General features: G+C 40.5%; 69 protein-coding genes, 1 rRNA gene and 2 other annotated features (1 of these 72 running past the window's edge). All 70 genes read left to right on the forward strand.

What is annotated here, in order from left to right; translation table 11 throughout:
* Positions 1-74, forward strand: a 5S ribosomal RNA gene (gene rrf, locus AC3A54_RS22400); the annotation flags it as partial.
* Between the two features lie 242 nt (positions 75-316).
* Positions 317-778: a CtsR family transcriptional regulator gene (locus AC3A54_RS22405; RefSeq protein WP_308081596.1), complete on the forward strand. Its 462-nt coding sequence runs from the start codon at positions 317-319 to the stop codon at positions 776-778.
* Positions 779-803: 25 nt separating this feature from the next.
* The gene (gene mcsA / locus AC3A54_RS22410) at positions 804-1,349 is read left to right on the forward strand and encodes a protein-arginine kinase activator protein McsA (protein ID WP_487656302.1); all 546 of its coding nucleotides are present in this window, start codon (positions 804-806) and stop codon (positions 1,347-1,349) included.
* Position 1,350: 1 nt separating this feature from the next.
* Positions 1,351-2,421: a protein-arginine kinase McsB gene (gene mcsB, locus AC3A54_RS22415; protein WP_335544687.1), complete on the forward strand. Its 1,071-nt coding sequence runs from the start codon at positions 1,351-1,353 to the stop codon at positions 2,419-2,421.
* A gap of 17 nt (positions 2,422-2,438) precedes the next feature.
* A complete protein-coding gene (gene clpC, locus AC3A54_RS22420) occupies positions 2,439-4,880 on the forward strand; it encodes an ATP-dependent protease ATP-binding subunit ClpC (RefSeq protein ID WP_335544686.1) in 2,442 nt (813 codons plus the stop codon).
* Between the two features lie 120 nt (positions 4,881-5,000).
* Positions 5,001-6,383, forward strand: a complete 1,383-nt coding sequence (radA, locus tag AC3A54_RS22425; RefSeq protein WP_335530507.1) for a DNA repair protein RadA — start codon at positions 5,001-5,003, stop codon at positions 6,381-6,383.
* A gap of 3 nt (positions 6,384-6,386) precedes the next feature.
* A complete protein-coding gene (gene disA / locus AC3A54_RS22430; protein ID WP_487656303.1) occupies positions 6,387-7,460 on the forward strand; it encodes a DNA integrity scanning diadenylate cyclase DisA in 1,074 nt (357 codons plus the stop codon).
* 194 nt (positions 7,461-7,654) lie between these two features.
* Positions 7,655-8,743: a PIN/TRAM domain-containing protein gene (locus AC3A54_RS22435; protein WP_308081590.1), complete on the forward strand. Its 1,089-nt coding sequence runs from the start codon at positions 7,655-7,657 to the stop codon at positions 8,741-8,743.
* Positions 8,744-8,965: 222 nt separating this feature from the next.
* Positions 8,966-9,658, forward strand: a complete 693-nt coding sequence (gene ispD, locus AC3A54_RS22440) for a 2-C-methyl-D-erythritol 4-phosphate cytidylyltransferase (RefSeq protein WP_335544684.1) — start codon at positions 8,966-8,968, stop codon at positions 9,656-9,658.
* Complete coding sequence (ispF, locus tag AC3A54_RS22445) at positions 9,659-10,141, forward strand: 2-C-methyl-D-erythritol 2,4-cyclodiphosphate synthase (RefSeq protein ID WP_335544683.1); 483 nt, start codon at positions 9,659-9,661, stop codon at positions 10,139-10,141.
* A 76-nt stretch (positions 10,142-10,217) separates the two neighbouring features.
* Positions 10,218-11,675 (forward strand): glutamate--tRNA ligase, encoded by a 1,458-nt coding sequence (gene gltX / locus AC3A54_RS22450; protein ID WP_487656304.1) that lies wholly within the window; start codon positions 10,218-10,220, stop codon positions 11,673-11,675.
* 47 nt (positions 11,676-11,722) lie between these two features.
* Positions 11,723-11,990: a binding site (T-box leader), on the forward strand.
* 254 nt (positions 11,991-12,244) lie between these two features.
* On the forward strand, positions 12,245-12,919 hold the full coding sequence (cysE, locus tag AC3A54_RS22455) for a serine O-acetyltransferase (RefSeq protein WP_335544681.1): 675 nt from the start codon (positions 12,245-12,247) through the stop codon (positions 12,917-12,919).
* Entirely contained in the window at positions 12,900-14,297 is a 1,398-nt protein-coding gene (cysS, locus tag AC3A54_RS22460) for a cysteine--tRNA ligase (RefSeq protein ID WP_487656305.1), read from the forward strand. The genes cysE and cysS overlap by 20 nt, the downstream gene beginning before the upstream one ends.
* Positions 14,298-14,300: 3 nt before the next feature.
* Positions 14,301-14,726 carry a Mini-ribonuclease 3 gene (locus AC3A54_RS22465; RefSeq protein WP_335544679.1) on the forward strand — a complete coding sequence of 142 codons (426 nt, stop codon included), beginning with the start codon at positions 14,301-14,303 and terminating at the stop codon, positions 14,724-14,726.
* Positions 14,723-15,466: a 23S rRNA (guanosine(2251)-2'-O)-methyltransferase RlmB gene (gene rlmB, locus AC3A54_RS22470; protein ID WP_487656306.1), complete on the forward strand. Its 744-nt coding sequence runs from the start codon at positions 14,723-14,725 to the stop codon at positions 15,464-15,466. Before AC3A54_RS22465 ends, rlmB begins: the two co-directional genes overlap by 4 nt.
* Before the next feature lie 3 nt (positions 15,467-15,469).
* The gene (locus AC3A54_RS22475; protein WP_335544678.1) at positions 15,470-15,979 is read left to right on the forward strand and encodes an NYN domain-containing protein; all 510 of its coding nucleotides are present in this window, start codon (positions 15,470-15,472) and stop codon (positions 15,977-15,979) included.
* Positions 15,980-16,048: 69 nt separating this feature from the next.
* On the forward strand, positions 16,049-16,699 hold the full coding sequence (gene sigH, locus AC3A54_RS22480; protein ID WP_335544677.1) for an RNA polymerase sporulation sigma factor SigH: 651 nt from the start codon (positions 16,049-16,051) through the stop codon (positions 16,697-16,699).
* 117 nt (positions 16,700-16,816) lie between these two features.
* Positions 16,817-16,963: a 50S ribosomal protein L33 gene (rpmG, locus tag AC3A54_RS22485; protein ID WP_308081580.1), complete on the forward strand. Its 147-nt coding sequence runs from the start codon at positions 16,817-16,819 to the stop codon at positions 16,961-16,963.
* Between the two features lie 47 nt (positions 16,964-17,010).
* Positions 17,011-17,193: a preprotein translocase subunit SecE gene (secE, locus tag AC3A54_RS22490; protein ID WP_308081579.1), complete on the forward strand. Its 183-nt coding sequence runs from the start codon at positions 17,011-17,013 to the stop codon at positions 17,191-17,193.
* Between the two features lie 138 nt (positions 17,194-17,331).
* Positions 17,332-17,865, forward strand: a complete 534-nt coding sequence (nusG, locus tag AC3A54_RS22495; RefSeq protein ID WP_308081578.1) for a transcription termination/antitermination protein NusG — start codon at positions 17,332-17,334, stop codon at positions 17,863-17,865.
* A 220-nt stretch (positions 17,866-18,085) separates the two neighbouring features.
* Positions 18,086-18,511 carry a 50S ribosomal protein L11 gene (rplK, locus tag AC3A54_RS22500; RefSeq protein WP_071458930.1) on the forward strand — a complete coding sequence of 142 codons (426 nt, stop codon included), beginning with the start codon at positions 18,086-18,088 and terminating at the stop codon, positions 18,509-18,511.
* A gap of 103 nt (positions 18,512-18,614) precedes the next feature.
* The gene (rplA, locus tag AC3A54_RS22505) at positions 18,615-19,313 is read left to right on the forward strand and encodes a 50S ribosomal protein L1 (RefSeq protein ID WP_308081577.1); all 699 of its coding nucleotides are present in this window, start codon (positions 18,615-18,617) and stop codon (positions 19,311-19,313) included.
* Between the two features lie 54 nt (positions 19,314-19,367).
* Positions 19,368-19,514, forward strand: a sequence feature (ribosomal protein L10 leader region).
* 33 nt (positions 19,515-19,547) lie between these two features.
* Complete coding sequence (rplJ, locus tag AC3A54_RS22510) at positions 19,548-20,048, forward strand: 50S ribosomal protein L10 (RefSeq protein ID WP_308081576.1); 501 nt, start codon at positions 19,548-19,550, stop codon at positions 20,046-20,048.
* Between the two features lie 55 nt (positions 20,049-20,103).
* A complete protein-coding gene (gene rplL / locus AC3A54_RS22515) occupies positions 20,104-20,466 on the forward strand; it encodes a 50S ribosomal protein L7/L12 (RefSeq protein WP_066321249.1) in 363 nt (120 codons plus the stop codon).
* 126 nt (positions 20,467-20,592) lie between these two features.
* The gene (locus AC3A54_RS22520) at positions 20,593-21,192 is read left to right on the forward strand and encodes a class I SAM-dependent methyltransferase (RefSeq protein ID WP_487656307.1); all 600 of its coding nucleotides are present in this window, start codon (positions 20,593-20,595) and stop codon (positions 21,190-21,192) included.
* 256 nt (positions 21,193-21,448) lie between these two features.
* A complete protein-coding gene (gene rpoB, locus AC3A54_RS22525) occupies positions 21,449-25,009 on the forward strand; it encodes a DNA-directed RNA polymerase subunit beta (RefSeq protein ID WP_335544675.1) in 3,561 nt (1,186 codons plus the stop codon).
* Between the two features lie 223 nt (positions 25,010-25,232).
* On the forward strand, positions 25,233-28,832 hold the full coding sequence (rpoC, locus tag AC3A54_RS22530) for a DNA-directed RNA polymerase subunit beta' (protein WP_308081573.1): 3,600 nt from the start codon (positions 25,233-25,235) through the stop codon (positions 28,830-28,832).
* A gap of 163 nt (positions 28,833-28,995) precedes the next feature.
* A complete protein-coding gene (locus tag AC3A54_RS22535; RefSeq protein ID WP_308081572.1) occupies positions 28,996-29,244 on the forward strand; it encodes a 50S ribosomal protein L7ae-like protein in 249 nt (82 codons plus the stop codon).
* Positions 29,245-29,347: 103 nt separating this feature from the next.
* Entirely contained in the window at positions 29,348-29,770 is a 423-nt protein-coding gene (rpsL, locus tag AC3A54_RS22540) for a 30S ribosomal protein S12 (protein ID WP_026565517.1), read from the forward strand.
* Between the two features lie 41 nt (positions 29,771-29,811).
* Positions 29,812-30,282 carry a 30S ribosomal protein S7 gene (gene rpsG / locus AC3A54_RS22545; protein ID WP_308081571.1) on the forward strand — a complete coding sequence of 157 codons (471 nt, stop codon included), beginning with the start codon at positions 29,812-29,814 and terminating at the stop codon, positions 30,280-30,282.
* Positions 30,283-30,335: 53 nt separating this feature from the next.
* On the forward strand, positions 30,336-32,417 hold the full coding sequence (gene fusA, locus AC3A54_RS22550; protein WP_308081570.1) for an elongation factor G: 2,082 nt from the start codon (positions 30,336-30,338) through the stop codon (positions 32,415-32,417).
* Between the two features lie 128 nt (positions 32,418-32,545).
* The gene (gene tuf / locus AC3A54_RS22555) at positions 32,546-33,733 is read left to right on the forward strand and encodes an elongation factor Tu (protein WP_308081569.1); all 1,188 of its coding nucleotides are present in this window, start codon (positions 32,546-32,548) and stop codon (positions 33,731-33,733) included.
* 598 nt (positions 33,734-34,331) lie between these two features.
* Complete coding sequence (rpsJ, locus tag AC3A54_RS22560; RefSeq protein WP_066094693.1) at positions 34,332-34,640, forward strand: 30S ribosomal protein S10; 309 nt, start codon at positions 34,332-34,334, stop codon at positions 34,638-34,640.
* Positions 34,641-34,678: 38 nt separating this feature from the next.
* Positions 34,679-35,305 (forward strand): 50S ribosomal protein L3, encoded by a 627-nt coding sequence (gene rplC, locus AC3A54_RS22565; RefSeq protein WP_308081568.1) that lies wholly within the window; start codon positions 34,679-34,681, stop codon positions 35,303-35,305.
* 29 nt (positions 35,306-35,334) lie between these two features.
* Positions 35,335-35,958 (forward strand): 50S ribosomal protein L4, encoded by a 624-nt coding sequence (gene rplD / locus AC3A54_RS22570; protein WP_308081567.1) that lies wholly within the window; start codon positions 35,335-35,337, stop codon positions 35,956-35,958.
* Complete coding sequence (gene rplW, locus AC3A54_RS22575; RefSeq protein WP_308081566.1) at positions 35,958-36,242, forward strand: 50S ribosomal protein L23; 285 nt, start codon at positions 35,958-35,960, stop codon at positions 36,240-36,242. The genes rplD and rplW overlap by 1 nt, the downstream gene beginning before the upstream one ends.
* 28 nt (positions 36,243-36,270) lie before the next feature.
* Complete coding sequence (gene rplB, locus AC3A54_RS22580; RefSeq protein WP_308081565.1) at positions 36,271-37,101, forward strand: 50S ribosomal protein L2; 831 nt, start codon at positions 36,271-36,273, stop codon at positions 37,099-37,101.
* A gap of 60 nt (positions 37,102-37,161) precedes the next feature.
* A complete protein-coding gene (rpsS, locus tag AC3A54_RS22585; RefSeq protein ID WP_026565526.1) occupies positions 37,162-37,440 on the forward strand; it encodes a 30S ribosomal protein S19 in 279 nt (92 codons plus the stop codon).
* A gap of 17 nt (positions 37,441-37,457) precedes the next feature.
* On the forward strand, positions 37,458-37,799 hold the full coding sequence (gene rplV, locus AC3A54_RS22590; protein ID WP_308081564.1) for a 50S ribosomal protein L22: 342 nt from the start codon (positions 37,458-37,460) through the stop codon (positions 37,797-37,799).
* A gap of 3 nt (positions 37,800-37,802) precedes the next feature.
* Positions 37,803-38,459: a 30S ribosomal protein S3 gene (gene rpsC, locus AC3A54_RS22595; RefSeq protein ID WP_308081563.1), complete on the forward strand. Its 657-nt coding sequence runs from the start codon at positions 37,803-37,805 to the stop codon at positions 38,457-38,459.
* 2 nt (positions 38,460-38,461) lie between these two features.
* The gene (rplP, locus tag AC3A54_RS22600; RefSeq protein ID WP_307282803.1) at positions 38,462-38,896 is read left to right on the forward strand and encodes a 50S ribosomal protein L16; all 435 of its coding nucleotides are present in this window, start codon (positions 38,462-38,464) and stop codon (positions 38,894-38,896) included.
* Positions 38,886-39,086, forward strand: a complete 201-nt coding sequence (gene rpmC, locus AC3A54_RS22605; RefSeq protein WP_040203247.1) for a 50S ribosomal protein L29 — start codon at positions 38,886-38,888, stop codon at positions 39,084-39,086. Before rplP ends, rpmC begins: the two co-directional genes overlap by 11 nt.
* A gap of 22 nt (positions 39,087-39,108) precedes the next feature.
* Entirely contained in the window at positions 39,109-39,372 is a 264-nt protein-coding gene (gene rpsQ, locus AC3A54_RS22610; protein WP_308081562.1) for a 30S ribosomal protein S17, read from the forward strand.
* Between the two features lie 39 nt (positions 39,373-39,411).
* A complete protein-coding gene (gene rplN / locus AC3A54_RS22615) occupies positions 39,412-39,780 on the forward strand; it encodes a 50S ribosomal protein L14 (RefSeq protein WP_308081561.1) in 369 nt (122 codons plus the stop codon).
* Positions 39,781-39,816: 36 nt separating this feature from the next.
* Positions 39,817-40,125 carry a 50S ribosomal protein L24 gene (rplX, locus tag AC3A54_RS22620; RefSeq protein ID WP_308081560.1) on the forward strand — a complete coding sequence of 103 codons (309 nt, stop codon included), beginning with the start codon at positions 39,817-39,819 and terminating at the stop codon, positions 40,123-40,125.
* Positions 40,126-40,153: 28 nt separating this feature from the next.
* Positions 40,154-40,693: a 50S ribosomal protein L5 gene (rplE, locus tag AC3A54_RS22625; protein WP_308081559.1), complete on the forward strand. Its 540-nt coding sequence runs from the start codon at positions 40,154-40,156 to the stop codon at positions 40,691-40,693.
* Between the two features lie 24 nt (positions 40,694-40,717).
* A complete protein-coding gene (locus tag AC3A54_RS22630) occupies positions 40,718-40,903 on the forward strand; it encodes a type Z 30S ribosomal protein S14 (protein WP_034676107.1) in 186 nt (61 codons plus the stop codon).
* A gap of 29 nt (positions 40,904-40,932) precedes the next feature.
* On the forward strand, positions 40,933-41,331 hold the full coding sequence (gene rpsH, locus AC3A54_RS22635; protein WP_283921071.1) for a 30S ribosomal protein S8: 399 nt from the start codon (positions 40,933-40,935) through the stop codon (positions 41,329-41,331).
* A 31-nt stretch (positions 41,332-41,362) separates the two neighbouring features.
* Positions 41,363-41,899 carry a 50S ribosomal protein L6 gene (rplF, locus tag AC3A54_RS22640; protein WP_308081558.1) on the forward strand — a complete coding sequence of 179 codons (537 nt, stop codon included), beginning with the start codon at positions 41,363-41,365 and terminating at the stop codon, positions 41,897-41,899.
* Positions 41,900-41,931: 32 nt separating this feature from the next.
* Positions 41,932-42,294: a 50S ribosomal protein L18 gene (rplR, locus tag AC3A54_RS22645; RefSeq protein ID WP_308081557.1), complete on the forward strand. Its 363-nt coding sequence runs from the start codon at positions 41,932-41,934 to the stop codon at positions 42,292-42,294.
* Positions 42,295-42,318: 24 nt separating this feature from the next.
* On the forward strand, positions 42,319-42,819 hold the full coding sequence (gene rpsE, locus AC3A54_RS22650) for a 30S ribosomal protein S5 (protein WP_309856938.1): 501 nt from the start codon (positions 42,319-42,321) through the stop codon (positions 42,817-42,819).
* Positions 42,820-42,832: 13 nt separating this feature from the next.
* Positions 42,833-43,015 carry a 50S ribosomal protein L30 gene (gene rpmD / locus AC3A54_RS22655; protein WP_308081556.1) on the forward strand — a complete coding sequence of 61 codons (183 nt, stop codon included), beginning with the start codon at positions 42,833-42,835 and terminating at the stop codon, positions 43,013-43,015.
* A 32-nt stretch (positions 43,016-43,047) separates the two neighbouring features.
* On the forward strand, positions 43,048-43,488 hold the full coding sequence (rplO, locus tag AC3A54_RS22660) for a 50S ribosomal protein L15 (protein WP_308081555.1): 441 nt from the start codon (positions 43,048-43,050) through the stop codon (positions 43,486-43,488).
* A complete protein-coding gene (gene secY, locus AC3A54_RS22665) occupies positions 43,488-44,783 on the forward strand; it encodes a preprotein translocase subunit SecY (protein WP_308081554.1) in 1,296 nt (431 codons plus the stop codon). Before rplO ends, secY begins: the two co-directional genes overlap by 1 nt.
* 56 nt (positions 44,784-44,839) lie before the next feature.
* Positions 44,840-45,493, forward strand: a complete 654-nt coding sequence (locus AC3A54_RS22670; RefSeq protein WP_487656308.1) for an adenylate kinase — start codon at positions 44,840-44,842, stop codon at positions 45,491-45,493.
* A complete protein-coding gene (gene map, locus AC3A54_RS22675) occupies positions 45,490-46,236 on the forward strand; it encodes a type I methionyl aminopeptidase (protein WP_335545779.1) in 747 nt (248 codons plus the stop codon). The genes AC3A54_RS22670 and map overlap by 4 nt, the downstream gene beginning before the upstream one ends.
* Before the next feature lie 183 nt (positions 46,237-46,419).
* Complete coding sequence (gene infA, locus AC3A54_RS22680) at positions 46,420-46,638, forward strand: translation initiation factor IF-1 (protein ID WP_007085268.1); 219 nt, start codon at positions 46,420-46,422, stop codon at positions 46,636-46,638.
* Positions 46,639-46,675: 37 nt separating this feature from the next.
* The gene (rpmJ, locus tag AC3A54_RS22685) at positions 46,676-46,789 is read left to right on the forward strand and encodes a 50S ribosomal protein L36 (protein ID WP_000868344.1); all 114 of its coding nucleotides are present in this window, start codon (positions 46,676-46,678) and stop codon (positions 46,787-46,789) included.
* Between the two features lie 22 nt (positions 46,790-46,811).
* Positions 46,812-47,177 carry a 30S ribosomal protein S13 gene (gene rpsM, locus AC3A54_RS22690; RefSeq protein WP_133371731.1) on the forward strand — a complete coding sequence of 122 codons (366 nt, stop codon included), beginning with the start codon at positions 46,812-46,814 and terminating at the stop codon, positions 47,175-47,177.
* A gap of 21 nt (positions 47,178-47,198) precedes the next feature.
* On the forward strand, positions 47,199-47,588 hold the full coding sequence (gene rpsK / locus AC3A54_RS22695) for a 30S ribosomal protein S11 (protein ID WP_335545777.1): 390 nt from the start codon (positions 47,199-47,201) through the stop codon (positions 47,586-47,588).
* A gap of 177 nt (positions 47,589-47,765) precedes the next feature.
* The gene (locus tag AC3A54_RS22700) at positions 47,766-48,710 is read left to right on the forward strand and encodes a DNA-directed RNA polymerase subunit alpha (protein ID WP_308081550.1); all 945 of its coding nucleotides are present in this window, start codon (positions 47,766-47,768) and stop codon (positions 48,708-48,710) included.
* A 54-nt stretch (positions 48,711-48,764) separates the two neighbouring features.
* On the forward strand, positions 48,765-49,127 hold the full coding sequence (gene rplQ / locus AC3A54_RS22705; protein ID WP_307282758.1) for a 50S ribosomal protein L17: 363 nt from the start codon (positions 48,765-48,767) through the stop codon (positions 49,125-49,127).
* Positions 49,128-49,489: 362 nt separating this feature from the next.
* Positions 49,490-50,329, forward strand: coding sequence for an energy-coupling factor ABC transporter ATP-binding protein (locus AC3A54_RS22710; protein WP_487656309.1), 840 nt, complete (start codon positions 49,490-49,492; stop codon positions 50,327-50,329).
* Positions 50,305-51,174, forward strand: coding sequence for an energy-coupling factor ABC transporter ATP-binding protein (locus AC3A54_RS22715; protein ID WP_487656310.1), 870 nt, complete (start codon positions 50,305-50,307; stop codon positions 51,172-51,174). The genes AC3A54_RS22710 and AC3A54_RS22715 overlap by 25 nt, the downstream gene beginning before the upstream one ends.
* Positions 51,171-51,968, forward strand: a complete 798-nt coding sequence (locus AC3A54_RS22720) for an energy-coupling factor transporter transmembrane component T family protein (protein WP_487656311.1) — start codon at positions 51,171-51,173, stop codon at positions 51,966-51,968. Before AC3A54_RS22715 ends, AC3A54_RS22720 begins: the two co-directional genes overlap by 4 nt.
* A gap of 12 nt (positions 51,969-51,980) precedes the next feature.
* Entirely contained in the window at positions 51,981-52,718 is a 738-nt protein-coding gene (gene truA, locus AC3A54_RS22725; protein WP_487656312.1) for a tRNA pseudouridine(38-40) synthase TruA, read from the forward strand.
* Positions 52,719-53,095: 377 nt separating this feature from the next.
* Positions 53,096-53,533, forward strand: coding sequence for a 50S ribosomal protein L13 (gene rplM, locus AC3A54_RS22730; RefSeq protein WP_308081545.1), 438 nt, complete (start codon positions 53,096-53,098; stop codon positions 53,531-53,533).
* Between the two features lie 20 nt (positions 53,534-53,553).
* Entirely contained in the window at positions 53,554-53,946 is a 393-nt protein-coding gene (rpsI, locus tag AC3A54_RS22735; protein ID WP_098533175.1) for a 30S ribosomal protein S9, read from the forward strand.
* A gap of 270 nt (positions 53,947-54,216) precedes the next feature.
* Positions 54,217-54,924, forward strand: coding sequence for a hypothetical protein (locus AC3A54_RS22740; RefSeq protein WP_487656313.1), 708 nt, complete (start codon positions 54,217-54,219; stop codon positions 54,922-54,924).
* 699 nt (positions 54,925-55,623) lie between these two features.
* Positions 55,624-56,768, forward strand: partial view of a Na+/H+ antiporter NhaC gene (gene nhaC, locus AC3A54_RS22745; protein ID WP_487656314.1) — the 5' portion only. The gene runs 274 nt beyond the window's last position; only the first 1,145 of its 1,419 coding nucleotides appear in the window; it begins with the start codon at positions 55,624-55,626; its stop codon lies off the right edge, out of view.

A 56,768-nucleotide genomic window follows, 5' to 3' on the forward strand; every position in this document is an offset into this window, starting at 1 on the left:
ACACGGAAGTTAAGCTTCTCAGCGCCGATGGTAGTTGGGACGAAAGTCCCTGTGAGAGTAGGACGTTGCCAGGCAAAAAAAAAGACAACCTTTGATGGGTTGTCTTTTTTTGTATATCATTAAAAGATAATATCCCCTCAACACCCAAACTATCTAAATTCTAAACCTCCAATCATGAAATTTTTTAAACAATTAAAGGTTTCGCAACCGCGAGATTTGGGGAAAATCATTAGTAGGGAATCGTTGCATCTACATAAAGTTTTCAGTATAATTAAAGTCAAAGATAGTCAAAGTCAGAAAGATAGGGGGTGGGAAGATGAGAAACATCTCCGATATCATTGAAAAATACTTAAAGCAAGTCCTTGAAATGAGTGAGGAAGATCTTGTTGAAATTAAACGAAGTGAAATCGCTGATAAATTTCAATGTGTTCCTTCACAAATTAATTACGTTATAAACACTCGTTTTACCATAGAAAGAGGCTATATTGTCGAAAGCAAGAGAGGTGGGGGTGGATACATCAGAATTATGAAGGTTCAATCCCATGATTTGGCCCACTTAATTGAACAACTGCTCTCACTTATTCAAAAGCACATTAGCCAAACAAGTGCAGAGGATGTCATTTTACGACTGGTTCAGGAAGAGATTATTACGAATCGGGAAGCTAAAATTATGTTAAGTGTAATCGACCGTTCAGTATTATATATTGATCTTCCATACCGAGATGAATTGCGTGCGAGAATGCTAAAAGCTATGTTAACATCATTAAAATATAAATAATTTTTGCTGCTGGAGAGGTGAAAAGATGATTTGCCAAGAATGTAATCAAAGGCCTGCAGCACTTCATTTTACAAAAATCATTAATGGTGAAAAAACAGAAGTGCATCTTTGTGAAAAATGTGCTCAGGAAAAGGGCGAAATGTTTATGATTGGTGGAGAAACAGGATTTGCTTTTAATAACTTATTAGCAGGCCTACTCAATATTGACTCATATCAAAAACCCAATCAAAGCCCTTTCCATCAAGAAGAAATCCTTCAATGCGAACACTGCTCCATGACATTTCCTCAGTTTTTAAAAGTTGGGCGCTTTGGATGTGCGTATTGCTATGAAACATTTAAAGAACAGCTAAAACCTGTATTACGAAGGTTGCATAGTGGCAACTGGACACATAATGGTAAAATTCCAAAACGAATTGGCGGCAGTATCTTTCTCCGTAAGCAAATTGATGAATTAAAACATGATTTACTGAACGCCATCTCTCACGAGGAATTTGAGAAAGCGGCGGAGATCCGCGATGAGATTCGCACATTAGAGAAACAATTAAATGGAAGCGAAGAGGGAGGGGAATAACGTGTCGCTTGAACGTTTTCTTAATCAGGCAGTTAGTTCCTGGATGAGCGAAGAGGGACCTGATTCGGATATTGTCCTTAGTTCACGGATTCGCTTAGCCCGAAACTTTGACGCATATAAATTTCCAACACTTTTTTCACATGAAGAAGCAAAAAAGATTATAGAAAATTTGGAGGGAATTTTTCAAAAGACTGATTTACAAAAGTTCGGACAGATGGAACTGTTAAAAGTTGACAGTATGCAGCCTCTACAAAAAAGAGTACTAGTAGAAAAGCATTTAATTAGTCCGAATCTGGCGGAGGATTCACCATATGGTGCCGTTCTTTTAACCGAAAATGAAGAAGTTAGTATAATGATAAATGAAGAGGATCATATCCGAATTCAATGCTTGTTTCCAGGCTTGCAATTATCAGAAGCATTGGATGCTGCAAATGAAATAGATGATTGGCTAGAAAGTAATATTCAATATGCGTTTGATGAACAGTATGGCTATTTAACAAGCTGTCCTACCAATGTTGGAACTGGCCTTCGGGCATCCGTGATGATGCATTTGCCAGGGTTAATCCTTACGCAGCAAATTAATCGAATTATCCCAGCAATCAACCAATTAGGGCTGGTTGTACGAGGAATTTATGGTGAGGGAAGTGAAGCTCTAGGTAATATTTTTCAAATCTCTAATCAAATTACTCTTGGAAAATCAGAAGTAGACATCTGCCGTGACTTAAAAGGGGTTGTAAGCCAACTCATCTCACAAGAAAGGTCTGCGAGGGAAGCATTACGGAAAACTTCGAACATACAATTAGAAGACAGAGTCTTCCGCTCGTTGGGGGTTCTAACGAATAGTCGTATTATTGAAACGAAGGAAGCAGCAAGGTGTTTATCTGATGTACGGCTTGGAATAGATATGGGCCTTATTGATAACATGCCTAAAACCATATTAAATGAATTAATGATTTTAACACAGCCAGGTTTTCTCCAGCAATATGCCGGAGGTCCTTTAAGACCTCATGAAAGAGATATTAGGAGAGCAGCTTTAATTAGAGAACGACTTAAAATGGAACAGCAAAAATAGGTGAGGAGGAAGAGAATATGATGTTCGGCCGTTTTACTGAAAGAGCACAAAAGGTTCTTGCATTAGCACAAGAGGAAGCAATTCGCCTTGGACACAACAATATTGGAACAGAGCATATTTTGCTAGGCTTAGTTCGAGAAGGTGAAGGGATTGCAGCAAAAGCACTTTATGGTCTTGGATTAGGTTCTGATAAAATTCAGAAGGAAGTAGAAACTTTAATTGGCAAAGGACAAGAAGCTTCTCAAACGATTCACTATACGCCTAGAGCGAAAAAGGTCATCGAATTATCGATGGATGAGGCAAGAAAGCTAGGACATTCTTATGTGGGTACAGAGCATATCCTTCTGGGATTGATTCGTGAAGGAGAAGGAGTAGCTGCTCGAGTACTTAATAACTTGGGTGTAAGCTTAAATAAAGCCCGTCAGCAGGTTCTTCAATTATTAGGAAGTAATGAATCTGGGGGACATCAGGGCGGAGCATCTGTTAGTGCGAATACACCAACACTTGATAGCCTTGCTCGAGATTTAACCTCCATTGCCCGTGAAGGCAGCCTGGATCCTGTTATCGGCCGCAGTAAAGAAATACAGCGTGTCATTGAAGTTCTTAGCCGCCGGACAAAGAACAATCCAGTTTTAATTGGTGAACCAGGTGTAGGTAAAACAGCGATTGCTGAAGGTCTTGCCCAGCAAATTGTAAACAATGAGGTACCTGAAATTCTTCGAGATAAGCGTGTAATGACACTAGACATGGGAACGGTTGTTGCCGGAACCAAATACCGCGGAGAATTTGAAGACCGTTTGAAAAAAGTCATGGATGAAATCCGCCAAGCAGGGAATATCATCTTGTTTATTGATGAGCTCCACACATTAATTGGGGCAGGAGGCGCAGAAGGTGCGATTGATGCATCCAATATATTAAAGCCATCGCTTGCACGCGGCGAACTTCAGTGTATCGGAGCGACCACGCTTGATGAATATCGAAAATACATTGAAAAAGATGCTGCACTAGAACGCCGTTTCCAGCCGATTCGTGTGGATGAGCCAACAGCTGAAGAATCTGTTCAAATTTTACAAGGCTTGCGTGACCGATATGAGGCTCACCACCGTGTTTCGATTACGGATGAAGCAATTGAAGCAGCAGTTAAGCTTTCTGACCGTTATATTTCCGACCGATTCCTGCCTGATAAGGCGATTGATTTAATCGACGAAGCTGGCTCAAAGGTACGACTCCGTTCCTATACGACACCTCCAAATTTAAAAGAATTAGAGGTCAAGCTCGATGAAGTACGTAAGGAAAAAGATGCGGCAGTACAAAGTCAGGAGTTTGAAAAGGCTGCGTCACTAAGAGATACAGAGCAGCGTCTTCGCGAACAGTTAGAAGAAACGAAGAAGACGTGGAAGGAAAAGCAAGGAAAAGAAAACAATGAAGTAACAGTAGAGGATATTGCAACTGTGGTATCGAGCTGGACGGGAGTACCTGTCTCTAAGCTTGCGGAAACAGAAACAGCTAAGTTACTTAATTTAGAGGAATTACTGCATTCCCGTGTCATTGGCCAAGAGGAAGCAGTCATTGCTGTTTCAAAAGCGGTACGTCGTGCTAGAGCCGGATTAAAAGATCCAAAGCGCCCTATTGGTTCCTTTGTTTTCCTTGGACCTACTGGAGTGGGTAAAACGGAATTGGCGCGTGCCCTTGCTGAGGCGATGTTTGGTGACGAGGATGCGATGATTCGGATCGATATGTCTGAATATATGGAGAAGCACTCTACCTCTAGACTTGTAGGTTCACCTCCAGGATATGTCGGCTATGAGGAAGGTGGTCAATTAACTGAAAAGGTCCGCCGGAAACCATACTCTGTTATTCTGCTTGATGAGATTGAAAAGGCACATCCAGATGTGTTTAATATTCTCCTTCAAGTCCTTGAAGATGGCCGTTTAACAGATTCAAAAGGAAGAACAGTGGATTTCAGAAATACAGTTCTCATTATGACATCCAACGTTGGTGCGGAAGCCCTGAAGCGAAACAAGTATGTGGGCTTTAATATCCAGGATGGCGAGCAGGATTACAAAGACATGAAGGGTAAAGTAATGGAAGAGCTAAAGAAAGCCTTCCGTCCTGAATTCTTGAACCGGATTGATGAAATCATTGTTTTCCATGCGTTAGAGAAGAAGCATTTGGATGAGATCGTTACATTGCTATCTGATCAATTAATTAAGCGTCTAAATGAACAAAATATTTCGCTAGAATTAACAGCTGCCGCTAGGGGGAAAATTTCCCAAGAAGGGTATGACCCAGAATATGGGGCAAGACCGTTACGCAGAGCGATTCAAAAGCATATTGAAGACCGTCTTTCTGAAGAGCTGTTAAAAGGCACTTTATTAACAGGTCAGCATGCTATCATTGATGTAGTTGATGGTGAGTTTGTCGTAAGAATGGCTGAAAAAACTAGTTTAGTAAAATAGACCATCTCCATCACTGAATCATTTAGTTTGATATGGTCAAGCAGAGGTACACGTGAATAAAGTCCAACCGTGTACCTCTTTTTTCATTTTTGGGGTTTATGGAAAGGTAGAAGAAAAACGATGGCAAAACGAAAAACAAAGTTTATGTGTCAGGAGTGCGGATATGAGTCTCCCAAGTGGATGGGAAAATGTCCAGGCTGCGGACAATGGAATTCGATGGTTGAAGAGGTTGAAGTAACGGGTACAACAAGAAGAGGAGCGTTTGCCCATTCTCCAAGCGGTTCAAATATCTTAACCAAACCAATGCCTATTACATCTATTGAGATGGAAAATGAACCGAGAATATTAACTGACTTAAATGAACTGAATCGTGTACTTGGCGGTGGAGTGGTTAAGGGTTCATTGGTTTTAATAGGGGGAGACCCGGGAATCGGGAAATCGACCCTCTTGCTGCAAGTTTCTTCGCAGTTAGCTATTAAAGGGAATCAGGTATTATACATATCTGGTGAGGAGTCAATGAGGCAGACAAAGCTCCGTGCGGAACGATTAGGTATTGCATCTGAAAACCTATTTGTATACTCAGAGACCAATCTTGATGAAATTAACCGCACCATTGAAAGTACAAATCCTAGCTTTGTTATTATTGACTCAATCCAAACCATTTTCCATCCAGATGTGACATCAGCACCAGGTAGTGTATCGCAGGTTCGTGAATGTACTTCTGAATTAATGAGAATTGGCAAAACCAAAGGGATTGCTATTTTTATCGTGGGTCATGTGACAAAGGAAGGGTCTATTGCGGGGCCTAGGTTGTTAGAGCACATGGTGGATACTGTTCTTTATTTTGAAGGGGAAAGACATCACACCTATCGGATTTTACGGGCTGTGAAGAATCGCTTTGGCTCAACCAATGAAATGGGTATCTTTGAAATGAAGGAATTTGGCCTCGATGAAGTAGAGAACCCATCGGAAATTTTCCTGGAAGAACGTTCCCGTGGAGCGGCAGGTTCAACCGTAGTGGCCTCGATGGAAGGGACACGGCCTGTGCTAGTTGAAATTCAAGCGTTAATTTCTCCAACTAGCTTTGGTAACCCGCGAAGAATGGCAACGGGTATTGACCATAACCGTGTACCACTGTTAATGGCGGTTTTAGAAAAGAGAGTGGGTATGCTTTTGCAGAATCAGGATGCCTATTTAAAAGTTGCAGGGGGCGTCAAATTAGATGAACCTGCGATCGATTTAGCTGTTGCGGTAAGTATTGCTTCCAGTTTTAGAGATAAGCCAACAAGACCGACTGACTGTATTATTGGCGAGGTCGGGCTAACGGGTGAAGTAAGAAGGGTTTCAAGAATTGAGCAGCGCGTTCAAGAAGCCGCAAAATTAGGTTTTGAACGAGTGATTTTACCTGCAAACAATTTAGGAGGCTGGAAGGCACCGGAGGGAGTCCAACTAATAGGCGTATCTTCCGTTAGTGAGGCACTCAAAGCGGCGTTGGGAGGGTAGTAGATGGAAAATAAAAAGCTTGGTGAACAATCAATAAATGAGGTATTACAGTTTATTGCACCAGGGACACCTATTCGCGAGGGGATTGAGAATGTTCTAAGAGCAAATACGGGCGGGCTGATTGTCGTGGGATACAATGACAAGGTGAAAAGTATTGTCGATGGCGGTTTTGAGATCAATTGTCCCTTTTCACCAAGCTTTTTATATGAATTAGCAAAAATGGATGGTGCTATTATTTTAAATGAATTAGGAAATAAGATTCTTTTTGCTAATGCCCAGCTTGCCCCCAATTCAGAAATAGCCTCGACCGAAACAGGCATGCGTCATCGTACGGCTGAACGAGTAGCTAGACAAACGAAATCACTTGTCATTGCCATTTCACAAAGAAGAAATGTCATTACGCTTTACCAAGGTAATTTCCGCTATTCGTTAAAAGATATCTCCGTCATCTTAACAAAAGCGAACCAAGCGATTCAGACGCTAGAAAAGTATAAGGTAGTGCTGGAGCAGAGTATAACAAACCTAAGTATTCTTGAATTTGAGGAGTCGGTTACCTATAACGATTTCTTGCTTGTTCTTCATCGGTTTGAAATGGTGTTAAAGATAAAAAATGAACTATTTTCCTTTCTGCATGAACTTGGAACAGAAGGACGGCTCATTCGATTGCAGATGAATGAAATATTAATGGAATTAGAAGAAGAAACACTCTTAATTATTAAAGATTATGCATTTGAACGGGATATTAAGGCCCGTGAGGTTTTGCAGAGAATGCAGGCAATGACTGCCAGTGGAAATATCGAGGATACGGTTTTATTAAAATTAATGGGCTACCTTGGTTATGTTCATTTGGAAGAAAATAAGAAACCGCGTGGCTATCGCATCCTTCATAAAATTCCGAGACTGCCGTCCATCATTATTGAAAACTTGATTAGCAGCTTTGGGGAGCTATCAAAAATTATGATGGCAACAGTAGAAGAGCTAGATGAAGTGGAAGGGATTGGGGAAGTTCGGGCTAAAAAGATCAAAGAAGGGTTTAAATTAGTAAAAGATCGCCTATATACCGATCGTCATCTATAAGGATAAATAGAGAGATAGTAGGATTTCCAATTGTTTGACAATGGATTTTTCCAGTGCTAACCTATGGGAAGTAATCATTATTCCTTTTCTCATAACGAATATATTTCAAACGATTTACATTTTGGAAAAATAATCATCAAATTAACGTTTCAATTTTAAGAAAATGTTTATAATGAATTAGAGGAGGTGAAGGAATGTTAAAACGTATTGTGCAGGCATGCTTCCTCATTATGGGAGGTACGCTAGGAATATTGTTATTACCGGAATTGTTCAGACTTCTTCATATAAATGACATTCCAGTGATTAATAACTCTTATGTTATTGCTATGTTAGGGGCTATTATTTTTTATCTTATTACCTTTTGGGCAGTAGATTACGTCTTTAATTTTATTAAATGGGCGGAAGATTCGTTAGTAAAAGTTCCTGTGACGGATGTCCTTTTTGGTAGTTTGGGCCTTATTTTTGGGTTATTTGTTGCCTTTTTAGTTGGCTTTGCGCTAAATGCTGTTCAAGTGCCAATTTTAAATGCGGTTGCTCCTATTTTGTTAACCTTATTGTTTGGCTACCTTGGATTCCAAGTAGGCTTTAAGAAACGGGATGAGCTATTAGGGCTGTTTGGAAACCGTGGTCATAAGAAAAAAGCGGGCGATGAAGAAGCAGAAAAGGCAGCTGGCAAGGCATTAAAAATATTAGATACAAGCGTCATTATTGATGGCCGGGTAGCTGATATTTGCCAGACTGGATTTTTAGAAGGGACGATTGTCATTCCTCAGTTCGTACTCGAGGAATTACAGCATATTGCTGATTCTTCTGATGTTCTTAAACGAAACCGTGGTAGACGAGGCTTGGATATTTTAAACCGAATTCAAAAAGAACTCGCCATTAAAGTTGAGATATACGAGGGAGATTTTGAAGAAATAAGTGAAGTAGACTCAAAACTAGTGAAACTAGCGAAATTAACAAATGGTATTCTTGTTACAAATGATTTTAATCTAAATAAAGTGTGTGAATTACAGAACGTGACTGTTTTAAATATCAACGATTTAGCAAACGCAGTGAAACCGGTTGTTCTTCCAGGTGAAGAGTTGACAGTTCAGGTGATCAAGGACGGTAAGGAATATCACCAGGGCGTTGCTTATTTAGACGATGGAACGATGATTGTAGTGGAAGAAGGGAGAGAATATATTGGAAAGAGAATCGAAGTTCTCGTAACAAGTGTGCTTCAAACCTCTGCCGGCCGTATGATCTTCGCCAAACCGAAATTATTAGAAAAGGCACTTTAAAAGAAGGCTGTGTAAAAGAACAATGTGATTTTCTTTACACTGTTGATTGGAGCGGAAGGCGCGAAGACTCCTGTGGGAGTATGGTTCAGGGGAGACCCCGCAGGCGCAAGCGCCGAGGAGGCTCGCCGAAACACCCACGAACCGCTCGTGCTTGGAGCGGGAATCAACAGACAAGTTTAACAAAGCCTAAAAGAAAAAGCATAAATAGAGTGGGGTTTTTTTATGACTTACCAAGTCATTATCCCGGCTGCAGGTCAGGGAAAAAGAATGGGAGCAGGGAAAAATAAGCTTTTATTAGAGCTTAATGGAGTACCGGTGCTCATCCATACTTTAAAGGTATTTGAAGAGGATGAAGCTTGCACGGGGATGATCATAGCTATTAACCCCCAGGATGAAATGGAATGTAAAGGATTACTAAATAAGTATAACGTAACGAAGGTAATCAACTTGGTGCCAGGTGGAGAGGAACGTCAGCATAGCATTTATAATGCCCTCCAAACAGTCAAAAACGATGGAATTATTCTTGTTCATGATGCTGCACGTCCCTTTATTCAAAAAGGGCAAATCCAACGTTTAACTGAAAAGGCGCATGAAACAGGTGCGGCGATTATTGGAGTACCAGCTAAAGACACCATGAAAAAGGTACAAGAGGGTGTCATAGTGGAAACCGTCGAACGTTCAAGCTTGTGGGCTGTACAAACCCCACAAGCTTTTCGTATTTCGATATTGCAAGAGGCATACGAAAAAGCAAAAATAGATGCCTTTGTTGGAACAGATGATGCGAGTTTAGTTGAACGATTACATCAACCGGTTGCTATGGTAGAAGGTGATTACGACAATATTAAACTAACTACACCAGAGGATTTATTCTTCGCTGAGGCGATACTGAAAAAGAGAGAAAAGGAGTTTTGTTAAATGTTTCGAATTGGCCAGGGATTTGATGTCCACCAATTAACAGAAGGACGACCGCTAATCATAGGGGGAATTACCATTCCATATGAAAGAGGCCTTTTAGGTCATTCAGATGCAGATGTATTATTACATACTGTTTCCGATGCATGCCTTGGTGCAATTGGAGAAGGTGATATTGGTAAGCATTTCCCTGATACGGATCCCAATTTCAAGGATGCTGACTCAGCCAAGCTGATGGCACATGTTTGGAAGCTAGTAAAAGACAAAGGGTACGAGCTTGTGAATGCAGATTGCACGATTATCGCACAAAAACCGAAAATGGCTCCTTATATTGAGCAAATGCGTGAACGAATTGCCGAATTGTTAGAAGCCTCACCAGAGCAAGTCAATGTAAAGGCAACGACCACAGAAAAACTAGGCTTTACCGGCAGAGGAGAAGGGATTGCCTCACAAGCTGTAGTTTTATTGAAGAAGGTAAATGAATAGGTCTTTATTGAAATCCTATACAGTGATAGAATAGTCAATTGAAACTATATTAATTGAGCACGGAGGCCATGTACAAATGTCAAACGAAGTTCGTGTAAGATATGCTCCAAGTCCTACTGGACATTTACATATTGGAAATGCCCGTACCGCATTATTCAATTATTTGTTTGCACGCAGCAAGCAAGGGAAATTTATTATCCGGATTGAAGATACGGATAAAAAGCGGAATATAGAGGGTGGAGAAGAAAGCCAGCTTAAATATTTAAAATGGCTTGGCATGGATTGGGATGAAAGTGTCGATGTCGGTGGAGAATACGGCCCTTATCGTCAATCCGAAAGAAATGATATTTATGAAACTTATTACAAGCAATTACTAGAGAACGGCCATGCATATAAATGTTATTGTACAGAAGATGAGCTGGAGACAGAGCGTGAGGCACAAACAGAAAGAGGAGAAACTCCTCATTATTCCGGTAAGTGCCGCCATTTAACTCCAGAGGACCGTGAACGTTTAGAGAGTGAAGGCCGCAAGCCAAGCATACGAATTGCTGTTCCTGAGGGAAAAACCTACACTTTTGACGATATGGTAAAAGGTACGGTTTCCTTTGAATCAGAGGGAATGGGTGATTGGGTAATCATTAAAAAGGATGGCACTCCAACCTATAACTTTGCGGTAACAATCGACGATTACCTCATGAAGATTTCACACGTACTACGTGGTGACGATCATATTTCTAATACGCCAAAACAGTTAATGGTATATGAGGCACTTGGCTGGGAGCCTCCGGTCTTTGGACACATGACATTAATTGTGAATGAAAGCCGTAAAAAGCTAAGCAAACGTGATGAATCCATTATTCAGTTCATTGAGCAATATGAGGAATTAGGGTATCTTCCAGAAGCACTATTTAACTTTATCACTTTACTTGGCTGGTCACCGGCTGGTGAAGAAGAGTTATATTCTAAAGAAGAGTTTATTGAAATATTTGATGCGGATCGACTTTCTAAGTCACCGGCATTATTTGATAAGCAAAAGCTTACTTGGATGAACAATCAATACATGAAAAAAGTAAAGTTAGACAGAGTAGTCGAACTATCCTTGCCGCACTTAATCAAAGCTGGTCGTATAAGTGAAGGTATGACTGATGAACAGCATGAATGGGTAAGGGGACTAATTGCACTTCTACAGGAAAAAATGAGCTTTGGTGCTGAAGTTGTTGAACTTTCAGACATGTTCTTTAAAGACGAGGCTGAATACGAAGAAGATGCGAAGGAAATTCTAACAGGAGAAACAGTTCCTGAAGTATTAAAGGCATTTTCCGCTGAGCTGGATCAATTAGAAAACTTTAAAGCCGAAGGCATAAAGTCAGCGATGAAAGCTGTACAAAAGTCTACAGGTCAAAAAGGAAAAAATCTTTTTATGCCGATCCGTGCAGCTGTAACAGGGCAGACACATGGACCAGATCTTCCTCAAGCGATTGAGCTTTTAGGAAAACAAAAGGTCCAAATGAGAATTAATCAAATTATTGGTTAACATTGAGATAAAAATGTAATATAGTAAGTATAAATAATTTAATAATTTCAAAAGCGTAGAAGAGGAAAAGTAAAAAAATGATGCTTTAAAGAGAAAACCATCACCGGCTGAAAGTGGTTTAGGCCCCTCATTTTTTGAAGTGCCCCTCTGAGCCCCGTATCGAAAGAGTCAACTCTAGTAGATATGGGCGGAACCATCCGTTAACAAGTAAGAGTGAGGCATCTTAGCTCTACCATTTTTCTCATATAGAAAAAAGGAAGAATGTATAAATCTAACTGCCTAATCAGAGTGGAACCACGCACAAGCGTCTCTGTCGTTATGACAGGGGCGCTTTTTTATTTTAAGGCTCTGTTAAACTTGCCTGTTGATTTCCGCTCCAGGCACTTCGCTTTCCGTGGGTGTTTCGGCGAGCCTCCTCGGCGCTTGCGCCTGCGGGGTCTCCCCTGAACCATACTCCCACAGGAGTCTTCGTGCCTTCCGCTCCAATCAACAGGGTGTAAAAATCAACACTGTTCTTTAACACAGTCTATTTTATTAGCGATAAGCTAAAATAAGGGGGAGGAATGGCAATGTTCAAAATGATGAAAGAAGATATTGAGGTTGTTTTTGAACAAGATCCTGCAGCAAGAAGTTATTTAGAAGTGATTTTAACCTACTCTGGCTTACATGCCATTTGGGCTCATCGGCTTGCACACGCTTTTTTTAAGCGAAAGTTATTTTTCATTGCCAGGGTTATATCCCAAGTGAGCCGGTTTTTTACCGGAATTGAAATTCACCCTGGAGCAAAAATCGGGAGAAGATTTTTTATTGACCACGGTATGGGTGTAGTAATCGGAGAAACATGTGAAATTGGTGATAACGTAACGGTGTTTCAAGGTGTTACCCTAGGTGGAACGGGTAAAGAGAAAGGGAAGCGGCATCCTACGATTAAAGATAATGCACTCATTGCAACAGGTGCAAAGGTTCTTGGTTCCATAACAATCGGAGAAAATTCAAAGATTGGTGCAGGATCTGTTGTTTTAAAAGAAGTACCACCGAATTCCACAGTCGTTGGAGTACCTGGAAGAGTGGTTATTCAGGATGGAAAGAGAATCAATAAGGGGAAAGATTTAAACCACTGTGACATGCCGGATCCAATTGCTGATCGTCTAAAGGAAATGGAAAGCGAGCTAACCCAATTGAAACAGGAATTAGAAGGATTAAGAAATGAAAGGATTGAAGTAAATGGCAATTCAAATTTATAATACCTTGTCTCGGAAAAAAGAAACATTTGTACCGCTAGAAGAAGGAAAAGTGAAAATGTATGTATGCGGTCCGACCGTTTATAATTATATCCATATAGGAAATGCACGCCCGGCAATTGTCTTTGATACGGTAAGACGCTATTTAGAATATCGCAGTTACGATGTTCAATACGTTTCTAATTTTACAGATGTAGATGATAAACTGATTCGTGCGGCTAATCAATTAGGGGAAGATGTACCGACGATTGCTGACCGGTTTATTAACGCTTATTTTGAAGATGTAACAGCCTTAGGGTGCCATAAGGCAGATGTTCATCCACGTGTGATGGAAAATATGGACATTATTATTGAATTTATCGACCAATTAATTGAAAAAGGCTATGCGTATGAATCCGAAGGGGATGTTTATTTCCGTACCAGACGCTTTAATGATTATGGCAAGCTCTCTCATCAATCCATTGATGAATTACGAGTGGGTGCTAGGATTGAAGTCGGGGATAAAAAACAAGATAATCTAGACTTTGCGTTGTGGAAAGCAGCGAAGGAAGGAGAAATCTTCTGGGAAAGCCCATGGGGACTTGGCAGACCAGGCTGGCATATTGAATGCTCAGCAATGGCCAAAAAGTATCTCGGTGAAACGATTGACATTCATGCTGGCGGACAGGACTTAACCTTCCCGCATCATGAAAATGAAATTGCTCAATCGGAAGCACTTTCTGGAAAGTTATTCTCACGGTACTGGATGCACAACGGTTATATCAATATCGATAATGAAAAAATGTCAAAGTCACTTGGTAACTTCGTACTAGTACATGACATTATTAAGAAGCATAATCCACAAGTGTTACGATTTTTTATGTTATCGGTTCACTACCGCAACCCAATCAACTACAGTGAAGAATTATTGGAGAGCACGAAAGCGGCATTTGAACGGTTAACAACTTCTTATCAAAACTTGAAGCACCGTAAAGAAGCAAGCACGGATTTAACTGATAATAATCAAGAGTGGCTCGATAAGATTGCATCAGCAAAAGAGCAATTTATTGAGGCAATGGATGATGACTTTAACACAGCAAAAGCCATTTCTGTATTGTTTGATCTCTCCAAACTTGCAAATTATTATCTTTTAGAGAAAAATACATCGGTAGCAGTGATTGATGCATTTACAGCTCAATTCCAAGAATTATTCCAAGTATTAGGGCTAACGCTAGAAAGTGAAGAATTACTGGACGCAGAAATCGATGCGCTGATTGAAAAGAGAAACCAGGCAAGGAAGGATCGTAATTTCCAATTATCTGATCAAATTAGAGACCAGCTGAAGGAAATGAATATTATTCTAGAGGACACGCCACAAGGAACCAGATGGAAAAGGGGCTAATGCATGCTTGACTATGATGAAACAGTTGACGCCAAACAATTAAATAGCCTTGCACTTGCCTACATGGGGGATGCGGTCTTTGAAACGTATGTTAGACGTCACCTTCTCTATAGTGGGAAGGTAAGACCAAATCATTTACACCGTGCTGGAACCAAATACGTATCGGCGAAGGCCCAGTGTCATATTCTCTTTCAAATGATGAATGACCAGCTCCTTACTGAGGAGGAATTGGCCGTAGTCATGCGCGGCAGAAATGCGAAATCAGGCACTGTTCCCAAAAACACAGATGTTCAAACGTATCGATACAGCACGGCCTTCGAAGCATTAATGGGATATTTATTTTTACAAGGTTATAATGAGCGGTTAGAAGAGTTAATTAAAAGAGCATTTTCCTATGTAGAAGAACAGAAAGGAGGTACTGTTGAATGAGCCAGGAATACATCGTTGGAAAAAATCCAGTCATAGAAGCCCTAAAGTCGGAAAGGGATATTAATAAAATATTAATTGCTGAAGGGTCACAGCGCGGTCAAATGCAGCAAATTACCCAATTGGCAAAAGAAGCCAATGTGCTTGTTCAGTTTGTACCAAAGAAAAAAATCGACCAAATATCGGATGAAAATCATCAAGGAGTTTTAGCCTATGTAGCAGCCTATCAATATGCTGAAATCGATGATTTGTTTGCCGCAGCAGAAAAGAAGAATGAAACTCCTTTCTTTTTATTGTTGGATGAAATTGAGGATCCTCATAACCTCGGATCAATTATGCGGACAGCAGATGCGGTAGGTGCCCACGGGATTATTATTCCAAAACGCAGGGCTGTAGGCTTAACAGCGACCGTGGCCAAGGCTTCCACAGGAGCAATTGAATATATACCAGTGGCACGTATAACGAACATGGCACGTACGATTGATGAATTAAAGGAACGAGGATTGTGGATTGCTGGAACCGATGCTAAGGGAGAGTCGGATTATCGTCAGCTAGATGGCACACTCCCTCTCGGCTTAGTTATTGGAAGCGAAGGAAAAGGTATGGGTCGACTGATCCGGGATAAATGCGATTTTCTCATTCATTTGCCAATGGCAGGAAAAGTAACGTCTTTAAATGCTTCTGTAGCTGCCTCTTTGCTTATGTATGAGGTATATCGAAAACGACATCCTCTCGAGAGGTAGTTTATGGATATCCTGCTTGTCGACGGATATAACATTATCGGAGCATGGCCAGAGCTTAGGGAATTGAAGGATCGGGATCTACCTGCTGCACGGGATCGCTTGGTGGAAAGAATGGCCGAATATCAAGCGTTCTCTGGTTTCCGCGTCATTGTTGTATTTGATGCCCATTATGTTCAAGGAACAGAAAAAAAGTATAACAATCACAAGGTAGAAGTGATTTTTACAAAAGAAAATGAAACGGCAGATGAGCGGATTGAAAAAATGGCTATTAGTCTGAATAATCGAAGGACGCAAATCCATGTGGCAACATCCGATTTCACAGAGCAATGGGCCATTTTTGGACAAGGTGCCTTAAGAAAATCCGCTCGTGAACTGCTAATAGAAATGTCATCGATAGAAAAGGGAATTGAGAAGAAAGTAAAGAAGATTCAAGAAAAAAAACCCGTAACCAAAATACCGATTAGTGATGAACTGGCAGAAATTTTTGAAAAATGGCGCAGAGGACAGAAATGAGCGATAGACTTCAAAAATTTTCTAATGTATACTATTAGTATCTATGCTTGTTCGGTGGAGGGGATCTACTTGAGTACGGACTTCGGGACAAAGGTCAACGAACATTTTTTCGTAATGGAAGATGAGGAAATAGTCGATTTAGTGCACCAAGGTGATAGTGAAGCGTTGGATTATTTAATCCATAAGTATCGTAATTTTGTACGTGCAAAAGCAAGATCCTATTTTTTAATTGGAGCGGATAAGGAAGATATTGTCCAAGAAGGCATGATAGGGCTGTATAAGGCCATTCGTGACTTCCGTGAGGACAAGCTTACCTCCTTTAAAGCATTTGCTGAGCTGTGTATCACACGTCAGATTATTACAGCCATTAAGACCGCAACCAGGCAGAAACACATTCCGTTAAACTCTTATGTATCTCTGGACAAGCCTATCTATGATGAAGAGTCTGATCGTACGCTGATGGATGTCTTATCTGGTGCTAAGGTATTGGACCCGGAAGAATTGATTATTAATCAAGAAGAATTTGATCACATAGAGATTAAAATGACTGAATTATTAAGCGATTTAGAAAGAAAGGTACTGGCTCTCTACTTAGACGGCCAATCCTATCAGGAGATTTCTGAAGAGCTAAATCGTCACGTAAAATCCATTGATAACGCACTACAACGCGTGAAACGGAAACTGGAACGATATTTAGAAATTCGTGAATTCTCACTATAAATTAGCAAAAAGAGGAAATGGCGTTCTTGTGAATCCGCTCCCAATGTTATTGACTTTAATGAGGGGTCATGTTACATTTTGGAGGATGTAAAAGAAATTTGTTTGAAGGTGTCGAATATGAGTAAAAAAGTAATTCTTGCATGTGCTGATTGTGGCTCTAGGAATTATTCGACCATCAGCAAGCAGGAGCAAACAGAAAGATTGGAATTGAAAAAATTCTGTAAAACCTGCGCCACCCATACAATCCACAGGGAAACAAAATAATTTAGATAGATCTTTGCAGTTATTTTTAGATTTTGGGGGTTACAGATATGCAACGCATAACGAAGTTCTTCAGTGATGTTTTACGCGAAATGAGAAAAGTTAGCTGGCCAAAGCGCAGTGAGCTGACTCGTTCTACTGTTACCGTTTTATCTACTGTTGTTTTTTTCGCAGCATTCTTTGCTGTTCTTGATTTAGGAATTTCAAAATTGATTCGCTTAATTCTTGAATAATAAACCAACTTTCATGGTATAATGGTAAACATCAAAGGAAATTTTAGCTAAAAACCCGTTTTGACGGGTTTTTTATTTGCTTAAAAAATAGTTTTTATCTTTTAGGAATAGGGAGGGACGGACGTCTAGTCCTCTTAAATGGAAAAAAATTGGTATGTAGTCCATACTTACTCAGGTTATGAAAATAAAGTAAAGGCCAACTTAGAAAAGCGTGTCGAATCAATGGGCATGTCGGATAAAATCTTCCGCGTAGTTGTTCCAGAAGAAGAAGAAACAGAAATAAAAAACGGTAAGAAAAAGGTAGTAAAACGTAAAGTATTCCCTGGATATGTACTTGTTGAGATCGTCATGACAGATGATTCTTGGTATGTCGTACGTAATACACCAGGTGTCACTGGGTTTGTTGGATCGGCTGGATCAGGTTCAAAGCCAACACCACTATTACCAGAAGAAGTAACAGTTTTACTGAAGCGCATGGGCGTTGAAGAAAAACGTGTGGATATTGATTATGAAATTGGTGAAACGGTCCGCGTAAAAGAAGGTCCTTTTGCAAACTTCACTGGATCTATTGAAGAAATGGACAAGGACAAAGCGAAACTTAAAGTTCTTGTAAATATGTTTGGTCGAGATACTCCGGTTGAACTTGATTTTACACAGATTGAAAAACTGTAAGAAATACCTTGATAAGGCGTTTTTTAAAGAAAAATAATCTGATATTGTAAAAAAACTTGAAATCATTTTTAAAAAGTGGTAATATTTCATAGGTCAGTATGTCTCCAATGGGGACATGACTTTTGTAAAGTTCTTTATGATTATAATATAAAGACTATTGTTGAGTGGGAGGGGTAAATACCCCATTAACCACATCACGGACTTTAAGGAGGTGTGTCTCGTGGCTAAAAAAGTAATTAAAATGGTTAAATTGCAAATCCCTGCTGGTAAAGCTAACCCAGCGCCACCGGTTGGTCCTGCATTAGGTCAAGCAGGTGTTAATATCATGGGATTCTGTAAAGAATTTAACGCCCGTACAGCAGATCAAGCTGGTTTGATTATCCCTGTTGAAATCACGGTATTTGAAGACCGTTCATTTACATTTATTACGAAAACTCCTCCTGCTGCCGTTCTTTTGAAAGTAGCAGCTGGAATCCAGTCTGGTTCAGGTGAACCTAACCGTAATAAAGTAGCAACAGTAAAGCGTGATAAAGTACGCGAGATTGCGGAACAAAAAATGCCTGACCTAAACGCAGCAAGCGTTGAAGCAGCAATGCGCATGGTTGAAGGTACTGCACGCAGCATGGGTATCGTAATCGAAGATTAATCCATGTTAGTTTTATTGTTGTAATGAGTGGGGTTGCGTTATTACGCAACCTTTATTCGTGGGAGGTTATTCCGCTAAAACCACATTCTAGGAGGAAATAAAAATGGCTAAAAAAGGTAAAAAGTATTTAGAAGCTGCAAAGCTTGTAGATCGTTTAACAGCATATCCAGTTGCAGAAGCAATTGATCTTGCGAAGAAAACTAACTTCACAAAATTTGACGCTACTCTTGAAGTGGCTTTCCGCTTAGGCGTTGATCCTAAGAAAGCTGACCAACAAATCCGTGGTGCAGTTGTGCTTCCAAACGGAACTGGTAAAACTCAACGCGTTTTAGTATTCGCGAAGGGTGAGAAAGTGAAAGAAGCAGAAGCAGCTGGTGCTGATTATGTAGGTGATTCTGAATACATCAACAAAATCCAACAAGGTTGGTTTGAATTTGATGTAATCGTAGCAACTCCTGACATGATGGGTGAAGTTGGTAAACTAGGACGTGTATTAGGACCTAAAGGCTTAATGCCAAACCCTAAAACAGGTACAGTTACATTTGATGTAACAAGAGCGATCAACGAAATCAAAGCAGGTAAAGTTGAATACCGTGTTGACAAGTCTGGTAACATTCATGTACCAATCGGTAAAGCATCTTTCGAAAACGAAAAGCTTGTTGAAAACTTCCAAACTGTGTTTGAAACATTGCTTAAAGTTAAGCCATCTGCTGCAAAAGGAACTTATATGAAGAACGTTACTGTTGCTTCAACTATGGGACCTGGCGTGAAGGTAGATCCTTCTTCAGTTACAGCTAAGTAATTTTTACCAATTGACATTCTGAAATGCATTTTATATAATGTATTTTGTTGTTTAATATAATAAACATTTGTACTGTAGACAGCAGGGGCATTATAGCTTAATAACCTGCCGAGGTAATGCGATAGAATTGGCTGAAAACTTTCGGCTGTTGTATGCTGCCTCCATGTCTTATGATCGATATGGAGGCTTTTACTTGCCTGGTATAAATGTAGACAATCTACAGGAGGTGTAAAGATGAGCAGTGCAATCGAAGTAAAAAAACAAATAGTTGACGAAATTACTGATAAGTTAAAAGCAAGTGTATCAACTGTCGTTGTTGATTATCGTGGTCTTTCAGTTTCTGAAGTAACTGAACTTCGTAAACAACTTCGCGAAGCAGGCGTTGAATTTAAAGTTTACAAGAATTCAATGGTACGCCGTGCTGCTGATGCTGCTGAGCTTTCTAGCTTAAATGATGCATTAACAGGTCCTAACGCAATCGCGTTCAGTACTGAAGATGTAGTAGCGCCAGCTAAAATCTTGAATGACTTTGCTAAAAAGCACGAAGCGCTTGAACTTAAAGCGGGTGTAATTGAAGGAAACGTCGCATCAGCTGAAGAAATTAAAGCTCTTGCTGACCTACCATCACGCGAAGGCTTGCTTTCTATGCTACTCAGCGTACTACAAGCTCCAATTCGCAATCTTGCTCTTGCTACAAAAGCAGTTGCAGATCAAAAAGAAGAACAAGGCGCGTAAGTTAATCTGAAGCCTACCAAATAAAATGTAACCAATACTAAGGAGGAAATTAATCATGACTAAAGAACAAATCATTGAAGCAGTTAAATCTATGACTGTTTTAGAACTTAACGATCTTGTAAAAGCAATCGAAGAAGAATTCGGCGTAACTGCTGCTGCTCCTGTAGCAATGGTTGGCGGCGCTGGTGCTGCTGCTGTTGAAGAGCAAACTGAATTTGATGTAATCCTTGCTAGCGCTGGAGATCAAAAAATCAAAGTTATCAAGGTTGTTCGTGAAATCACAGGCCTTGGTCTTAAAGAAGCAAAAGATCTTGTTGACAACACTCCAAAAGCAATCAAAGAAGGCGTGTCTAAAGAAGATGCTGAAGCAATCAAAGCTAAGCTTGATGAAGTTGGAGCTAACGTTGAAGTTAAGTAATAACCATATAAAAAAGCTCGCTGTATAAGCGGGCTTTTTTTGGCTATTTTAAGAACGGAAGTGCTTGAATAGTTAAAAGGAATTCCTCGTTTTTCTTCATTATATACTCCTCGGGAGGTGAGCTTTATGTCTGAACACTACTATTCTCGTACCCAGAAGGTTGAAAGTGATCCGAAATTTTGGGATTTTATGTTAAAAAATAACGTCTTCCGTTTTAAGACGGATAACGGTGTTTTTTCAAAAAGAGAAGTAGATTTTGGCTCACGTTTATTGATTGAGTCTTTTGAAATGCCTCAGACAGAAGGATTCGTTCTGGATGTAGGTTGCGGCTACGGTCCTATCGGTTTGTCTATTGCGAAACAGTATCATGATCGTGTGGTTCATATGGTAGATGTGAATGAACGGGCGATTCAACTGTCAAAAGAAAATGCAGCATTAAACAAGATTGAAAATGTTAAAGTGTATGAAAGTGACAGGCTAATAAATGTAAATGAAATGAATTTTGCTGCAATCCTAACCAATCCGCCTATAAGAGCGGGAAAACAGACAGTGCATGATATTTTTGAACAAAGCTACAATCATCTTGTTTCGAAAGGTGAGCTGTGGGTAGTTATTCAAAAGAAGCAAGGTGCACCATCTGCCATTGAAAAATTAAAGACACTATTTTCCGAAGTAGAGACTATTGACAAATCCAAGGGTTATTTTATTGTTAAAGCGATAAAGTAGTTGACTTGGAATTTGCGTTGTGGTAGCATTATAAAATGCCATCATAATAATTTCCGAATTATTCCTTAAAATACTGAAGTTTATAGTATAAAAAATGGATAAGAAGGAAATGATGACAAAATAATAGTCAAAATGTGAAAATGTGGTTTTTGAGTAAAAAACCCTTTTTCTTTTTGTCTAATGAGAAGGGTTATTTTTCCTTCCGGTAGACGTTAATAGATTTATTAAAAAACGCTTGATTTGAGGGGTGAATCAGTTGACAGGTCAACTAGTTCAGTATGGACGACACCGCCAACGAAGAAGTTACGCACGAATCAGTGAAGTTTTAGAATTACCAAATCTTATTGAAATCCAAACCTCTTCATATCAATGGTTTCTGGATGAGGGATTGCGTGAAATGTTTCAAGATATTTCACCGATCGAAGACTTTACTGGTAACCTATCACTGGAATTTATTGATTACAGCCTTGGCGATCCAAAGTATTCTGTAGAAGAATCAAAAGAACGGGACGTTACATATTCTGCTCCATTACGTGTAAAAGTACGTCTTGTGAACAAAGAAACAGGCGAAGTAAAAGATCAAGATGTGTTCATGGGTGATTTCCCACTTATGACTGAAACAGGTACGTTTGTCATTAATGGGGCAGAACGCGTTATTGTTTCACAATTAGTGCGTTCACCGAGCGTTTACTTTAGTGGTAAACTTGATAAAAATGGAAAAAAAGGATTTACAGCTACTGTAATTCCGAACCGCGGCGCTTGGCTGGAATATGAAACAGATGCCAAAGATGTCGTATATGTGAGAATAGATCGTACTCGGAAACTGCCCGTTACGGTTCTTTTGCGTGCATTAGGCTTCGGCTCTGATCAAGAAATCATTGAATTGATTGGAGACAATGAGTATATTCGTAATACTCTTGAGAAGGACAACACAGAAGGTGTGGATAAAGCGCTTCTTGAAATCTATGAGCGTCTACGTCCAGGTGAACCACCTACAGTTGATAACGCAAAAAGCTTATTAGTTTCTCGCTTCTTTGATCCAAAGCGCTACGATCTTGCAAATGTAGGACGTTATAAAATTAATAAGAAGCTTCATATTAAAAACCGTTTATTTAACCAACGTTTAGCAGAATCGCTTGCCGATCCTGAAACAGGTGAAATTATCGCTGAAAAGGGAACCGTTCTAGATAGAAGAAACCTAGATAGAATTATCCCGGCACTTGAAAAGAACATTAATTTCAAAGGCTTTAATCCTGCTGGCGGTGTGGTTGAGGATGAAATCACTTTACAGGGCATTAAGATTTATGCACCTGGTGATGAAAATGAAAAAGTAATTAATGTATTGGGTAACGCTTATGTGGCGGAACCAATTAAAAATATTACACCTGCCGATATCATTGCTTCTATCAGCTACTTCTTCAATTTATTGCATGGAGTAGGCGATACAGATGATATCGACCATTTAGGGAACAGACGTCTACGTTCTGTTGGTGAATTGTTGCAAAATCAATTCCGTATCGGTTTATCCCGTATGGAACGTGTGGTACGTGAAAGAATGTCTATTCAAGATACAGCAACAATCACACCACAGCAGCTAATTAATATTCGTCCAGTTATTGCATCGATCAAGGAGTTCTTCGGAAGCTCTCAGTTATCTCAGTTTATGGATCAAACAAATCCACTTGCTGAATTAACGCATAAGCGCCGTCTATCTGCACTCGGACCTGGTGGTTTAACACGTGAGCGCGCAGGCTTTGAAGTTCGTGACGTTCACTATTCCCACTATGGACGTATGTGTCCGATTGAGACGCCGGAAGGTCCAAACATTGGTTTGATTAACTCGCTATCATCTTATGCAAAAGTAAACCGGTTCGGATTTATTGAAACACCTTACCGTCGTGTTGACCCTGACACTGGCAAGGTAACAAGCCGGATCGATTACTTAACAGCGGATGAAGAGGATAACTATGTAGTCGCACAGGCGAATTCCCGTCTTGGTGATGATGGTTCGTTCGTTGATGCAGATATTGTTGCGCGTTTCCGTGGTGAGAACACTGTTGTTAATCGCGACCGTATCGATTATATGGATGTATCACCAAAACAGGTTGTTTCTGCTGCAACAGCTTGTATTCCGTTCTTAGAAAACGATGACTCCAACCGTGCCTTGATGGGTGCAAACATGCAGCGTCAAGCAGTACCTCTTATGCAGCCAGAGGCTCCAAGAGTTGGTACAGGTATGGAATATGTATCAGGAAAAGACTCCGGTGCAGCCGTCATTTGTAAGACTGATGGTATCGTAGAACACGTTGAAGCTCGTGAAGTTTGGGTTCGTGAAATGAAAGAAGTAGATGGCCAAGAAGTAAAAGGCAATCTTAAGAAATATCGTTTATTAAAGTTTATCCGTTCTAACCAAGGTACTTGCTACAACCAACGTCCAATCGTTGCTGTTGGTAATCGAGTGAAAAAAGGTGAAATTCTTGCTGATGGTCCTTCAATGGAATTAGGTGAGTTAGCACTTGGACGTAACGTTCTTGTTGCCTTTATGACTTGGGATGGATACAACTATGAAGATGCGATCATTATGAGTGAGCGTCTTGTAAAAGACGATGTGTATACATCCATTCATATTGAAGAATATGAGTCAGAATCTCGAGATACAAAGCTAGGACCTGAAGAAATTACACGTGATATTCCAAACGTAGGTGAAGATGCACTTCGTAATCTGGATGAGCGCGGTATTATTCGCACAGGTGCTGAAGTAAAAGATGGTGACCTTCTAGTTGGTAAGGTTACGCCAAAAGGTGTAACAGAATTAACGGCTGAAGAACGTCTATTACATGCAATCTTTGGAGAAAAGGCCCGTGAAGTTCGTGATACGTCATTGCGAGTTCCACATGGCGGCGGCGGTATTGTTCATGATGTTAAAGTCTTCAATCGTGAAGATGGAGATGAACTGCCACCAGGTGTTAATCAGCTTGTTCGCGTTTATATCGTTCAGAAGCGTAAGATTCATGAAGGCGATAAAATGGCAGGACGACATGGTAACAAAGGGGTTATCTCAAGGATTTTACCAGAAGAAGATATGCCTTATTTACCAGATGGTACACCAGTCGATATCATGTTAAACCCATTAGGGGTACCTTCACGTATGAACATCGGTCAGGTGCTTGAGCTTCACCTTGGTATGGCTGCAAGAGCACTTAATATTCACGTTGCCACTCCAGTATTTGATGGTGCGCGTGAGGAAGATGTTTGGGGAACAATTGAAGAAGCAGGTATGGCTCGCGATGCGAAAACTGTCCTATATGACGGCCGCTCTGGAGAACCATTTGATAACCGTGTATCCGTTGGTGTCATGTATATGATTAAGCTGGCTCACATGGTTGACGATAAACTTCATGCTCGTTCAACTGGACCATACTCTCTTGTTACACAGCAGCCACTTGGTGGTAAAGCACAATTTGGTGGACAGCGTTTCGGAGAGATGGAGGTATGGGCACTTGAAGCTTACGGTGCTGCATATACTCTTCAAGAAATCCTTACTGTTAAATCAGATGACGTCGTTGGTCGTGTGAAAACATATGAAGCCATTGTTAAAGGTGAAAATGTTCCAGAACCAGGCGTTCCTGAGTCATTTAAAGTATTAATTAAAGAACTTCAGAGCTTAGGTATGGATGTAAAAATCCTATCTGGTGATGAAAAAGAAATAGAAATGCGCGACACGGAAGACGAGGATGACTTACAACAAGTCGATACGTTAAACATTGTTCCAGATGCGCCAAGCCTTGAATCTGAAAAAGTGGGTTCAAAAGAGTAAACAATTAAATATCTGAGCTACAGCGCACAACCCGTGTGTGCGCTGTACGCTTTTAATTAATCTAGTTGCAGCGCGCAGCCCCTCGAGGTCAAATAACCTCCAACCAAAAAGTCAAAAAACGACTTTCCGACTGGAGAACATTTGCTTGTCGGGGCTAACCCGCGCGCTTCCACTTTTTATTGCATTAGGGTAAAACCTGGATATCGAAAGGGAGGTAGGCCCCTTGCTTGACGTTAATAATTTTGAGTATATGAAAATTGGTCTTGCTTCACCGGATAAAATCCGTTCATGGTCATTCGGAGAAGTGAAAAAGCCAGAAACCATTAACTATCGTACGTTAAAGCCTGAAAAGGACGGTTTGTTCTGCGAACGAATTTTCGGTCCAACAAAGGATTGGGAATGTCATTGCGGTAAATATAAGCGTGTCCGTTATAAAGGCGTCGTTTGTGACCGATGTGGGGTTGAAGTAACTCGTGCAAAAGTCCGTCGTGAGCGTATGGGTCACATCGAACTCGCAGCACCTGTATCTCATATTTGGTATTTCAAAGGAATCCCGAGCCGAATGGGACTTGTTCTAGATATGTCCCCTCGTGCATTAGAAGAAATTATTTACTTCGCTTCTTATGTAGTAACAGAATCAGGAGATACTGCTCTTGATAAAAAGCAGCTTCTATCTGAAAAAGAATATCGTGCCTATCGTGAAAAGTACGGAAACAAATTCCAAGCTGCCATGGGCGCTGAAGCGATTAAAAAACTTCTTTCTGATATCGATTTAAATAAAGAAGTAGATATTTTAAAGGAAGAACTAAAAACAGCACAAGGTCAACGTCGTACACGTGCCATTAAGCGCCTCGAAGTGTTAGAAGCATTCCGTGGTTCTGGAAACGAACCTGATTGGATGATTCTTGACGTACTGCCTGTTATTCCTCCTGAACTTCGTCCAATGGTTCAATTGGATGGAGGAAGATTTGCGACTTCTGACTTAAACGATTTATACCGCCGAGTAATTAACCGTAACAACCGCTTAAAGCGTTTATTAGACCTTGGTGCACCAAGCATCATCGTTCAAAACGAAAAGCGTATGCTCCAAGAAGCAGTTGATGCCTTGATAGATAACGGTCGTCGTGGCCGTCCAGTTACAGGACCTGGTAACCGTCCGCTAAAATCTCTTTCACATATGTTAAAGGGTAAACAAGGACGTTTCCGTCAAAACTTGCTTGGTAAGCGTGTTGACTATTCTGGTCGTTCTGTAATCGTTGTAGGTCCAAACTTAAAAATGTATCAATGTGGTCTTCCTAAAGAAATGGCACTTGAACTCTTCAAGCCATTTGTTATGAAGGAGCTTGTTGAAAAAGGTTTAGCCCATAATATCAAATCTGCTAAACGTAAAATTGAACGCGTATCTCCAGATGTATGGGATGTACTTGAAGATGTTATTAGAGAGCATCCAGTTCTCTTGAACCGTGCCCCTACATTGCATAGATTAGGTATCCAGGCATTTGAACCAACACTTGTTGAAGGACGGGCGATTCGCCTTCACCCACTTGTATGTACAGCATACAATGCGGACTTCGATGGTGACCAAATGGCTGTTCACGTACCACTTTCATCTGAAGCGCAAGCGGAAGCTAGATTATTAATGCTTGCAGCGCAAAACATCCTAAACCCTAAAGATGGTAAACCGGTTGTTACTCCTTCCCAGGATATGGTGTTAGGTAACTATTACTTAACTCTAGAGCGTGAAGGTGCAGTCGGTGAGGGTATGATTTTCAAAGATACAAACGAAGCTATTCTTGCATATCAAAATGGATATGCTCATTTCCATACTCGTGTAGCGGTTCATGCTGGATCATTAGGAAATGAGACTTTCTCTGAAGAACAAAATAATAAGCTATTAATAACTACGGTAGGTAAGCTTATTTTTAATGAGATTCTTCCGAAGTCCTTCCCATATATCAATGAACCAACTCGACATAACCTAGAAGTTGAAACACCTGCCAAGTATTTTGTTGAAAAAGGTGAAGATATTCTAGCTAAAATCAAATCAATGCCATTAGTAGATCCGTTTAAGAAAAAAATCCTTGGTAATATCATTGCAGAAGTATTTAAGCGATTCAAAATTACTGAAACGTCTAAAATGCTTGACCGCATGAAAGATCTTGGATTTAAACATTCAACAAAAGCTGGTATTACCGTTGGTGTAGCTGACATTGTCGTACTTGGCGAGAAACAGCAAATCCTACAAGAAGCTCAAGGTAAAGTTGATAACGTGACAAAGCAATTTAGACGCGGTCTTATTACCGAGGAAGAGCGTTATGATCGTGTGATTGCGATATGGTCTCAAGCTAAGGATGTTATTCAAGGCAAACTGATGAAATCCTTAAATAAGACGAATCCTATTTTCATGATGAGTGATTCTGGTGCCCGTGGTAACGCATCTAACTTTACACAGCTTGCTGGTATGCGTGGTCTGATGGCCAACCCGGCTGGTCGTATCATTGAGTTACCAATTAAATCAAGTTTCCGTGAAGGCTTAACCGTATTAGAGTACTTTATCTCTACGCACGGTGCGCGTAAAGGTCTTGCTGATACAGCCCTTAAGACTGCTGACTCAGGTTACTTAACACGTCGACTTGTTGACGTTGCTCAAGATGTCATTGTCCGTGAAGACGATTGTGGTACAGATCGTGGATTTATAATTAGTGCATTAAAAGATGGTACAGAAATCATTGAAGGACTTGATGAGCGTTTAATTGGACGTTATGCACGTAATCCAATTAAGCACCCTGAAACAAAAGAAGTACTTGTTCCTGAAAATGGTTTAATTACAGAAGATTTAGCAGAAATCATTGTCGGTGCAGGAATTGAAACTGTAAAAATCCGTTCGGCATTTACTTGTAATACACGCCATGGTGTATGTAAGAAATGTTATGGCCGTAACTTGGCAACTGGTCAGGAAGTTGAAGTGGGTGAAGCAGTTGGTATTATTGCTGCTCAATCCATTGGTGAACCAGGAACACAGTTAACCATGCGTACCTTCCATACTGGTGGTGTTGCGGGAGACGATATTACCCAAGGTTTACCGCGTATCCAAGAGATTTTCGAAGCGCGTAACCCTAAAGGTCAAGCTGTTATCTCTGAAATTGAAGGTGTAGTTGTTGGAATTAATGAAGGACGTGACCGTCAGCATGAAATCGTCGTTCAAGGCGAAGTTGAATCACGTACTTATAACGCTCCATACACAGCACGTTTAAAAGTGGCGATCAATGATAAGGTTGCTCGTGGTCAAGAACTTACTGAAGGTTCAATTGATCCGAAAGAGTTAATCAAAGTCAAAGACGTTACATCGGTTCAAGAGTACCTATTGCGTGAAGTACAAAAAGTTTACCGCATGCAAGGGGTAGAAATTGGCGATAAGCACGTGGAAGTAATGGTTCGCCAAATGTTACGTAAAATCCGTGTTGGTGATGCAGGTGAAACAGAAGTACTTCCAGGTACACTACTTGATATTCATCAATTCACTGATGCTAACGAAAGGGCGTTACTTGAGGGCAAATTGCCTGCAACAGGCCGTCCGGTGTTACTTGGTATTACAAAAGCATCTCTTGAAACGGATTCATTCTTGTCTGCGGCATCCTTCCAAGAAACTACAAGAGTTCTTACAGATGCGGCGATCAAAGGCAAGCGTGATGAATTACTTGGCTTGAAGGAGAATGTTATCATCGGTAAGCTTGTTCCTGCTGGAACAGGAATGCAACGCTACCGTAAAGCGGAGCCAGTTCTTCGTGATACAACCTCTGAAGAGACCGTTTTGATTGACTAAGTAAGATAACGGTACCTGCATTATTGCAGGTACCGTATTTTAAGAAAAGATTACCAAATGCTATCTTGAATAAAATATCGAAACATTTGTTGACATCTATTTGGTAAGATGATACTATATCAAAGGTGCTCCTATTCATTTGATACTTTGGAGGATATGATTTATGTCTTATGAAAAAGTATTTCAGGCACAAAAGTTTGTTATAGGAACAAAACAAGCAGTTAAAGCACTTAAGGAAGGTAATGTACAAGAGTTAGTCGTTGCAAGCGATGCTGAACCAAAGGTTACAGCTAAAGCTGTAGAAGTAGCTCTTGGCATAGAAGTTCCGGTTCGATATGTAGATTCGATGAAAAAACTCGGAAAAGCATGTGGAATTGAAGTTGGTGCCGCAACTGTCGCAATTATCCGTTAAAAACTGTTTTTGTAGATAGAGTAGTCTGCAAAAACTTTGTTTTTGCAAAAAAATGAACCACCTGGATGTGTGGGCTTACAATTAATGAAGGGAGGAAAAATACATGCCTACTATTAACCAACTAGTGCGCAAGCCTCGTCAATCAAAAGAGGAAAAGTCAAAATCACCTGCGCTAAACAAAGGTTATAACAGCTTCAAGAAATCACAAACTAATGTATCTTCACCACAAAAACGTGGAGTATGTACTCGTGTTGGTACAATGACACCAAAGAAACCAAACTCAGCGTTACGTAAATATGCTCGTGTACGTTTGACAAATGGTATCGAGGTGACTGCATACATTCCTGGTATCGGACACAATCTTCAAGAGCACAGCGTTGTTCTTATTCGTGGAGGACGTGTAAAAGACTTACCAGGGGTACGTTATCACATCGTACGTGGAGCTCTTGATACTGCTGGTGTAAACAACCGTATGCAAGGTCGCTCAAAATATGGTACTAAGAGACCAAAAGCAGCTAAGAAATAATAATAACTTTAATAAAAGCTTCTTTGAAAGGAGGAAAAAATATGCCACGTAAAGGTCCTGTAGCAAAAAGAGACGTGTTACCAGATCCGCTTTACAATTCAAAATTAGTTACTCGTTTAATCAACAAAATGATGGTTGACGGTAAAAGAGGTAAGTCACAAGAAATTCTTTACTCTGCGTTTGATACTATTCGCGAACGTACTGGCAAAGAGCCAATGGAAACTTTTGAAGCAGCTATGAAAAACATCATGCCTGTATTAGAAGTTAAGGCTCGCCGTGTAGGTGGTGCAAACTACCAAGTACCAGTTGAGGTGCGTCCTGATCGCCGTACAACTCTTGGTCTTCGTTGGTTAGTAAACTACGCTCGTCTTCGCGGTGAAAAGACGATGGAAGAGCGTTTAGCTAATGAAATCATGGATGCAGCTAACAACACTGGTGCATCTGTTAAGAAGCGTGAAGATACACACAAAATGGCAGAAGCAAACAAAGCGTTTGCTCACTATCGTTGGTAATCTAACCTTCAATATATAAAATTTCATTCCAAACTAGGAAGGAGAAAGACCAAATGGCAAGAGAGTTCTCCTTAGCAAACACACGTAATATCGGTATCATGGCTCACATCGATGCCGGTAAAACGACTACCACTGAGCGTGTTCTTTATTACACTGGTAAGATTCATAAAATCGGTGAAACACATGAAGGCGCTTCTCAGATGGACTGGATGGAGCAGGAGCAAGAACGCGGAATCACAATCACTTCCGCAGCAACAACTGCACAATGGAAAGGCCACCGCGTAAACATCATCGACACACCAGGACACGTAGACTTCACGGTTGAAGTTGAACGTTCCCTACGTGTACTTGATGGTGCGGTAGCTGTACTAGATGCACAGTCTGGTGTTGAGCCTCAAACTGAAACAGTTTGGCGTCAAGCAACAACTTACGGTGTACCACGTGTTGTATTCGTAAATAAAATGGACAAAATTGGAGCCGACTTCTTATACTCAGTAGGTACAATACATGACCGTTTACAAGCGAATGCACATCCAATTCAGTTACCAATCGGTGCTGAAGATGAATTTGAAGCTATCATTGACCTTGTGGAAATGAATGCTGTATTCTATGGTAACGATTTAGGAACTGATATTGAAGTTCGTGAAATCCCAGAAGAATATATGGCGCAAGCTGAAGAATATCGCGAAAAGCTAGTTGAAGCAGTAGCTGAATTAGATGAAGAGTTAATGGAAAAGTACCTAGGTGGGGAAGAACTCACTAAAGAAGAGCTAAAAGCAGGTATTCGTAAAGGTACAGTTAACGTTGAATTCTATCCTGTAATCTGTGGATCAGCTTTCAAAAACAAAGGTGTTCAGTTAATGCTAGATGCCGTTATTGATTACCTTCCATCTCCACTAGATGTTCCTGCAATCAAAGGACACGCTGTTGATGATGAAGAAGAATTTATCGAACGTCATTCTAGCGATGAAGAGCCATTCTCTGCTCTTGCATTTAAAGTTATGACTGACCCATATGTTGGTAAATTAACGTTCTTCCGCGTTTACTCTGGTACTTTAGAATCTGGATCATATGTTCAGAACTCAACTAAAGGCAAGCGTGAGCGTATCGGACGAATTCTACAAATGCACGCGAACAGCCGTCAAGAAATCTCTAAGGTTTTTGCTGGTGACATCGCTGCGGCTGTAGGTCTGAAAGATACAACTACTGGAGATACTCTATGTGATGACAAAAACCCTGTTATCCTTGAGTCAATGCAATTCCCAGAGCCTGTAATTCAACTTTCAGTAGAACCTAAGTCAAAAGCTGACCAAGACAAAATGACAACTGCTCTACAAAAGCTTCAAGAAGAAGATCCGACATTCCGTGCGCACACTGACCAGGAAACTGGACAAGTAATCATCGCTGGTATGGGTGAACTTCACCTAGATATCATCGTTGACCGTATGCGTCGTGAATTTAAGGTCGAAGCAAATGTAGGTGCGCCTCAGGTTGCATATCGCGAAACTTTCCGTGCTTCTGCACAAGTTGAAGGTAAATTTGCACGTCAATCTGGTGGTCGTGGACAATATGGTCACGTTTGGATTGAATTCTCACCTAATGATGAAGGTAAAGGATTTGAATTCGTAAACGGAATCGTTGGTGGTGTTGTTCCTCGTGAATACATCCCGGCTGTTCAAGCTGGTCTAGAAGATTCACTTGATCGTGGAGTTCTTGCTGGATATCCATTAGTTGATATTAAAGCTCGTCTATTTGACGGTTCTTACCATGATGTTGACTCATCTGAGATGGCGTTTAAGATTGCCGCTTCAATGGCACTTAAAAACGCTGCGTCTAAGTGTAGCCCAGTTATCCTTGAACCTATGATGAGGGTTGAAGTTGTAATCCCTGAAGAATACCTAGGGGATATCATGGGACAAATCACTGCACGTCGTGGCCGCGTTGAAGGTATGGAAGCTCGTGGTAACGCACAAGTAGTTCGTGCAATGGTTCCACTTTCAGAAATGTTTGGTTATGCAACTGCACTTCGTTCAAGTACTCAAGGACGTGGAGTATTCTCTATGCACTTCGATCACTATGAAGAAGTTCCAAAATCAGTTTCTGAAGAAATTATCAAAAAAAATAAAGGTGAATAATTGATTTTCACCTTTGTTTAAAGTATAACTACTTATGTAAGAATAGAAACTGTGAAATATGGACAAACATATTCGCAGTTTCTACCTAATATACTTAAACTTTTATAATCCAAAGGAGGATTTTCCAAATGGCAAAAGCTAAATTCGACCGTTCAAAGCCACACGTTAACATTGGTACAATCGGACACGTTGACCATGGTAAAACTACTTTAACTGCTGCAATCACTTCTGTACTTGCAAAATCAGGTAAAGCAGAAGCTCGTGCATACGATCAAATCGACGGTGCTCCAGAAGAAAAAGAGCGTGGTATCACAATCTCTACTGCACACGTTGAATATGAAACTGACGCACGTCACTACGCACACGTAGACTGCCCAGGACACGCTGACTATGTTAAAAACATGATCACTGGTGCTGCACAAATGGACGGCGGTATCTTAGTAGTATCTGCTACTGATGGTCCAATGCCACAAACTCGTGAGCACATCCTTCTTTCTCGTCAGGTAGGCGTACCTTACCTTGTTGTATTCATGAACAAGTGTGATATGGTTGATGACGAAGAACTTCTTGAATTAGTAGAAATGGAAATTCGTGACCTATTATCAGAATACGATTTCCCTGGCGATGACACTCCAGTTATCAAAGGTTCTGCTCTTAAAGCATTAGAAGGTGAAGCAGCTTGGGAAGAGAAAGTTCTTGAACTTATGACTGCTGTTGACGAATTCATCCCAACTCCAACTCGTGACACTGACAAGCCTTTCATGATGCCAGTTGAGGACGTATTCTCAATCACTGGTCGTGGAACTGTTGCTACAGGACGTGTTGAGCGTGGTGTAGTTAAAGTTGGTGACGTAGTTGAAATCGTAGGTTTCACTGAAGAGCCAAAATCTACAACTGTAACAGGTGTAGAAATGTTCCGTAAGCTTCTTGATTTCGCTGAAGCTGGTGACAACATCGGTGCACTTCTTCGTGGTGTAGCACGTGAAGATATCGAACGTGGTCAAGTATTGGCTAAACCAAAGTCAATCACTCCACACACAAAGTTTAAAGCACAAGTTTATGTATTATCAAAAGAAGAAGGTGGACGTCACACTCCATTCTTCACTAACTACCGCCCACAATTCTATTTCCGTACTTCTGATATTACTGGTATCTGTAATCTTCCAGAAGGAACTGAAATGGTAATGCCTGGTGACCATATCGAAATGACTGTTGAACTTATCGCTCCAATCGCAATCGAAGAAGGAACAAAGTTCTCTATCCGTGAGGGTGGACGTACAGTAGGTTCAGGTTCAATCACTACAATCACTGAGTAATTCTTAATAATAAAAGCAGATGGATGACGATCCATCTGCTTTTTTGTGTCTTCAGATAGATATAAATCGAGTTTCTTCTATATAAATATATATGAAAATAAACTTTGAAAACTGTCCAGCTCCAACGCCTAGCCCCTCGGGTCAAATAACCTTCGGCAATAAAAGTCAAAAGGCGGACTTTTATTGCCGAAGAACATTTGCCTGGCTACAAAGGGCTAACGCCTTTTGTACGCATAAGTGTGTATAGGTCTCTGTCTGCGCTCCGCTTGCCAATCGACCAGTCTTCTTTATCGGGGCTGATCAAGGCGTTTCCGCTTTTCTAATTAGGATATTATTGGAGAATGATAATTTGTGTTGAAAAAGTATTTTTCAGCCGCTATAATAAGAAAAGTGTTCAGGACAGAAACATAAAGAAAAAAATCTTAATAGATGTTGCGTTTCTTTTATGTTTTATGTATAATAGACAATGTTGGTCTTTGACTGCGATGATGTGGAAGGTTGCTGACACACCCGGCCGCTTTGCCATGGCGAGTGTGTGAGGGAAATTTCCACTGAGAATGTCTATTTTTGAAAATAGGCGAATAAAGGAGGGAAAATAATGGCAAAACAAAAAATTCGTATCCGTTTAAAAGCGTATGATCACAGAATCCTTGATCAATCTGCAGAAAAAATCGTTGAAACAGCAAAACGTTCTGGTGCGGCTGTATCTGGTCCAATTCCGTTACCGACTGAAAAAACTATTTACACGATTCTTCGTGCGGTGCATAAGTACAAAGATTCACGTGAGCAATTCGAACAACGGACACATAAGCGTCTAATCGACATCGTTAACCCAACTCCACAAACAGTTGATGCGTTAATGCGTTTAGACTTACCATCTGGCGTCGATATTGAAATTAAACTTTAATCCAAATAAACAAACATTCTATAGGAGGTGTGACTTAAATGACCAAAGGAATCTTAGGAAGAAAGATTGGTATGACTCAAGTATTTGCTGAAAACGGCAACTTAATCCCTGTAACTGTGGTTGAGGTAGCTCCAAACGTAATTCTTCAAAAGAAATCAGTTGATAGCGACGGATATGTTGCGGTTCAAGTTGGTTTTGAAGACAAACGTGAAAAGTTAGCTAACAAACCTGAAAAAGGACATGTTGCTAAAGCAAACACTGCTCCTAAGCGCTTCATTCGCGAATTCCGCGGAGACGACTTAGCAGGATATGAAGTTGGTCAAGAAGTCAAAGTTGATATTTTCGCTGCAGGCGAAATCGTAGATGTAACAGGAATCTCAAAGGGTAAAGGTTTCCAAGGTGTAATTAAGCGCCACGGACAATCTCGCGGCCCAATGGCTCACGGTTCTCGTTATCACCGTCGTCCTGGTTCAATGGGACCTGTTGCTCCAAACCGCGTATTCAAAGGTAAATTATTACCAGGACGCATGGGTGGAGATCAAGTTACTGTTCAAAACCTTGAAGTTATTAAAGTTGACGTTGAACGCAACTTACTTCTAATCAAAGGTAACGTTCCAGGCGCTAAAAAAGCATTACTAAAAATCAAAGGTGCAGTTAAAGCATAAATAGATTTTAAGAAAGGAGGAACAAAGGAATGCCTAAAGTAGCATTATTAAACCAAAACGGTTCACAAGTTGGTGAAATCGAACTTAATGAAGCAGTTTTTGGTATTGAGCCTAACCAACACGTATTATTTGAAGCAATTGTTATGCAAAGAGCTTCATTACGTCAAGGTACTCATAAAACAAAAATTCGTTCTGAAGTACGCGGCGGTGGTCGTAAACCATGGCGTCAAAAAGGAACTGGCCGTGCACGTCAAGGGTCAATTCGTTCTCCACAATGGCGCGGAGGTGGGATTGTATTCGGTCCAACACCACGCAGCTACAGCTATACATTGCCTAAAAAGGTTCGTCGCTTAGCGATTAAATCTGCGTTATCTTCTAAAGTTCTAGAAGAAAACATTGTAGTATTAGAAAACTTAGCATTCGAAGCTCCAAAGACAAAGGACTTTAAAGCTGTATTAGCTGGTCTTTCTGTTGAGAAGAAAGCTTTGATCGTTACAGCTGACCTAGATGAGAACGTAGCACTTTCTGCTCGTAACATTCCTGGTGTAACAGTAGTAACAGCTAATGGCATTAACGTATTAGATGTTGTTAATCATGATCAATTAATCATGACTAAAGCAGCGGTTGAAAAAGTAGAGGAGGTGCTTGCATAATGGATGCACGCGATATCATTAAGCGCCCCGTTATCACTGAGCGTTCTACTGACCTAATGGCTGAAAAGAAATATACGTTCGAAGTTGATGTTAGAGCTAACAAAACACAAGTCAAAGATGCGATCAAAGAAATCTTCGGCGTTGAAGTTGAGAAAGTAAACATCATGAACTATAAAGGTAAATTCAAACGTATGGGTAAATTCGGCGGATACACAAACAAACGTCGTAAGGCAATTGTAAAATTAACTGCTGACAGCAAAGAAATCGAATTCTTTGAAGCATAAGAACCTAACAAGAGAGGAGGGAAATAAAATGGCGATTAAAAAGTACAAACCTACCTCTAATGGTCGTCGCGGAATGACTACTTCTGATTTCGCAGAAATCACAACTAGCACTCCAGAGAAATCTCTATTAGCTCCATTAACGAGAAAAGGCGGCCGTAATAACCAAGGTAAGTTAACTGTTCGTCATCAAGGTGGCGGCCATAAGCGTCAATATCGTATCATCGATTTCAAACGTAACAAAGATGGCATTCCAGGACGCGTTGCTACTATCGAGTACGATCCAAACCGTTCTGCAAATATTGCATTAATCAACTATGTGGATGGAGAAAAGCGTTATATCTTAGCTCCTAAAAATCTACAAGTTGGTATGGAAGTAATGTCAGGCCCTGAGGCTGATATTAAAGTGGGTAACGCTCTTCCATTAGCAAACATACCTGTTGGTACAGTTGTACACAACATTGAATTAAAACCAGGTAAGGGTGGTCAGCTAGTTCGTTCTGCTGGTACATCTGCACAAGTACTTGGTAAAGAAGGTAAATATGTACTTGTACGTTTAACTTCTGGTGAAGTTCGTATGATCCTTGCTGAGTGCCGTGCTTCTATCGGTCAAGTAGGTAACGAACAACACGAACTTATTAACATTGGTAAAGCTGGTCGTTCTCGTTGGTTAGGCAAGCGCCCAACTGTACGTGGATCAGTAATGAACCCTAACGATCACCCACACGGTGGTGGTGAAGGACGTTCACCAATCGGACGTAAGTCACCAATGACTCCTTGGGGTAAACCAACTCTTGGTTACAAAACCCGTAAGAAGAAAAACAAATCAGATAAGTTTATTGTACGTCGTCGTAAAAAATAACGGGATTGAACTACGGTTCAAAGAAAGAACCGTAGAACAGTCACGAAGGGAGGTTCCTTCATGGGTCGCAGCTTGAAAAAAGGACCATTTGTTGATGATCATTTAATGGTTAAGGTCGAAAAGTTAAATGAAACTGAGAGTAAACAAGTTATTAAAACTTGGTCTCGCCGTTCTACGATCTTCCCACAATTTATCGGCCACACAATCGCAGTTTATGATGGTCGCAAACATGTGCCTGTTTATGTTACTGAAGACATGGTAGGACACAAGCTTGGAGAATTCGCTCCAACACGTGCTTACAAAGGCCATGGTAACGATGATAAGAAAACAAGACGTTAAGAGAGGAGGGCATCCAAATGCAAGCTAAAGCTGTTGCAAGAACAGTTCGTATTGCTCCTCGTAAAGCACGTTTAGTCGTTGATTTAATCCGAGGAAAGCAAGTTGGTGAAGCGGTGGCGATTTTAAATCTCACTCCTAAGGCTGCTTCTCCAATCGTAGAAAAAGTATTAAAATCAGCTATGGCAAATGCTGAGCACAACTACGAAATGGACGTTAATAACCTAGTTGTTACTCAAGCATTCGTTGATGAAGGACCGACACTAAAACGTTTCCGTCCTCGCGCTATGGGCCGTGCAAGCCAAATTAACAAACGCACAAGCCACATTACAATCGTTTTATCAGAAAAGAAGGAGGGATAAGCTGTGGGTCAAAAAGTAAATCCAGTCGGTTTGCGTATCGGAATCATCCGTGATTGGGAATCTAAATGGTACGCAGGTAAAGACTTCGCTACTCTTTTACACGAAGACCTTAAAATTCGTGAGTACATCACGAAGCGTTTAAAAGATGCTTCTGTTTCTAAAGTAGAAATCGAACGTGCTGCTAACCGTGTGAATGTTACAATCCATACAGCTAAACCTGGTATGGTTATCGGTAAAGGCGGTACTGAAGTTGAAGCACTTCGTAAAGCTTTAAATCAACTAACTGGCAAACGCGTTCATATCAACATTCTTGAAATTAAGAGAGCTGATCTTGATGCGAAACTAGTAGCTGAAAATATTGCTCGTCAATTAGAAAACCGTGTATCTTTCCGTCGTGCACAAAAGCAAGTTATTCAACGTGCTATGCGTGCTGGTGCGAAAGGTATCAAAACAATGGTATCTGGTCGTCTTGGCGGCGCTGATATCGCTCGTTCTGAACACTACAGCGAGGGAACTGTTCCACTTCATACTCTTCGCGCTGATATCGACTATGCTACAGCTGAAGCTGATACAACATATGGTAAGCTTGGCGTAAAAGTATGGATTTATAAGGGAGAAGTCCTTCCTACTAAGAAGAAAAATGCGGAAGGAGGCAAATAATCATGTTATTGCCAAAACGCGTAAAATATCGCCGTCAACACCGTGGTAACATGCGTGGTAACGCTAAAGGCGGTACTGAAGTAACTTTCGGTGAATACGGCCTACAAGCACTTGAAGCTTCTTGGATCACAAACCGTCAAATCGAAGCTGCTCGTATTGCGATGACACGTTACATGAAACGTGGCGGTAAAGTTTGGATTAAAATTTTCCCACACAAGCCTTACACTGCTAAGCCATTAGAAGTGCGGATGGGTTCCGGTAAAGGTGCTCCAGAAGGCTGGGTAGCTGTTGTTAAACCTGGAAAGATTATGTTCGAAATTGCTGGCGTTTCTGAAGAAATCGCACGTGAAGCACTTCGACTTGCAATGCACAAACTTCCTGTTAAATGTAAGTTTGTAAAACGAGAAGAAATTGGTGGTGAATCAAGTGAAAGCTAATGAACTACGTGACCTTACCACTGCTGAAATTGAACAAAAAGTAAAATCTTTAAAAGAAGAGCTTTTCAACCTTCGCTTTCAATTGGCGACAGGACAACTTGAAAACACAGCTCGTATTCGTGAAGTACGCAAATCGATTGCTCGCATGAAGACAGTTGTTCGTGAAAGAGAAATCAGCGTTAACAAGTAATGATTGAGAGGAGGTTCACACAATGAGTGAACGTAACCAACGCAAAGTTTACACAGGACGCGTAGTTTCTGACAAAATGGATAAGACTGTTACTGTTCTTGTCGAAACATATAAAAAGCATCCATTATACGGTAAACGCGTTAAGTACTCTAAAAAGTTAAAGGCTCATGATGAGCAAAACCAAGCTAAGACTGGCGATGTAGTTCGTATTATGGAAACTCGCCCACTTTCAGCTACAAAACGCTTCCGTTTAGTAGAAGTAGTAGAAAAAGCAGTAATTATTTAATGGTTCGGATTATGTTCATTCCGAAGGGAGGTTACACACATGATTCAACAAGAATCACGTTTAAAAGTTGCTGACAACTCTGGTGCTCGTGAAGTACTTACGATTAAAGTTCTTGGAGGTTCTGGTCGCAAAACTGCTGGTATTGGTGATGTGATCGTATGTACAGTAAAACAAGCAACACCAGGTGGCGTTGTTAAAAAAGGTGATGTTGTTAAAGCTGTTATTGTACGTACAAAGAGCGGTGCTCGCCGTAATGATGGTTCTTACATCCGTTTCGATGAAAACGCATGTGTAATTATCAAAGACGACAAAAGCCCACGTGGAACTCGTATCTTCGGACCAGTTGCCCGTGAACTTCGCGATAACAACTTTATGAAAATTGTCTCTTTAGCTCCAGAAGTATTATAATTTCAAATTTAATTGCCTTTAAGGAGGTGCGCACAGATGCATGTAAAAAAAGGTGATAAAGTAAGAGTCATCTCTGGTAAGGATAAAGGCAAAACAGGAGTAATCCTAGCTGCTTATCCTAAAGAAAGCCGTGTACTAGTTGAAGGTGTTAACATTGTTAAAAAACACGCTAAGCCTTCTCAAGTGAATCCACAAGGCGGAATTATCAGTTTTGAGGCTCCTATTCATGTATCAAACGTAATGCCTATCGATCCTAAATCAGGTAACCCAACTCGTGTAGGTTACACTGCGGTTGATGGCAAAAAAGTACGCGTAGCAAAATCCGGTGAAGTTTTAGATAAATAGTTTAAATTTTAGAAGGGAGGTACAATAAGTGAACCGCCTAAAAGAAAAATTTGTTAAAGAAGTTACTCCTGCTCTTATGAGCAAGTTCAACTATAAGTCAGTTATGGAAGTTCCTAGACTTGAAAAAATCGTTGTGAATATGGGTGTTGGTGACGCAGTAGCGAACGCTAAGTCTCTTGATAATGCAGTTGAAGAACTTGCAACTATCACAGGTCAAAAACCATTAGTAACTCGTGCGAAAAAGTCTATCGCTGGCTTCCGTCTTCGTGAAGGTATGCCAATCGGTGCAAAAGTTACTCTTCGCGGTGAGCGCATGTACGAATTCTTGGATAAATTAGTTTCCGTTTCTTTACCTCGTGTACGTGACTTCCGTGGAGTTTCTAAAAAAGCTTTCGATGGTCGCGGTAACTATACATTGGGAATTAAAGAACAATTAATCTTCCCTGAAATTGATTACGATAAAGTAACCAAAGTTCGTGGTATGGATATCGTTATCGTAACGACTGCTAACACTGATGAAGAATCTCGTGAACTTTTAACTCAATTTGGAATGCCATTCCAAAAGTAATCGTTAAATAATGGAGGCGAAAACGTGGCTAAAAAGTCAATGATTGCGAAACAAAAGCGCACGCCTAAATATGCAGTACAAGAGTATACACGCTGCGAACGTTGTGGCCGTCCACACTCTGTATACCGTAAATTTAAGCTTTGTCGTATTTGTTTCCGCGAATTAGCGTACAAAGGACAAATTCCTGGTGTTAAAAAAGCTAGCTGGTAAAACCCAAGTCTGGGAAGGAGGTAAAAATAATGGTCATGACAGATCCAATTGCTGATATGCTTACTCGCATTCGTAATGCGAACATGGTACGTCACGAAAAGTTAGAAGTGCCTGCTTCTAATCTGAAAAAAGAAATTGCTGAAATTTTAAAGCGCGAAGGTTTCGTACGTGACGTCGAATTTATCGAAGACAACAAACAAGGTATTATCCGTATCTTCTTAAAATACGGTGCAAATAATGAACGTGTTATTACTGGTCTTAAGCGCATAAGCAAGCCTGGACTTCGAGTTTACGCTAAATCAAATGAGGTACCACGCGTTCTTAACGGTCTTGGTATCGCTTTAGTATCAACATCACAAGGTGTTATTACAGATAAAGAAGCTCGTGCAAAACAAGTCGGCGGAGAAGTATTAGCTTACGTTTGGTAATCGAGTTTTTGAATGAATGGAGGTGCACTAAATGTCTCGCGTAGGAAAAAAACCAATTGAAATTCCAGCAGGTGTTACTGTTACTTTAAACGGTAGTACAGTAACTGTTAAAGGACCTAAAGGCGAATTAACTCGTACTTTTAATCCTGATATCACAATCAACGTTGAAGAGAACGTTGTAACGATCGCTCGTCCATCTGACGTTAAAGAACACCGCGCGTTGCACGGTACAACTCGTGCAGTGATTGCGAACATGGTTGAAGGTGTTTCCAACGGATTTACAAGAAACCTTGAGTTAATCGGGGTTGGATATCGTGCTCAAAAGCAAGGTAACAAGCTTGTATTAAACGTAGGTTATTCTCACCCAGTTGAAATTGAACCTGAAGCTGGCCTTGAAATCGAAGTACCTGCTAATACAAAAGTTATTGTAAAGGGTACTGATAAAGAACGTGTTGGTGCATTAGCTGCCAATATCCGCGGAGTACGTCCTCCAGAGCCTTATAAAGGTAAAGGAATCCGTTACGAAGGAGAAAACGTTCGTCGTAAAGAAGGTAAAACAGGTAAGTAATGCCGCATAGGTAAACGAAAGGAGTGACGTAAATGATTACGAAGCAAGATAAAAACGCTACTCGCAAGAAAAGACATGCTCGTGTTCGTGCGAAACTTAGCGGTACTTCTGCTCGTCCACGTCTAAACGTGTTTCGTTCAAATAAGCATATTTATGCTCAATTAATCGATGACATGGCTGGAGTAACTTTAGCAAGTGCTTCTACTAAAGAAAAAGATTTCGGTCTTGAATCTACTAGTAACGTTGAAGCTGCACAAAAGATCGGTGAATTAGTCGCTAAACGTGCGGTAGAAAAAGGTATCACTTCAATTGTCTTTGACCGTGGCGGATACCTATACCATGGACGTATTAAAGCATTAGCTGATGCTGCCCGTGAAAACGGCTTACAATTCTAAAAGACAAAGGAGGGACACAAAAAGATGCGTCGTATTGATCCAAACAAACTTGAACTAGAAGAACGCGTAGTCACGGTTAACCGTGTTGCGAAAGTTGTTAAAGGTGGACGTCGTTTCCGCTTCACAGCCCTTGTTGTTGTAGGCGATAAAAACGGTCACGTTGGTTTCGGTACTGGTAAAGCACAAGAAGTACCTGATGCTATTCGTAAAGCCATCGAAGATGCAAAGAAAAACTTAATCGAAGTACCTATGGTCGGAACAACAATTCCTCACCAAGTAATTGGTCGCTTTGGTGCTGGTGAAATCCTTCTAAAACCTGCTTCTGAAGGTACAGGAGTTATCGCTGGTGGTCCAGTTCGTGCCGTTCTTGAATTAGGTGGAGTTGCTGATATCCTTTCTAAATCATTAGGAACTAACACACCGATCAACATGGTTCGTGCAACTATTGACGGTTTAAAACAATTAAAACGCGCTGAAGACGTAGCTAAATTACGTGGTAAATCAGTAGAAGAACTGTTAGGATAAGGAGGGAAATCAAATGGCGAATAAACTTTTAATTACCCTCAACCGTAGTGTAATTGGTCGCCCTGAGGACCAACGCGCGACAGTTACTGCATTAGGTTTACGTAAACTAAATCAAACAGTTGAGCATCAAGATAACGCTGCGATTCGCGGTATGGTTAACAAAGTTGCTCACCTTGTAACAGTTAAAGAACAATAATTGATTCTTTTCTTTCATAAGGAGGTGCCAATATGAAACTTCATGAATTAAAACCTGCCGAAGGTTCTCGTAAAGAGCGTAAACGTTTAGGACGTGGTATCGGTTCTGGTCAAGGTAAGACCGCGGGTAAAGGTCATAAAGGACAAAATGCTCGTTCAGGCGGTGGTGTACGTTTAGGTTTTGAAGGTGGTCAAACACCTTTATTCCGTCGTCTACCAAAACGCGGATTTACTAATGTCAGCCGCAAAGAATATGCTGTTGTCAATCTTGATGCATTAAATCGCTTTGAAGAAGGTACAGAAGTTACTCCAGAACTTCTTATCGAAACAGGCGTTGTAAGTAACGAAAAAGCAGGAATCAAGATTCTTGCTAAAGGGAACGTAGAGAAAAAGTTGACTGTAAAAGCTCACAAATTCTCCTCTGCTGCTAAGGAAGCGATCGAAGCTGCTGGTGGAACTACTGAGGTGATCTAATGTTCCAGACAATCTCCAATTTTATGCGCGTGGGTGATATACGACGTAAGATCTTATTCACCCTCTTAATGCTAGTCGTCTTTCGACTAGGTACATTTATTCCTGTACCGAATGTTAATGCTGATGTACTTGCTAGTCAGGATAAGCTTAGTGTTTTCGGTATTTTAAATACCTTTGGCGGTGGAGCATTGAAACAATTTTCCATCTTTGCAATGGGTATTATGCCGTATATCACAGCTTCCATTATCATTCAGTTGTTACAAATGGACGTTGTTCCTAAATTTACGGAATGGTCCAAGCAAGGTGAATCTGGGCGTCGGAAGATTGCTCAATTCACTCGCTATTTCACTGTTGTGCTTGGATTTATCCAAGCATTAGGTATGTCATACGGCTTTAATAACTTAGCAAGTGGCCGTTTGATTGAAAGTCCTGGAATTGGTACGTATCTACTGATTGCCGTTACACTTACTGCTGGTACATCTTTCTTGATGTGGTTAGGTGAGCAGATCACTGAAAAGGGTGTTGGAAATGGTATTTCCATTATCATCTTTGCAGGGATCGTAGCTGGTATGCCTTCAACCATTAATCAAATTTATGTTCAGCAATTTGAAAACGCAGGAGATGCCTTATTTATACGTATTGTAACTGTTGTATTAATAGTACTCGCTATTATTGCAATTGTTGTTGGTGTTATTTTCATCCAACAAGCCAATCGTAAAATTCCAATTCAATATGCAAAACGTGTTGTTGCAGGAAAGAATCCTGTTGGAGGACAGTCAACTCACATGCCGTTAAAAGTTAACGCTGCAGGTGTAATCCCTGTCATCTTCGCAGTTTCATTCATTGTAACACCAAGAACAGTTGCATCATTTTTTCCAACAAATGATGTAACGCTTTGGATTAACAGAAACCTAGATTATTCTCATCCAATTGGGATGACGCTATATGCAGTATTAATAATCGCGTTCACTTATTTCTATGCTTTTATCCAAGTTAACCCTGAACAAGCAGCGGAGAACTTACAGAAGCAAAGCGGCTACATCCCAGGAATCCGTCCTGGTAAGAGCACGCAGGAATACTTAACTCGCGTATTATATCGATTAACTTTTGTTGGTGCGATCTTCTTAACCATCATTGCAGTACTTCCAACTATTTTTATTAAAATAGCGAACTTACCGCAATCGGCTCAAATTGGAGGAACTAGTCTTTTGATCGTTGTCGGCGTTGCGCTTGACACGTACAAACAGCTTGAAGCTCAACTGGTTAAACGTCATTATAAAGGATTTATAAAGTAATGGTTTTGGGGACTATTGTTCCCTAAAACCTATTTATAGCACGAGGGGGAACACGTGTGAATTTAGTTTTAATGGGGCTACCTGGTGCAGGTAAAGGTACTCAAGCTGAACGAATCGTCGAAAAATACGGCATCCCTCATATCTCTACTGGAGATATGTTCCGTGCAGCGATGAAAGAAGGAACCGAACTAGGGTTACAAGCTAAATCTTTCATGGACAAAGGCGAACTTGTTCCTGATGAAGTAACAATCGGCATTGTACGTGAACGTTTAAGTAAAGATGACTGTCAGAAGGGATTCTTACTAGACGGCTTTCCTAGGACTGTACCACAAGCAGAAGCGTTAGAGAATCTATTAGCTGATCTAACTAAAAAGATTGACTATGTGATTAATATCGACGTGGATAAAAGTATTTTAATGGATCGTTTGACTGGAAGACGGATTTGCAGGGACTGTGGCTCTACTTATCATCTAGTTTTTAATCCTCCTGCAAAAGAGGGTGTCTGCGACCGCTGTGGCGGGGAGCTGTACCAAAGAGCAGATGATAATGCAGAAACAGTTCAAAATCGCTTAGACGTTAACATCGAGCAATCTGCACCATTATTAGCTTTTTATGAGGATAAGGGTTATTTACGCACAATTGATGGTCAACAAGATATTAGTAAAGTACTTATTGATATCGAGGAATTACTTGGGGGCTTAGCTGAATGATCATTTGTAAAACCCCTAAGGAAATTGACATCATGCGGGAAGCTGGTCGAATAGTTGCTTTGACTCATCAGGAGTTAAAGAAACATATCGCTCCAGGTATGACAACGCGTGAATTGGACAGAATTGCTGAAGAGTTTATCCTCAGCAAGGATGCTATTCCTTCGTTTAAAGGGTATAATGGTTTTCGCGGCAGTATTTGTACAAGTGTGAACAATGAACTTGTTCATGGAATTCCTGGTGACCGCGTCCTTCATGAGGGCGATATCATTAGTATCGATATCGGTGCTAAATATAATGGTTATCATGGTGATTCAGCTTGGACCTATGCTGTAGGTAAGATTGATGAAAATTCCCAACGTCTACTCGACGTAACAGAGGAATCACTTTATCAAGGCTTGAAGGAAGCTAAACCGGGCGAGCGACTCTCGAACATCTCCCATGCGATACAAAAGTATGTGGAAGCAAATGGCTTTTCTATTGTACGTGAGTATGTAGGGCACGGAGTAGGGCAAGACTTACATGAGGATCCAGATATTCCTCATTTTGGTCCACCAAACAAAGGTCCTGTATTAAAGCCTGGTATGGTCCTTGCAATTGAACCGATGGTGAATGCCGGAAGCCGGTATGTAAAAACATTGGCTGACGATTGGACGGTTGTTACAGTGGATGGGAAATTTTGTGCGCATTTTGAGCACACGATTGCGATCACTGAAACAGGTTTTGAAATATTAACTAAAATTTAGTATTTTATTACTAGACCCATTCTAATCCGAAATATTTGTAATTTGTAATAGTTACTAGAGGACAGAATGCTACTCATTATGTTAAAATTGTAAGGTTGCAGGATTACGTATGAAGAATTGACCCAATGCGCCCTACTATGTATTGGCGAACGCTATTCTGAATAGAGAAGGGAGACGAGACCGATGGCCAAAGATGATGTAATCGAAATTGAAGGTAAAGTAATTGAAACTTTGCCAAATGCAATGTTTAAGGTAGAATTAGAAAATGGTCATACTGTGCTAGCTCATGTTTCTGGCAAAATTCGAATGCACTTCATTCGAATCCTTCCGGGTGACAAGGTGACTGTTGAGCTTTCTCCATATGACTTAACACGCGGAAGAATTACTTACCGCTTTAAATAATCAGCTTGCACTCCGTACCATTAAGGAGGTTAGGATAATGAAAGTAAGACCATCTGTTAAACCGATCTGCGAAAAGTGCAAAGTTATCCGTAGACGCGGAAAAGTTATGGTTATCTGTGAAAACCCTAAACATAAACAAAAACAAGGTTAATCTGAAGGAGGTGCGCTAAAATATGGCACGTATTGCTGGTGTAGATATTCCACGTGAAAAGCGTGTAGTTATCTCTTTAACTTACATTTATGGTATTGGTAAAAATACTGCACAAAAAGTATTAGCAGATGCAGGTGTTTCTGAAAATACTCGTGTGCGTGATTTAACAGAAGACGAATTAAACAAAATCCGTGACATCATCGACAAATTAAAAGTTGAAGGTGATCTTCGCCGTGAAATTTCTCTTAACATTAAGCGTTTAATGGAAATCGGCTGCTACCGCGGATTACGTCATCGTCGTGGTTTACCGGTTCGTGGACAAAATACGAAAAACAACGCTCGTACACGCAAAGGTCCTCGTAAGACTGTTGCGAACAAGAAGAAGTAATCGGCAAAGGAGGTTATTTAAATGGCACGTAAAACTAATACACGTAAACGTCGTGTTAAAAAGAATATTGAATCTGGGATCGCTCATATCCGTTCAACTTTTAACAATACGATCGTAACAATCACTGATGTTCATGGTAATGCAATTTCATGGTCAAGTGCTGGTGCGCTTGGATTTAAAGGTTCTCGTAAATCTACTCCATTCGCAGCGCAAATGGCAGCTGAAACTGCAGCAAAGACATCTATCGAACATGGTATGAAAACTTTAGAAGTTACAGTTAAAGGACCTGGTGCAGGCCGTGAAGCTGCTATCCGTGCACTTCAAGCTGCTGGTCTTGACGTAACTGCAATCAAAGACGTTACACCTGTTCCTCATAATGGATGCCGTCCACCAAAACGCCGTCGTGTTTAATTTTTCTGTATAGAAGTTGTATCATGCGTCTATAATGGATATGATACTAATTTTTTAGAGTTCATACAGAGAATTTATTCCAGTTGTTGTGCACAAAACGGGAACGTATACATGGGGGAATTTCAATTAGTAAATAAAACTAGTTGAAGTTTCGACGTTTTGAAGGAGGGTTATTTGATGATCGAAATAGAAAAACCAAAAATCGAAACGGTTGAGATCAACGATGATGCCAAGTACGGGAAGTTCGTCGTAGAGCCACTTGAGCGTGGATATGGTACCACTTTGGGTAACTCCTTACGTCGTATCCTATTATCTTCACTCCCAGGTGCCGCTGTTACATCGATTCAGGTCGATGGGGTACTTCATGAGTTCTCAACAATTGAAGGCGTCGTAGAGGATGTAACATCCATCATTTTAAACATTAAGAAATTAGCTTTAAAAATCTACTCTGACGAAGAAAAAACACTTGAGATTGATGTTCAGGGTGAAGGACCTGTTAAAGCTAGCAATATCACTCATGATAGTGATGTTGAGATCTTAAATCCAGACCTTCATATTGCTACATTAGCTTCAAATGGTCATCTTCGCATGCGCTTAACTGCAAGACGCGGTCGTGGTTACACACCGGCTGAACTGAACAAGAGAGAAGATCAACCAATAGGTGTGATTCCAATTGACTCAATCTTTACACCAGTTTCTCGTGTGTCCTATCAGGTAGAAAATACCCGCGTAGGTCAAATGACAAATTTTGATAAGCTAACGCTTGATGTTTGGACAGATGGAAGCACTGGGCCAAAAGAAGCGATTGCTCTTGGTTCGAAAATTTTGACCGAGCATTTGAACATTTTCGTTGGGTTAACTGATGAAGCTCAAAATGCTGAAATCATGATTGAAAAAGAAGAAGATCAAAAAGAAAAAGTTCTTGAAATGACTATTGAAGAACTAGACCTTTCTGTTCGTTCTTATAACTGCTTAAAGCGTGCTGGAATCAACACTGTTCAGGAATTAGCTAATAAGACTGAAGAAGATATGATGAAGGTTCGTAACTTAGGCCGCAAATCACTCGAAGAAGTGAAGGCGAAACTAGAAGAGCTTGGATTAGGTTTGCGTAAGGACGACTAGTTCAAACGCTGCTTACGATCCGTTTAATGACTTCAACAAAGGAGGGAACCCTTCATGGCATACAGAAAGTTAGGACGCACAAGTGCACAGCGTAAAGCTATGCTACGTGATTTAACTACAGATTTAATTATCAACGAGCGCATCGAAACAACAGAAACTCGCGCGAAAGAACTTCGTGTGACTGTTGAAAAGATGATCACTTTAGGTAAACGCGGCGATTTACATGCTCGTCGTCAAGCTGCTTCTTACGTTCGTAATGAAGTTGCTAATGCTGAAAATGGTCAAGATGCTGTACAAAAACTTTTCGCTGATATCGCTCCACGTTATCAAGAGCGTCAAGGTGGATATACTCGTATTATGAAACTTGGACCTCGCCGCGGTGACGGTGCACCAATGGTTATTATCGAGTTAGTTTAATACCTTTTAACAGACAACAAGGGCGCTGGACAGTTTACAAACAAACTTGTTCTTTGCCCTTTTTCTGTAAGAGAATATATTGTTCAACCCAAGCCAAACGAGTGTTATGATGAGCGTGACTCCTACGTGTAGGAGCATGAAGGGTTTAATACCCCCTGGGATTGAAAACGATTCATATTCACTTTTGTTTTCTTTTTCACGTCTCGTCTAGCTCATGCACCTCCTCCCATTTCTTTATCGAAATTCCTTTTTTGCAGCCGTAGTAATTGCTGCCCGGGGACGAGGTGCGGGCTTTTTTTATATGTAAAAATATTGTCTTAGTAGAGCTTAGTTTAGTATGTTAGTCGAGAGGAGGAATTACAATGAACGAATCAATTGTTTCACTTAAGGGAGTTTCCTTTCAATATGAAGGACAAGAACGCTACGCACTTAATAATGTTACATTCGATATCTATGAAGGTGAATGGCTGGCCATCGTCGGTCATAATGGCTCTGGTAAGTCTACTATGGCAAAGCTCCTTAATGGGTTACAATTCCCACAAGAGGGCGAGATCACGGTATGCGGCATAGGTTTGAATGAAGAAACAATTTGGGATGTCCGTAAAAAATTAGGGATGGTATTTCAAAATCCCGATAACCAATTTGTTGGTACAACTGTACAGGATGATGTGGCTTTTGGTCTAGAAAATCATGGCATACCTAGAGATGAAATGGTCCAACGTGTGGAAGATTCATTGAAGAAAGTGAAAATGGATAAATTTCTATATCAAGAGCCCCACCATCTTTCAGGTGGACAGAAGCAGCGTGTAGCGATTGCTGGCATACTTGCCTTAAGACCTTCTATTATTATTCTAGATGAGGCTACCTCCATGCTTGATCCAAGAGGTCGTGAGGAGGTTTTAGAGACGGTTAGAGTATTAAAAGAAGAAAAGTCATTAACTGTTATCTCTATAACCCATGACCTAGAAGAGGCAGCAAAAGCAGATCGCATTATTGTTATGAATAAAGGTGAGGTCTTTCGTGAAGGAGTACCTGAAGAGATTTTTTCAATGGACGAGCAGTTGATTCAATTAGGATTGGATATTCCTTTCTCGGTTAAAATGAGCAAAGCTTTTCGTCAAAAAGGGATTGACCTATCCAAGCATTATTTATCGGAAGAAGAGTTGGTGACAGAGCTATGGATATCTCGCTTCAACATATAGAATACCGTTATCAAGCAAACACTCCTTTTGAACATCTAGCGATTGAGGATGTATCTATCGATATTCCATCGGGAACATACTTGGCAATAATCGGTCATACTGGTTCTGGCAAGTCAACGGTTCTACAGCACTTAAATGCCCTTTTACAACCAACTAATGGAACGGTTAAGATTGGGGAACATGAAATTAGAGCACAGCAAAAAAATAAGAATTTAAAACAAGTACGGCAAAAGGTAGGCATCGTTTTTCAATTTCCGGAACATCAGCTTTTTGAAGAAACAGTAGAAAAGGATATTATTTTTGGTCCGCTTAATTTTGGTGTTTCTGAAACTGAGGCAAAAAAGCGGGCGCGCCTTGCCTTGAAACAGGTAGGACTAGGGGAAGAGGTATTAGAAAAATCTCCTTTTGATCTATCTGGTGGACAAATGCGTCGAGTCGCGATTGCTGGTGTGTTGGCCATGGAACCAGATGTTATTGTGCTAGATGAACCTACCGCAGGACTTGACCCACGCGGCCGGAAAGAAATTATGGATATGTTTTATACACTTCACGAGGAAAGAAATCTATCCACTATTTTAGTTACACATAGTATGGAAGATGCGGCTAGATATGCAGACCAGATTGTCATCATGCAACAAGGAAAAGTAGTAAATAAAGGAACACCAGAAGAAATCTTCTCTGCGCCTGCCCAGTTGGTACAAATGGGATTAGATGTTCCAGAAGTGGTTCGTTTCCAGCTAAAGCTTGAAGAGAAGATGGGTGTAAAACTCGATAAAATGTATTTATCAATAGATGAGTTGTCAGAAGCAGTTACTGAAGCGTTAAAAAGAGGTGTCCGCTCATGATGGAGAAAATGATATTTGGCCGCTATGTTCCTGCCGATTCTCTTATCCACAAAATGGACCCTCGATCTAAATTGCTGGTTATCTTTTTATTTGTATGTGTTATCTTCTTAGCAAATAATGCAGTTACTTATGCACTTATAGGGATTTATACCTTTTTCATGCTTGGTTTGGCCCGTATTCCTGTTCGTTTCTTATATATTGGGCTGAAACCGGTTCTATGGCTTGTACTCTTTACCTTAGCCTTACAATTGTTCTTTACGAAACAAGGTGACCTTTTGTATCATTGGGGACCTATTAAAATATACGAAGAAGGTGTCAGACAGGGGATCTTTATTTCTTTACGCTTCTTCTTCTTAATTTTAATGACTTCGTTGTTAACTTTAACAACCACTCCTATTGAAATTACAGATGGACTAGAAACTCTTTTACATCCATTAAAAAAGGTACATTTTCCTGTCCATGAAATGGCTTTAATGATGTCTATTTCCTTACGTTTCATCCCAACATTAATGCAGGAAACAGACAAAATCATGAAGGCTCAAATGGCCCGTGGCGTTGAGTTTTCAAGTGGTCCATTTATGGAGCGGATTAAGGCAGTCATCCCGCTTCTTATTCCGTTGTTTGTCAGCTCCTTTAAACGTGCTGAAGAACTGGCCATAGCGATGGAAGCAAGAGGATACCGCGGTGGCGAAGGAAGAACAAAATACAGGCAGTTAGAGTGGCACTTGGGCGATTCTTTGCAATTAGTACTACTAGGTGCATTAACCATTTTTTTAATCTTATTACGTTCATAATGGAGCGAAATTATGCAAAGATACAAATGCATTATATCCTATGATGGCTCGGGTTTCTCCGGGTATCAAGTACAACCAAATAAGAGGACTGTACAACGAGAAATAGAAGCTGTCTTAGCAAAAATGCATAAGGGCACCTCTGTGAAGGTTGCAGGCTCTGGACGAACAGATGCAGGCGTTCATGCCAAGGGACAGGTAATTCATTTTGATTCTCCCTTGCCTATTGCTGAGGATCGTTGGGAAATCGCACTAAATTCGATGTTGCCACAGGATATTTCAATTCTTTCGGTTAAAAAAGTGAACGACGGTTTTCATTCCCGGTTTGATGCGATAGGAAAAGAGTATCGCTATGTGCTGCACTTATCTTCAAAAAGGGATCCTTTTCAGAGGGTCTTTGCCTATCGGTACCCCTATCGTCTCAATATAGAAGCTATGAGGAAAGCAAGTAAATATTTCCTTGGTACCCATGACTTTACTAGCTTTTGTTCTGCAAGAACAGAAGTAGAAGATAAAATACGAACCGTTAAAGCAATTGATTTTTTGCTGGAAGATGACCAGCTTACGATTCGCTTTGTCGGAAACGGTTTTTTGTATAATATGGTTCGTATTTTGGTAGGTACTTTGCTTGAAGTAGGGGCAAGTGAACGAGACCCTGAAGACATCCCTGCGATTCTAGAAAAAAAAGATCGCCGCCTGGCAGGAAAAACAGCTCCAGCGCACGGACTATACCTATGGGAAGTGTTTTATTAATGTCCAGCTGCAGCGCCTAGCCCCTCGGGTCAAATAACCTTCGGCAATAAAAGTCAAAGTGCGGACTTTTCTTGCCGAAGAACATTTGCCTGTCGGGGCTGACCAAGGCGCTTCCGCTTTTCTTTTAATAAAACAACCCAACCAGGTGTAACATCCCCTTGACATATAGACCTAAAGTATTTATTATATTATATGTGTGTGTTTTTAATCCCACGATTAAGCCCCGGAAAGTCTTCATCGTGATTGAAAATATATGAATTAGAAAACTTAAGCGCACAAGGGCATTAATGTTGATTCCCGGAACAGAATAAACATTAACTGCTTTATGAAAGTGCGAAAAAATAATCTTTAATGGATTTAAATTAGGAGGGAAACTCATGCGTACAACGTTTATGGCAAATGCCAACAATATCGAGCGTAAATGGTACGTGATTGATGCTGAGGGCAAAACTCTTGGACGTCTTGCTTCTGAAGTAGCATCAATTCTACGTGGTAAAAACAAACCAACTTTTACACCACATGTTGACACTGGTGATAATGTAATCATTCTTAATGCATCTAAAGTAGAACTAACAGGAAAGAAATTAACTGACAAGATCTACTACCGTCACAGCATGCATCCTGGTGGTTTAAAGCAAAGAACTGCTCTTGAAATGCGTACAAACTATGCTGAGAAAATGATCGAGCTTGCTGTTAAAGGTATGCTTCCAAAGAATTCTCTTGGCCGTCAAATAATTAAAAAATTACACGTATATGCTGGTAGCGAACATCCGCACCAAGCACAAAAACCTGAAGTTTACGAACTTCGCGGATAATTTAAAGGGAGGGAATTAACTTGGCACAAGTTCAATATATCGGTACTGGTCGCCGTAAGAGCTCAGTCGCACGTGTGCGTCTAGTTCCAGGCACAGGTAAAATTGTAGTTAACGGTCGTGAAATCGAAGATTATATCCCATTTGAAGCTTTACGTGTTGTTGTAAGACAACCATTAGTAGCTACTGAAACTGTAGGCAGCTATGATGTTCTTGTAAACGTAAGCGGCGGTGGATACACTGGTCAAGCTGGCGCAATCCGCCACGGTATTGCTCGCGCATTACTTCAAGCTGACCCTGAGTTCCGTCCAACATTAAAGCGCGCAGGTTTATTAACTCGTGATGCACGTATGAAAGAGCGTAAGAAATACGGTCTTAAAGGTGCTCGTCGTGCGCCTCAGTTCTCAAAGCGTTAATCTTTGCGAACATTCCAAGACTCTCAACCATTTGGCTGGGAGTCTTTTTTATTGGCTGTGTTAAAGAACAGTCTAGATTTTTAAACCCTGTGATTGGAGCGGAAGGCACGAAGACTCCTGTGAGAGTATGGTTCAGGGGAGATCCCGTAGGCGCATGCGCCGAGGAGGCTCGCCGAAATCCCTCTCTTTTTTGTATTGCATATCGCTAGGTGATATGACCCTTGCAAATACATTTAAAAACGTTCATATTTAATAAAAAGGAGGTGCGATATGCGACGTGATATACAACCTAATGAACAAGCTTTCTCTTCCAAAGAAGTGGCAGAAAAATTAGGAATTGCAACACCCACTGTTCGAAAGTATGGCCAAATCTTAGAGCGAAATGGATATGAGTTTTTGAAAGATGGAGATCGGCGTATTTTTGTACAATCTGACATCGAAGCTCTTATAGCGTTACGCGATACGGACAAGCCCCTAGACGAAACAGCTAAAGACATTGTATATAAACAAAAAGAATGTTTAGAAGGACTCAATGAAACTGAGATTGCTATATCCGATACATATGGTAATTTACCCCAAGACCCCAAACAATTGGAAGAGATCTTAGTGATTTTAGCCAATGAACTCGCAGCCACACGTGAAATAAATGTTCAACTGACAAACGATATGTCTCAGCTTAAAACACAGGTTTCCCGACTCCAGCAAGATCACCATGTTATAAGTTCTAATATTGGAAATTCTGCACAAAAAACTCATGCTAAAATTGAGAAATTAACTGAACAACAAATGACCCATTACGAAACATTGTTGCAACAGGAGCAACAAATAAGCGATTTCTTACAAAAAGAAATTCAAAATATGCGGGACGAACAGAAAAAAGAATGGAATTCACAAAATGTTTTTAATAAACGTTTAGAAGAAGCGATACAACAGCCTAAAGAAAAATGGGCGTGGCTTTTCTCTATTTTCGGAAAATAAAATGCCTGTTAAAGGCTTTTTTTTGTTCGTATCGCCGGGCGATATAACATTCAAATAAATCCCCAGACCTATCTTCTTTAATAAAAAAAGAAGTCGATATGCGAGATGATATTTAACCTACCGCATCCACTATTTTTCCAATTTTCAACAAATTCCCGGGAAATATCGACAAATTCCGAATAGATGTCGACAAATAAAACAAATTGAGGTCAAGCTTGCGTTAGAAGGCTACGGCCTTTGTAGTCAGGAATTCGTTGAAGGAAATGTAGAACTGGCTCCTTATCAATTCAAGTGGAATTAAAAAATAAATAATTTTCCCCTGAATGTTTAAAGACTCTCAACCAATTTGGATGGGAGTCTTTTTTTTTATGTTAAAAAACCTTTTGACAAACAAAGAATGGCGGGGTATATTATTTACACACACACTTTAACGCTTAAAAGCGTTTTAGCGATATAGTGGATAACGAGCCTACAGTTTTAGTAGAAATGTCATGAGCAGCAAACAGAGACCAGATGGAGGGTGAAAATCTGGGCTGTGACCATTTTGAAGTACAGCTGTTTTATACGGGCATATTCTTTTAAGAGGGCAGGGTATCAGCTTTATCCTTGCCAATTAGGGTGGTAACGCGGAGTCCTTTCGTCCCTAGACGGAGGGGCCTTTTTGCGTCCATTTATATATTTACTAGGAGGAAATTTTCTATGGAACCAGAACAAAAAGTATTAACCATCAAACCAGCTGAAGCCATGTTGATTATAGCGGCTTTAATGGGGCTGGTTGGGTATTTGATCATTAGCCTTCAGGTGGTCCCGCACCTAGCGATAATTTCAGGCATAGCTCTATTACTAGGATATGGCGTATTTAAAAAAGTGAGCTTTAAAGATTTGGAAGAAGCCTTGGCCAATGGAGCTAAATCAGGCATTGCAGCTGTTATGCTTTTCTTTTTTATTGGGATGCTAATAAGCAGTTGGATGGCCAGCGGTACCATTCCAACATTTATTTATTTAGCGGTTGACTTAGTATCAGGGAAATTTTACTATGCCATTGTTTTTGTCGTAACATCCATTATAGGTCTCAGTATAGGTAGCTCTTTAACCACTGCTGCAACAGTAGGAGTCGCTTTTGTTTCTGCAAGCACTGCACTAGGAATTTCGCCTGTGATCACGGCAGGGGCAGTAGTATCAGGTGCATTCTTCGGTGATAAAATGTCACCTTTATCCGATACAACAAACCTTGCATCCAGTGTTGCTGGAGCTGATCTATTTGAACATATAAAAAATATGGCATGGACGACCATCCCTGCTTTTATTCTTTCATTTTTCGTGTATCTGGTTCTATCCCCAGCGGAAACAGCAAAGAGCATTCAACAAATTACAGTTATTAAGAATACTTTACTAGATATGAGCCTAGTTCACTGGTATTCACTATTACCATTCTTAATCCTTGCCATTTTGGCTGCTAAAAAGGTCCCTGCTATTGCAACGCTTTCCGCGGGCATTTTATCTGCTCTTATTATCTCGTTGTGGATTAAGGGAGGATTGGGCGGTAAAGGATTTTTAGACCTGCTCTACTCTGGTTACAAATCTGAAAGTGGGATAAAGGAAGTTGATTCAATTCTGACACGGGGCGGAATGGAAAGTATGATGTTTAGTATATCAGTTATTCTGCTTGCACTGAGTATGGGAGGCCTGCTGTTCAGATTAGGAATTATACCAGCGGTTTTATCTATGATCAATTCCCTATTAAACCGTGTGTCCATATTGATCAGTGCAACGGCCGGAATGGCGATTGCAGTAAATTTTATCCTTGGTGAGCAATACTTATCTATTCTTTTGCCTGGAAACGC

The organism is Neobacillus sp. Soil_C_43, from assembly GCF_057656715.1.

Excerpts from the sequence above, each read along its gene's own strand:
- AC3A54_RS22405 (WP_308081596.1), top strand. The coding sequence starts at position 317 with ATGAGAAACATCTCCGATATCATTGAAAAATACTTAAAGCAAGTCCTT.
- mcsA (WP_487656302.1), top strand. The coding sequence starts at position 804 with ATGATTTGCCAAGAATGTAATCAAAGGCCTGCAGCACTTCATTTTACA.
- clpC (WP_335544686.1), top strand. The coding sequence starts at position 2,439 with ATGATGTTCGGCCGTTTTACTGAAAGAGCACAAAAGGTTCTTGCATTA.
- radA (WP_335530507.1), top strand. The coding sequence starts at position 5,001 with ATGGCAAAACGAAAAACAAAGTTTATGTGTCAGGAGTGCGGATATGAG.
- disA (WP_487656303.1), top strand. The coding sequence starts at position 6,387 with ATGGAAAATAAAAAGCTTGGTGAACAATCAATAAATGAGGTATTACAG.
- AC3A54_RS22435 (WP_308081590.1), top strand. The coding sequence starts at position 7,655 with ATGTTAAAACGTATTGTGCAGGCATGCTTCCTCATTATGGGAGGTACG.
- ispD (WP_335544684.1), top strand. The coding sequence starts at position 8,966 with ATGACTTACCAAGTCATTATCCCGGCTGCAGGTCAGGGAAAAAGAATG.
- ispF (WP_335544683.1), top strand. The coding sequence starts at position 9,659 with ATGTTTCGAATTGGCCAGGGATTTGATGTCCACCAATTAACAGAAGGA.
- gltX (WP_487656304.1), top strand. The coding sequence starts at position 10,218 with ATGTCAAACGAAGTTCGTGTAAGATATGCTCCAAGTCCTACTGGACAT.
- cysE (WP_335544681.1), top strand. The coding sequence starts at position 12,245 with ATGTTCAAAATGATGAAAGAAGATATTGAGGTTGTTTTTGAACAAGAT.
- cysS (WP_487656305.1), top strand. The coding sequence starts at position 12,900 with ATGGCAATTCAAATTTATAATACCTTGTCTCGGAAAAAAGAAACATTT.
- AC3A54_RS22465 (WP_335544679.1), top strand. The coding sequence starts at position 14,301 with ATGCTTGACTATGATGAAACAGTTGACGCCAAACAATTAAATAGCCTT.
- rlmB (WP_487656306.1), top strand. The coding sequence starts at position 14,723 with ATGAGCCAGGAATACATCGTTGGAAAAAATCCAGTCATAGAAGCCCTA.
- AC3A54_RS22475 (WP_335544678.1), top strand. The coding sequence starts at position 15,470 with ATGGATATCCTGCTTGTCGACGGATATAACATTATCGGAGCATGGCCA.
- rpmG (WP_308081580.1), top strand. The coding sequence starts at position 16,817 with ATGAGTAAAAAAGTAATTCTTGCATGTGCTGATTGTGGCTCTAGGAAT.
- secE (WP_308081579.1), top strand. The coding sequence starts at position 17,011 with ATGCAACGCATAACGAAGTTCTTCAGTGATGTTTTACGCGAAATGAGA.
- nusG (WP_308081578.1), top strand. The coding sequence starts at position 17,332 with ATGGAAAAAAATTGGTATGTAGTCCATACTTACTCAGGTTATGAAAAT.
- rplA (WP_308081577.1), top strand. The coding sequence starts at position 18,615 with ATGGCTAAAAAAGGTAAAAAGTATTTAGAAGCTGCAAAGCTTGTAGAT.
- rplJ (WP_308081576.1), top strand. The coding sequence starts at position 19,548 with ATGAGCAGTGCAATCGAAGTAAAAAAACAAATAGTTGACGAAATTACT.
- rplL (WP_066321249.1), top strand. The coding sequence starts at position 20,104 with ATGACTAAAGAACAAATCATTGAAGCAGTTAAATCTATGACTGTTTTA.
- AC3A54_RS22520 (WP_487656307.1), top strand. The coding sequence starts at position 20,593 with ATGTCTGAACACTACTATTCTCGTACCCAGAAGGTTGAAAGTGATCCG.
- AC3A54_RS22535 (WP_308081572.1), top strand. The coding sequence starts at position 28,996 with ATGTCTTATGAAAAAGTATTTCAGGCACAAAAGTTTGTTATAGGAACA.
- rpsL (WP_026565517.1), top strand. The coding sequence starts at position 29,348 with ATGCCTACTATTAACCAACTAGTGCGCAAGCCTCGTCAATCAAAAGAG.
- rpsG (WP_308081571.1), top strand. The coding sequence starts at position 29,812 with ATGCCACGTAAAGGTCCTGTAGCAAAAAGAGACGTGTTACCAGATCCG.
- fusA (WP_308081570.1), top strand. The coding sequence starts at position 30,336 with ATGGCAAGAGAGTTCTCCTTAGCAAACACACGTAATATCGGTATCATG.
- tuf (WP_308081569.1), top strand. The coding sequence starts at position 32,546 with ATGGCAAAAGCTAAATTCGACCGTTCAAAGCCACACGTTAACATTGGT.
- rpsJ (WP_066094693.1), top strand. The coding sequence starts at position 34,332 with ATGGCAAAACAAAAAATTCGTATCCGTTTAAAAGCGTATGATCACAGA.
- rplC (WP_308081568.1), top strand. The coding sequence starts at position 34,679 with ATGACCAAAGGAATCTTAGGAAGAAAGATTGGTATGACTCAAGTATTT.
- rplD (WP_308081567.1), top strand. The coding sequence starts at position 35,335 with ATGCCTAAAGTAGCATTATTAAACCAAAACGGTTCACAAGTTGGTGAA.
- rplW (WP_308081566.1), top strand. The coding sequence starts at position 35,958 with ATGGATGCACGCGATATCATTAAGCGCCCCGTTATCACTGAGCGTTCT.
- rplB (WP_308081565.1), top strand. The coding sequence starts at position 36,271 with ATGGCGATTAAAAAGTACAAACCTACCTCTAATGGTCGTCGCGGAATG.
- rpsS (WP_026565526.1), top strand. The coding sequence starts at position 37,162 with ATGGGTCGCAGCTTGAAAAAAGGACCATTTGTTGATGATCATTTAATG.
- rplV (WP_308081564.1), top strand. The coding sequence starts at position 37,458 with ATGCAAGCTAAAGCTGTTGCAAGAACAGTTCGTATTGCTCCTCGTAAA.
- rplP (WP_307282803.1), top strand. The coding sequence starts at position 38,462 with ATGTTATTGCCAAAACGCGTAAAATATCGCCGTCAACACCGTGGTAAC.
- rpsQ (WP_308081562.1), top strand. The coding sequence starts at position 39,109 with ATGAGTGAACGTAACCAACGCAAAGTTTACACAGGACGCGTAGTTTCT.
- rplN (WP_308081561.1), top strand. The coding sequence starts at position 39,412 with ATGATTCAACAAGAATCACGTTTAAAAGTTGCTGACAACTCTGGTGCT.
- rplX (WP_308081560.1), top strand. The coding sequence starts at position 39,817 with ATGCATGTAAAAAAAGGTGATAAAGTAAGAGTCATCTCTGGTAAGGAT.
- rpsH (WP_283921071.1), top strand. The coding sequence starts at position 40,933 with ATGGTCATGACAGATCCAATTGCTGATATGCTTACTCGCATTCGTAAT.
- rplF (WP_308081558.1), top strand. The coding sequence starts at position 41,363 with ATGTCTCGCGTAGGAAAAAAACCAATTGAAATTCCAGCAGGTGTTACT.
- rplR (WP_308081557.1), top strand. The coding sequence starts at position 41,932 with ATGATTACGAAGCAAGATAAAAACGCTACTCGCAAGAAAAGACATGCT.
- rpsE (WP_309856938.1), top strand. The coding sequence starts at position 42,319 with ATGCGTCGTATTGATCCAAACAAACTTGAACTAGAAGAACGCGTAGTC.
- rpmD (WP_308081556.1), top strand. The coding sequence starts at position 42,833 with ATGGCGAATAAACTTTTAATTACCCTCAACCGTAGTGTAATTGGTCGC.
- rplO (WP_308081555.1), top strand. The coding sequence starts at position 43,048 with ATGAAACTTCATGAATTAAAACCTGCCGAAGGTTCTCGTAAAGAGCGT.
- secY (WP_308081554.1), top strand. The coding sequence starts at position 43,488 with ATGTTCCAGACAATCTCCAATTTTATGCGCGTGGGTGATATACGACGT.
- map (WP_335545779.1), top strand. The coding sequence starts at position 45,490 with ATGATCATTTGTAAAACCCCTAAGGAAATTGACATCATGCGGGAAGCT.
- infA (WP_007085268.1), top strand. The coding sequence starts at position 46,420 with ATGGCCAAAGATGATGTAATCGAAATTGAAGGTAAAGTAATTGAAACT.
- rpmJ (WP_000868344.1), top strand. The coding sequence starts at position 46,676 with ATGAAAGTAAGACCATCTGTTAAACCGATCTGCGAAAAGTGCAAAGTT.
- rpsM (WP_133371731.1), top strand. The coding sequence starts at position 46,812 with ATGGCACGTATTGCTGGTGTAGATATTCCACGTGAAAAGCGTGTAGTT.
- rpsK (WP_335545777.1), top strand. The coding sequence starts at position 47,199 with ATGGCACGTAAAACTAATACACGTAAACGTCGTGTTAAAAAGAATATT.
- AC3A54_RS22700 (WP_308081550.1), top strand. The coding sequence starts at position 47,766 with ATGATCGAAATAGAAAAACCAAAAATCGAAACGGTTGAGATCAACGAT.
- rplQ (WP_307282758.1), top strand. The coding sequence starts at position 48,765 with ATGGCATACAGAAAGTTAGGACGCACAAGTGCACAGCGTAAAGCTATG.
- AC3A54_RS22710 (WP_487656309.1), top strand. The coding sequence starts at position 49,490 with ATGAACGAATCAATTGTTTCACTTAAGGGAGTTTCCTTTCAATATGAA.
- AC3A54_RS22715 (WP_487656310.1), top strand. The coding sequence starts at position 50,305 with ATGGATATCTCGCTTCAACATATAGAATACCGTTATCAAGCAAACACT.
- AC3A54_RS22720 (WP_487656311.1), top strand. The coding sequence starts at position 51,171 with ATGATGGAGAAAATGATATTTGGCCGCTATGTTCCTGCCGATTCTCTT.
- truA (WP_487656312.1), top strand. The coding sequence starts at position 51,981 with ATGCAAAGATACAAATGCATTATATCCTATGATGGCTCGGGTTTCTCC.
- rplM (WP_308081545.1), top strand. The coding sequence starts at position 53,096 with ATGCGTACAACGTTTATGGCAAATGCCAACAATATCGAGCGTAAATGG.
- AC3A54_RS22740 (WP_487656313.1), top strand. The coding sequence starts at position 54,217 with ATGCGACGTGATATACAACCTAATGAACAAGCTTTCTCTTCCAAAGAA.